The sequence below is a fragment of the Enterococcus sp. VV15 genome (assembly GCF_005236045.1).
Lineage (GTDB): Bacteria > Bacillota > Bacilli > Lactobacillales > Enterococcaceae > Enterococcus_B > Enterococcus_B durans.
Genome location: NZ_QPTY01000010.1, coordinates 1 through 57,671 on the forward strand (window position 1 = coordinate 1; position 57,671 = coordinate 57,671).

Consider the following 57,671-nt stretch of genomic DNA (forward strand, 5'->3'; position numbering starts at 1 on the left):
GAAAATATATTAAGTTTGATCAATGAGAGACCGGTAAAACATTGTATAGTATTTTACACAGGATTATGGACTTGACTCGACCTGAAAAAATAATTAGTTATTTAAAAAAATATTTGTCAAATTTTATAGAAATAAAGTGTAAGAACGCAAAAGTTATTTTTAATTATTATTAACGTATAATTTTTAATATTTTTTTTGGTGATTGGGTGTAAATGAAGTAGGAGAAAAAAACGCTAGTTGTAAGAATATCATAGTAATCAATGTGGATTACATTGTTCAACAAGTTAATCTATGTAGACGAATTATTTATAAAATTCGTCTTTTTTTTGTTCTTTTATTGTCAACTGGTATTTTTGAGGTATCTTTTGATACCAGTTCTAAATAAGTCTTAAACCTTGTTATAATAGCTTTTTTACGCCGAAAATCCTTTGACAAATGACGGATATATGAGTATTCTTGTGTTGTGGTTATAACCAGTAAAGAAGAGGTATTTTTATGGAGAGCTCAAGTAAAGGAAAATCATTATATTATCAACTAGTTGACGTATTGAAAGAACGTATCGAAACACAGATGACACCTCATGACAAATTGTTATCTGAAAGAGAACTTTGTCAGCATTATGGAGTGAGTCGGACAACTGTTCGCCTTGCTTTACAAGAATTAGAGACGCAAGGGTATATTTATCGCCGACACGGAAAAGGAACATATGTGTCTGATTTATCAGATAAGTCGTCTGATCTGGCGGGAGCGTATAGTTTTACAGAAGAGATGAGGGAATTGGGACGGGTGCCTAATACAGTCATCTTGGAATTCAAGCAAATGGAAGCAAATAAAAAGGTTGCTAAGAATCTAAACATCAATTTAGGTGAAACAGTTTTCAAATTGAAAAGACTTCGTTTAGCGGATGACGAACCATTGATGGTGGAACGTTCTTATTTACCTGCAAAATTATTTATTGGACTTAATCTGCCATTACTTGAAAGTAAGCCATTGTATGATGTGTTTTCTCAAGATTATGAACAGCAAGTTCAATTGGCAGATGAAGAATTTTATGCAAGTATCGTTCAAAAGAAAGATGCTGATCCGCTTCGTATCGCTGACGGCGCCCCTGTATTACACCTAAGCCGAACGACCTATAATGTGAAAAATGAAATTATTGAATATACGGATAGTGTAGCGAGAGCAGACCAGTTTCATTATAAGATCCGCCACGTCCGAAAATGATTGAGAGGGAAAACAACATGTTTGAACTATCGAAGGATAAATTAAAAGAGTTGGGTGCGGAAATAACTACGCGAGAAATCAAACAGCAACCGCAATTATGGAAAGAAACAGCTGAGATATTAGCACAGAATCAAGAAAAATTAACATTGTTTTTTGATCAGATAAAAAAAGCAGCAAACGGCAAAAGAGTTCGAGTGATTTTTACTGGTGCAGGAACATCACAATATGTCGGGGATACGGCGGTACCTTATTTAAATGAATATGGTGACAACGATCACTTTATTTTTCATAGCTTTGGTACGACAGACATCGTATCTTCGCCAAAAGAATTTCTATTTCCAGATGAACCGACATTACTGGTGTCATTTGCACGTAGTGGAAATAGTCCAGAAAGCGTGGCAACAGTCAAGATCGTCAATGAACAAATCAAGACATTGTTCCATTTGACGATCACTTGCGCCAAAGAAGGTCAGTTAGCAAAGAATGCAGCGACAGATGACCGAAACTATCTTTTACTGATGCCAGAAAAATCAAATGATGCAGGATTTGCCATGACAGGGAGTTTTACGTGCATGTTGTTGAGTGCGTTATGGGTATTCGACCAGACTACCGTTGAAAAAAAAGAAAGTTATCTTCAACAATTGATCAGAACTGGAGAAGATCTAATTTCAAGAGATCAAGAAATTCAAAAATTATTGCCTAAGTCATTTGAACGTATCGCCTATCTTGGTTCAGGAAGTTTGGCTGGTGCAACGAGAGAAGCACAATTGAAAATATTGGAATTAACAGCCGGTAAAGTGGCAACGATCTTTGATTCTTCTATGGGCTTCCGCCATGGACCTAAATCGTTTTTAAATAGCGAAACACTTGTTATTGGTTTTGTTAATAACCAACCGTATACAAGAAATTATGACTTAGATATTCTAGAAGAAATAAAAGATGACCAAATTACCACGAATGTTATCGCGATCGCCCAACCAGGAAACATCGATTTTACAGGTACAAGTCTTTTGTTAGAAGCTTCGATCAGCCTACCTGATGCGTATCTTGCCTTACCTATGATCATGACAGCACAAATCATTGCACTCGATACGTCGATAAAAGTAGCGAATAAACCAGATACACCATCGCCTACAGGTACAGTCAATCGAGTGGTCAAAGGTGTCATTATCCATGAATATGTGAACAAAGGGGAAACGAAGGATGAATGAAGAAAAAGTTGCAGCTATGAAGAGTTTATCAACAAAAGAAGGAATCATCAGTGCGTTGGCAATTGACCAGCGAGGTGCTTTGAAAAAGATGATCAAAGCGTTAGGAAAAGAACCAACGGCACAACAGATCACTGAATTCAAAGAATTAGTATCAGCAGAATTAACGCCTTATGCTTCTGCTATTTTACTAGATCCAGAGTATGGATTGCCAGCTGCAAAAGCCAGACATAAGGAAGCAGGACTGCTTTTAGCCTATGAAAAAACGGGTTATGATGCGACAACTCCAGGACGCTTGCCTGATTTATTAGCGGATTGGTCTACGCTTAGATTAAAGGAACAAACAGCCGATGCGATCAAGTTCTTGCTTTATTATGATGTAGATGAAGACCCAGAGATCAATCATTTGAAACATGTATTTATCGAACGTTTAGGCAGTGAATGTGCAGGTGAAAAGCGTCCGTTTTATCTAGAATTGGTTTCGTATGATGCCAAGATCAATGACAGCACTTCATTAGAATATGCGAAGATCAAACCGCATAAAGTGATCGAGATGATGAAAGAATTTTCTGATCCTAAATACAAAGTCGATGTATTGAAAGTAGAAGTGCCAGTCAATATGAACTATGTAGAAGGCTATTCTGATGGTGAAATTGCGTATAGTAAAAAAGAAGCAGCGGCATTCTTCAAGGAACAAAGTGACGCAACACCGTTACCATTTATCTTCTTGAGTGCAGGTGTTTCGACTGCATTGTTCCAACAAACATTGGTCTTTGCTCATGAATCTGGTTCAACATTCAACGGTGTGTTATGTGGACGTGCGACTTGGAAAGATGGAGTCAAAGCATATGTTGAAAATGGTAGAGAAGGTGCGATTGAGTGGTTGAGAACACAAGGGCGACAAAATATCGAATCGTTGAATAAAGTGATAAATGAGAACGCCACCCCTTGGTTTGATAAAGTAAAAGAAGATTCGGTGACAGCAAAATGATCACGACAGTTACCATGAATCCTTCGATTGACATCGCTTACACTTTGGATGAATTACGGATTGACCAAGTCAATCGGGTCAAAACAGTCAACAAAACAGCTGGAGGAAAAGGCTTGAATGTTGCCCGTGTCCTTCATTTATTAGCAGATGATGTTTTAGCTACTGGATTAGTCGGCGGGCAGCATGGCGCATATATCAAAGAACAACTCGATCAATCAGGGATAAAGCATCAATTTTTACCTATCAAAGGGGAAACGAGAGATTCGATTGCTATTTTACATGGAGTGAATCAAACAGAACTATTGGAAAGCGGTCCTGTTGTGACAGAAGAAGAGCAACATAAATTTACCGAGCATTTTGCACGACTAATGGAAACAACTGATATCTTTACGATTTCGGGTAGTCTGCCACAAGGATTTTCTAAAAGCTATTATGCAGAGTTACTTGCCTTTACGAATAAAAAAGGAAAACGAGTATTATTAGACACTTCTGGCCAAACATTGCTTGAAGTTTTGGAAGGCAAGGAAAAACCATTTTTGATCAAACCTAATTTGGAAGAATTAGGAGAGTTGGTTCACCAAACAATTTCTTCGGCTACTTCGTTAGATGAAATCCAATCATTATTGGATCATCCGCTTTTTGAAGGAATCAATTGGATCGTTCTTTCGCTAGGTGCAAAAGGAGCAATCGCTAAAGTAGGGGGACACTTCTATCAGGTTACGATTCCTAAAATTGCGGTGGTGAATCCTGTGGGGTCAGGAGATTCGACTATTGCAGGCTTAGCACATGCTCTATCAAAGAGCTATCCGATTGAAGAAACACTTGCTTTTGCGATGGCCTGTGGGATGGCGAATGCACAACAAGAAAAAACAGGATGGATCGATCCTGTGAAAGTCGATTATTTTAGGAGGGAAATCAACGTCAGAAAGATTCGTTGATTACAAAATTAGAAAGCGATTTCTAAAAACGAGGAGGAAATTTGCTTGACTAGATTTGAAATAAAAGAAGAGTTTTTGCTAGACGGTCAACCTTTCAAAATTTTATCTGGTGCGATTCATTACTTCCGAGTACATCCGACGAATTGGGAGCGGTCATTGCACAATTTGAAAGCGCTTGGATTTAATACTGTGGAAACTTATGTGCCTTGGAATCTCCATGAAAAAGAAGAAGGAACCTATGATTTTTCGAAAATATTAGATCTTTCTTATTTTCTAGAGTTAGCGCAATCACTTGGATTATACGCAATCGTACGTCCTGCCCCTTATATTTGTGCAGAATGGGAATTTGGTGGCTTGCCTGCTTGGCTATTGACAAAGGAGTGCCGTATTCGTTCAGCGGATCCTCGCTTCATGAAGTATGTCAAACGGTATTACCAAGCGCTACTACCTAAAATCGTTCCTCATCTAGTCACTCATGGTGGCAACGTCTTAATGGTGCAGGTAGAAAATGAGTATGGGTCATATGGTGAAGAGAAATCATACTTGCGACAAGTAAAAAAATACTTGGAAGAAGGTGGGATCAATGTACCGCTTTTCACTTCTGATGGGCCGTGGCAAGCCACATTAAGAGCGGGTAGTTTGATCGACGATGATGTTTTTACGACAGGAAATTTTGGTTCAAAAGCAAAAGAAAATTTTGCAGATATGGCCCATTTTTTTGAAGCACATGGTAAAAAATGGCCGTTGATGTGTATGGAATTTTGGGATGGTTGGTTTAATCGTTGGAAAGAGCCAATCATTAAAAGAGATCCGGAAGAATTAGCAGATGCAGTCAAAGAAGCATTACAGATCGGTAGTATCAATCTCTATATGTTCCATGGCGGAACTAATTTTGGGTTTATGAATGGCTGTTCAGCTAGAGGCACGATCGATTTGCCGCAAGTCACTTCCTATGATTACGATGCACCATTGGATGAGCAAGGAAATCCAACGGAAAAATATTTTGCTCTGAAACGAATGATGGCAGAAAATTTTCCAGAAATGCAGCAAATGGAACCATGGATAAAAGAAACAATCGTCAAAAAAGGAATCAACTTAAAAGAAAAAGTTAGCTTTTTCGCAACACTTGATACCATCAGCGAGCCGATCCACTCGACCTATCCTCAAACAATGGAAGAATTGGGTCAGAATACTGGGTACCTATTGTATCGAACAACGATCAAAAAAGATGCGGTCAATGAAAAATTACGGATCATCGACGGACGTGATCGGGTCCATGTTTTTCTCGATGAAGAAAAGCAAGCGATTCAATACCAAACAGAGATCGGTGAGACCATCCCATTGACACTTGAGAAAGAAGACCATCAAATTGATCTATTATTTGAAAATATGGGACGGGTCAATTATGGACACAAGCTGCTAGCTGATACGCAAAGAAAAGGAATACGTACGGGGGTGATGAGCGATCTTCATTTTATCACAGAATGGACACAGTATTGTTTACCTTTAGAGACAGCAGAACACATCGATTTTTCAAAAAAATGGGAAGCAGGGCAACCAGCATTTTACTGTTTTGAAACGGAACTATCAGAAATCGGTGATACTTATTTGGACCTTAGTGAATTTGGGAAAGGGATCGTTTGGATGAATGGCACGAATATTGGTCGTTTTTGGGAAGTAGGACCAATTCTTTCACTGTTTGTTCCCGAGGGTTTACTTAGAAAAGGACGAAATGAAATCGTTATCTTTGAAACAGAAGGTAGATTCAGTGAAGTTATAGATTTTGTCAAAGAACCAATAGAAAAGGAGAATGGATGATGGCAATCATTGGAGTAAGAATTGATGGACGTTTGATACATGGACAAGTGGCAAATCTCTGGACAACGAAGTTGAATATTGGTCGGATCATGGTCGTAGACGATGAGGTAGCAACAAATGCGATCGAAAAAAGTGGGTTAAAGTTGGCAACGCCAGCTGGAGTCAAATTAAGTATTTTACCTATTGAAAAAGCAGCCGCAAATATTTTAGCAGGTAAATATGATTCACAACGAGTGCTGATCGTAGCGAAAAAACCCGATCGTATTTTAGCGCTAGTAGAAAAAGGTGTACCGATCAAAGAATTAAATGTCGGCAATATGTCACAAACAGATGAAACACGTTCCATTACAAAATCAATCAATGTCGTAGATGCGGATGTAGAGGTCTTCAAGAAATTAGATCAGCTTGGTGTTCATTTGATCGCTCAAATGGTGCCAAATGACAAAGCAGAAGACTTTATGAGTCTTTTAATCAAATAGGAGGAATGATTCATGGATATTCAATGGTGGCAGATATTATTATTAACATTATATGCAGGGTATCAAATTTTAGATGAATTACAGATTTATTCTTCAATGAGCGCTCCAGTTTTTGCAGGATTATATGCTGGGTTAGTAATGGGTGATTTAAAAGCAGGTTTAATCATCGGTGGAAGTATGCAGTTGACTGTTTTAGGGGTAGGAACATTTGGTGGTGCATCAAAAATCGATGCCAACTCTGGAACGATCTTAGCAACAGCTTTCTCTATTTCTCTAGGGATGAACCCAGAACAAGCAATTGCGGCCATCGCGGTTCCTGTAGCAAGTTTGATGATCCAATTAGATATTTTGGCACGCTTTGCGAATACGTATTTTGCGCATCGGATCGATCAACATGTGGAAGCAATGAATTACAAAGCAATTGAACGGAACTTTTTGATGGGGGCATTACCTTGGGCACTTTCCAGAATGGTTCCTGTATTCTTGGCCCTAGCATTCGGTGGTGGCTTAGTCCAAAATGTTGTGGCTGTTTTAAACGGCGACCTAAAATGGCTAGGTGATGGCTTATCTGTTGCAGGGGCAGTCTTACCAGCAGTCGGGTTTGCAATTTTACTACGCTACCTACCAGTAAAGAAACACATTTCTTATCTGATTTTAGGATTTACGATCACAGCGTTATTAGCAACAGTGTTCTCGAATGTCCAATTGTTAGGAACAAGTGTGGCTAGCGTGGTCAAAGATTTCCCAGGAACATTCAATTCATTACCAATGCTTGCTGTGGCATTGATTGGTCTAGCACTGGCAACGATCAGTTATAAGAATGATCAAAAGAATGACCAACATCCAGTAGTAAGTCAGCAATCACAATCTGATGAGGGGGAAATCGAAGATGACGAAATCTAATTATAAATTGACCAAAGAAGATTTTAAGCAGATCAATCGTAGAAGTTTGTTTACTTTCCAATTAGGTTGGAACTATGAAAGAATGCAAGGCTCAGGTTATCTGTATACTATCTTGCCACAACTTAGAAAAATCTATGGTGATGACACACCAGAATTAAAAGAAATGATGAAAACACATACGCAATTTTTTAATACGTCTAATTTCTTTAACACGATCATTACTGGGATCGATCTTGCTATCGAAGAAAAAGAAGGAGTCTCTTCAAAGGAAACTATTTCTGGGATGAAAGCAGGGTTGATGGGTTCCTTTGCGGCAATTGGTGATTCTGTATTTGCGGCATTGATCCCGACCATATTTGGAGCTTTAGCCGCAAATATGGCAACAGATGGTAATCCAGTAGGTATCCTTATCTGGATCCTTGCTCAGGTCGCTGTCATGGTCTTTCGTTGGAAACAACTAGAATTTGCCTACAAAGAAGGGATTTCTCTAGTTACCACGATGCAATCACGCTTGACTGCATTGACAGATGCGGCTACTTTACTAGGAGTTTTCATGGTTGGAGCGTTAGTAGCAACCATGATCAATGTTAAATTCTCATGGGCACCAACGATTGGGGAGGTAACGTTGAATATGCAAAACTATATCGATATGATCTTACCTAAACTTTTACCAGCTGGCATCGTTGGTGGCGTTTATTGGATGTTAGGTAAGAAAAATATGACACCTACTCGAGCAATATTCATCGTATTGATCGTATGTGTAGCATTATCTGCATTAGGTGTGATTTCGAAATAAGGGAGAATTGGAAAGATGAGTAGACAACTAGTCTTGATTAGTCACGGTAAATTTTGTGAAGAACTAAAAAACAGTACAGAAATGATCATGGGACCACAAGAAAATATCTATACGATCCCCTTATTGCCTGAAGATGGCGCGGACACGTATAAAGAAAGATTCCTCTCCGTTACAGCACCATTGAAAGATTACGTAGTGCTTTGCGATCTGTTGGGCGGGACACCTGCAAATACCGTTTCCAAGCTAATTATGGAAGGTGAAACGATCAAACTATATGCTGGCATGAATTTGCCGATGATCATCGAATTCATCAATTCGCAAATGATTGGAGCAGAACCAGATTTTATTGGTTCAGGTCGTGAGAGCATCGTTTCAGTGAACCAAGTGATTGCTGGCATGGGAGACGATGAAGAAGAATAATCAAGCACAACTTCTTGACTGTTGATACAACTGGATATAAATACGGATGTATAAGAGACCATGTATAAAAAAGCCAACGTACCGCGAAATATAGTTTTCTATATTTCACAGTACGTTGGCTTTTATCGTCATAAAATCAGAAGTGATCTTGATCGATCGAAGAAGCTATTCAGTTACAAATAACTATTTACTATTTACGCTTTTGCTGTTTACCAGCATTCCGACCATTTTTAGCATTGTTTTTTGGTGCTTGTACTTGTTTTTTTGTTTGCTTCGCAGGTTCAGCAGGTGTGACATCTTTACGAGGCGTCACCACTTGTTTTGGCGGATTTTGTTTTAATTCTTCCGCAACTTGGGCTTTTAGTCTTGGTTTCATGATGACATTCGTAATGAATGTTTGTAGACAACTAAAGATCCCACCGACTACCCAGTAAAGAGTGACACCAGCTGGGGCACTGATCGACATGAAGACGATCATAGCGGGTGATACGATCAACATCGTACGCATCGTTTTCTTTTGTTCTTCAGGGATACCGATAGTTGAGATATAGCCTTGAAGTAAATAAGCAATACCGGCAATCGCTACTAAAACTAAGCTAGGATTACCTAGGTCGATCCCGTAAAAGGTTGATTCACGGATGCCTTCTGTATAGCGAGCAGTGAAATATAGCGCAGAAAAGATCGGCATTTGGATCAGAAGCGGTAAACAGCCGATACCACCAGTCATACTTAAGCCATTTTCACGATAAACTTGTTGCATTTCAGCTTGTGCAGCCATTTGTTCTTCTCGAGTTGTCGCAGCTTTCAATTTTTGTTGCGCAGCTTCAACTTGTGGTTTCAATGCTTGCATCTTTTCAGATTGGATCATTGTTTTTTTCGATTGACTAATACCTAATGGCAAAATGATGATACGAACGATGACTGTCATCAAGATAACAGCCCAGCCGTAGGACCAATTAAAGTTTTCCACTAAATATGTAATCGCTTGTCCCATTGGGTGAACCAATATACGGTAAATGATTCCTGAAGTGTCAGGGTTACCATTTGAATCCATGCGGACACAACCGGACAAGAAAAGCATGATCGTGACAAGCCCAGAGCCCAATAACCAATTTTTCCATTTATTCATAAAATACTTCCTCTTTTATAATTTTTACACAAGCTTAACTATACTAAAAAAGCGCTCATAATTCAATCAACTTCATAGAAATTTCATAGAAATAACCGATTGGAGGATTAAAAAAGACACCCAATTGTTAAAAAGAAGAATCAAACTAGAAATGAGGTCGAGACAAAAGTCGTTTAGGTCTGTCCCACGCTCATCTCCGTTCTCTAAAATAAGATGAGCAACGGATATTTCCATGAAATTATAATATTAGCGCAAAAACAAGAAGTGGAATGTCAATTTTTTTCACTTCTTGTTTTTTGGCTATCGAGCCGATCCATAAAAAACTGGCTACATATTGTCGGGTACTTTCCTATCCCCGTGTCACTTGTTCTAACTCTTTCATTTTCTGGACAACCAGTGCTGGGGTGATCGTTTCTTTCATGAAGTGGATCATTTCATCAGGCAAACATGCGCGTTCGGTTACGGCTTGATAGTCACTTTCTGTTAAATGAAAACCTATATCAGCTAAACTCGTTGGTAAGTTCAAGTGATGATAAAAAGGCAGTAGATGTTCGATTTCTGCTAATTTATTTTCGATCATCAGCTGGACAAGGATACCGTATGCAACTTTGTTTCCATGAAGTTGCTGATGGCTATCAGGGAGTACGGTCATCGCATCGTGAATGGAATGAGCTCCAGCTGTTCGGCCGTAGTCATCGCCAAACCCACCAACCATACCAGACAATAAAATGTTTGTTTCCACGACATCGATAAAAGCTTGATTGATTTTTTGCTGGTCCATCGCTTCCATTGCCTCTGCACTTTTCTCTAATAGTATTTCGCGGCATCGTAACGCTGCAAATTCCGCTACTTGGACTTCGATAGGCTTGATTGTTAACTGAGAGATGATTGCGTGAGATTCATACCACTTTGCTAAGGTGTCACCAATACCGGCAATCATCATCTCGCGAGGGGAGTGCAAAATGATCTTTGGATCGATCAACACCAAATCATTTGCCTTTGGGAACATATCATAACGAAGCATCACTCCTTCTTCATTATAGACCACACTAAGTGGAGTATAAGCCGCGCACGTCGCAGCTAAGGTAGGTAAGATGATGATTGGTAAGTTTGTCTTATAGGCAATCAATTTTCCTAGATCTGCGACTTTCCCGCCGCCGACTGCAATAATACCATTGAAATCCTTCTTTTTGCATAAAGAAACAAAGCTGTCAGCAAGTGGATCGGTACATTCTCCACCATAATATTCAAAAAGTTTTGTTATTGATAACTCTGGGAAATCATCTTTTACTGCTTTCCAAGATGTTTTTCCATGGAGAATCAAAACATTGTCGATATGCCTTTTGTAAAGGTGTTCAGGGAGTGAATCCCATGCGTTTTCTTTTATTTCATACTCTTGAGGGGCCCCACGAACAATTAAATTTTTTGTCATATAAAAAACTTCTTCCATTATTTTTTTAAATTAATCTTTTTTTATTATAATAGTTATGCTAGTATATTAGCAAGTTATTTATGAATATTTATTCTTTTATAGCTTTGTTTATTACATTATTATTCAAAGGTGGCCAAATGGATGAAAAAAGGAATGAACATATTATTAGTGGCGCTGATGTTTCTACTAGTTTTTTTACCAGTAAAAGTACAAGGTGCAGAAAAAGATGAAATTTACGATCGGATAAAAGAAAGTGGAGAATTAGTCGTTGGCCTATCTGCGGACTATGCGCCCTATGAATTCCATGCGAATGTGGATGATAAGGATAAAATCGTTGGTTTTGATGTATCCATTGCCGAAAAGATCGCAAAGGATATGGGTGTGAAACTAAAAGTAGAAGAGCTTGGTTTTGATGCATTATTAGGTGCTTTGAAAACTGGCAAGATCGATTTAGTTATATCTGGTATGGCGGTGACTGAAGAACGTTTACAAGAAGTTGATTTTTCTGATCCATATTTCGTGGTACAACAAAAAGTACTCGTTCGTAAAGAGGACAAAAATAAATTTAAGAAAACAGTCGATTTTTCTGGCTTAGCCGTTGGGGCGCAAAAGCAAACCACACAAGAGGAGTTAGTGAAAAATGAACTGACTGGTGCAGAGTTGACCTCCCTGCAAAAAGTTCCTGATCTGATCAATAATTTGCTGAATGAGAAAGTTGAAGGTGTTGTGCTGGAACAACCAGTTGCAGAGGCATATGCCCAACAGAATAAGAAAGTAGCTTTGACTCCAGTAAAATTTGAGCAAGGTGAAAAAACCACAGCTATTGCGATGTCAAAAAATACACCAGAACTGAAAAATCATGTCAATGCATCAATCAAAACAATCAATGATGACGGCTTGTTGAAAGACTATCAAAAACAAGCGAATCAATTGATGTTCCAAGATGATCAGTCCTTTCTTCAAAAATACGGTCCGTATTATTTGATTGGAACAAAATACACTATTTTATTAGCGTTTGTGGGTGTATTGTTTGGAATGGTCTTTGGTAGTTTGCTTGCACTGATGAAATTGGGTAAAAATAAATTTTTAAAGGCATTAGCTAGCCATTATTTATATCGAATACGTACGGGGAACACCTCTCTTAGTTCAAATCTTTATCGTTTACTTCGGAACAGGAGTACTGGGACTGGATCTATCGAAACTGATAGCAGGTTGTATTGCTGTCTCATTGAACAGCGCAGCTTATGTAGCCGAAATTGTCCGTGCCGGGATCAATGCGGTCAACAAAGGACAGATGGAAGCTGCACGTTCTTTAGGAATGGACCAGAAAGAAGCCATGCGTTTCATCATCTTCCCACAAGCAATCAAAAATATTCTTCCAGCTCTAGGAAATGAATTTGTCACGATCATCAAAGAGTCCTCGGTTGTTTCGGTCATTGGGATATCGGAATTGATCTTTCAAACGGGCGTGGTACAAGGTGCTAGCTTCAAACCATTCCTACCATATGTGTTGGTTTCTTTGATCTATTTCGTGTTGACCTTCAGTATTTCCCGTATATTAGCTTTAGTTGAAAGGAGAATGGGTCTAAATGCTTAATTTAAAAAAACTATCAAAAAGCTTTGGCGAGAATGAAGTCTTAAAATTAATAGATCTTTCTGTGAAAGAAGGAGAAGTAGTCGTGATCATTGGCCCTTCAGGAAGTGGGAAAAGTACAATTCTACGTTGTATGAATCTGCTGGAAGAACCAACTTCTGGTGAAATCTTTTTTAAGGGACAAAACATTACAGCCCCTGACAGCGATATCAATCAAATTCGTCAAAAAATGGGAATGGTATTTCAAAGTTTTAACTTGTTTCCCCATATGAATGTACTCGAAAATTTGACCATCACACCTGTAAAAATCAAAAAAGAAGACCCTAAAAAAGCAAAAGAACATGCTCTATCATTATTGAACCAAGTTGGTCTAAAGGAAAAAGTGGATAGTTATCCTGCCAATTTATCTGGTGGACAGCAACAACGGGTAGCAATTGCTCGATCATTAGCAATGAATCCTGATGTGATGCTTTTCGATGAACCTACATCTGCACTTGATCCTGAAATGGTCGGTGAAGTGTTGGCCGTCATGCAGGATTTAGCTAAAAAAGGTATGACGATGGTCGTGGTCACTCATGAAATGGGTTTTGCAAAAGAAGTTGCCGATCGTGTGATTTTTATGGCTGACGGCATCATTCAAGAAGAGGGAACACCGAAAGAGATTTTTGAAAATCCGCAAAATAGTCGAACACAGGATTTCTTGAACAAAGTGTTGTAACAAAGATGGAGGAAGTAAGATGGACAAAAAGATTGCACGTCGGTTTCAGCAACCAGCAGAAAATCTGTTGATGAATATTGCTATTTTGGCAAAGGAAAAAGAGGATATTATTGATTTATCGATTGGTGATCCTGATTTGATCACTGATCCAACGATTATTGAAGCAGCTTATACAGATGTAAAAAATGGTGCTACTAATTATACTGCGCCTGATGGCAGCAAAGAATTCTTGTCAACGGTCGTAGATTTTTATCAAAAGAAATATAGATTGAGCGTTGAATGCAACCAAGTTCGAGCTACAGTCGGAGCAATGCACGGGATGTATCTAGTTTTACAGGCATTACTAGATCCAGAGGATGAGGTCATCATCCATGAACCTTATTTTTCACCATATCGGGAACAAGTCATTCTATCTGGAGGCAAGCCTGTTTTTGTTCCTACCTATGAAGAAAAGGGCTTCCAGTTGGATGTGGAAGATTTAAAAGCAGCGATTACGGATCGTACAAAGGTGATCATCATCAATTCGCCGAATAATCCTACGGGAGCTGTTTTTTCTGAAAGTACGTTGAAAAAAATCGCTGAAGTCGCAATCGAAAATGAACTCTATATCATTTCCGATGAGATTTATGAAGACTTTGCCTTTAACGAGAAGTTCATACCGATGGCGCGATTTGCACCCGATAATACGATCACTGTCAGTGGTGTATCGAAGGGGTTTGCGATGACTGGCTGGCGTTTAGGGTACATGATCGCACCAGCATACATCAATCAAATTGCTGGGTTGATCAATGAAAACATCACTTATTCCGCACTGACTGCTTCTCAAAGAGGTGCAATCTATGCATTAAAGCACTATGAACAGCTTGTAGCACCAGTTGTTGAAGTATTCAAAGAACGGTTAGCCTATATTGAAAAAAGAGTGGCAGACATCCCTTACTTATCTTTATCTTCTGTTTCTGGAAGCATGTATGCTTTTATTAATATCAGTAAGAGTGGGCTCGATTCAGTAACGTTTGTGGAAGAAGTTTTAGAAAAAAGCGGCGTACTTTTTGTCCCTGGAAAAGCGTTTGGGGAAACGATTGGGGACAACTATATTCGGCTAGCAGCGACTCAGCCATTGGAAATTTTAGGTGAAGCCTTTGAGCGTTTAGCAAAACTTAATTTTTAGGTAGAATTGGATATTTGAAAACAGCTATGCGTATCCATTAGAACAAAGAGGGAAAATGATCCTTTCGAAAGTTCGCTTGTTGACTGGTCAGCGTCAGGATTTGACAACGAAAAAGTGGTAGTAGAAAATCAAAGTCGATTTTCCACTACCACAAAATAGTATAGACTCCATTTTATTGAACCAAAACTTTTGAAGTCCTCCCACTTTTACGTATACCTATCACTGGTTAATATACTCGCTAATAAGAATGTTTTTTTGTCGATCTAGGCTGGAGAGAGGGACAAACTTTTTCGATTTACATACAGACAGTCCAATTTTTCTGGCATTTTCTATTCATTTCTAGAAGGTCAGCCTATTACAACAAACTTTTTTCTGTCCTCCATCATTGGATTTTCCTGAAGGTCCACATATTGGACACGTCCGCTGGGGCTTGGTGATCGTTTGACTTCTTCCACGAATTTTTTGATTGCCTCATCGTCGCCCGCGGCTTCGATCGTGACAGAGCCGTCATCTTCATTTTTCACTGTTCCGGTGATCCCTAATTGATCCGCTACGATTTTTGTCATATAGCGAAAACCAACGCCTTGTACACGTCCTTGCACGTTCATCTTGATTTTGTTCATTTTATTCACCGTTCTTTCTTTTATTTTTAAATTAATGATACCGACTTTTTTGCTACTGAACAAGTGCAATGATCTAATCCATGGTATAATCAGGTGAGGTGAAAAATGTGAAAGAGATCCAATCAGCAAAAAATCCAAGAATCAAAGAATTAAAAAAATTACATAAGAAAAAATATCGTGAAGAAAAAGGGGAATATCTGCTTGAAGGGTTTCACCTGATTGAGGAGGCTGTTGCCTCAAATGCGAAGGTCAACGAACTTTTTATTACGCAACGCGGTCTGACTGAGTGGTCTAGTTGGCTTGAAGAAAATCAGGCGCTTTCTGTTACACTAGTGTCAGAAGAAGTGATGGGAACGGTTTCGGATCTACCAACTCCTCAAGGAATTATGGCAGTGGTGGAAGCTGAAAAAAGAGAGATACCGAATTTTGAAGGTGGTTGGTTGTTGCTTGACAACGTACAAGATCCCGGCAATGTAGGAACAATGATCCGCACAGCCGATGCTTTTGGTCTATCTTGTGTCGTGCTAGGTAAGGGAACGGCGGATGTCTACAGTACTAAAGTATTAAGAAGCATGCAGGGGAGTAACTATCATTTACCGATCATCCAAGAGGATCTAACAAAATTATTGCCTATCCTTAAAGAGCAAGGATTTATAACCTATGGAACAGAACTGAATGAAGAAGCAATGTCCTTGAATGACATCCAGACAAAGAAAAATTATGCGATCGTGATGGGGAATGAAGGTCAAGGCGTACGTCCAGAAGTACTGGCGCTAACGGATAAAAATGTTTATATACCGATTCAAGGAAATGCGGAGTCTTTAAATGTAGGAGTTGCAGCGGGCATCATGCTTTATCACTTCTCCTTATAGTTAAGGAACTATTAAGCTTTCTGCATTTTGCGAAAACCTCACTAGAATATTACGAACACTAGTGGTATACTAAGTTCAATTTCAAAGATAAATGGAATTCAAAAAGGTGGCAGATCGATAATTATGACAGAAAAATGGCGTGAAGACGAAGAATATATGTCTTATATAAAAGATCTATTAGAAACTGATGCAGTGAAGAAATTAGCAAATTATACGCAACATGTCCACTCGACACGATTAGAGCATTCAATCAGTGTGTCTTACTATAGCTACAAATTAGCGAAAAAATGGGGCGGTGATGCAAGAGCGACTGCTCGAGCAGGCCTTTTACATGATTTATTTTACTACGATTGGCGTACGACGAAGTTCGATGAAGGGACACATGCGTATGTTCACCCAAGGATCGCTGTGAAAAATGCTGAAAAAATCACGGAGCTTTCAGATCTAGAGCGTGATATTATTTTGAAACATATGTGGGGAGCAACGATTGCCCCTCCTAAATATAAAGAAGGTTATATCGTTACTTTTGTGGATAAATATTGTGCAGTCAAAGAAGCAGCCCAACCAATGACAGCTTCAATGAAACAAAAATGGCAACGATATTTTGGTAAAGAACAATCGATTTAAGGTATTTAACTAAGCCTTCGACCCGAGGATTTTGAAAAAAATTCTCGGGTTTTTTGTTTAGACATTGACTAATTGGTCTTTTTACTGTTTACTTTGTTGAGATGAAAAAGTACATAACCAACATAAAAATAAAGGGGGTGATGATAAGATGCGATGTGTATCTTATTTAAAAGAGTTTGAAGGCTTTATCTAAAGGCACTTTGATAGAAAGATCACTTTTTTCTTCAAAGTAGCCGATTTTGAAAGAAGAAAGGACTCAAAGTCATGGAAAAAACAATCAAACCATATCAATATTATTTTATTAAGCGAGAAGTCGAGCAGCTGTTAAACGCCTATAGTTCAGTGAATGATCCAAAGACAGTTCAAACAGTCCAAGCATTAGCGGCTAAAAAAATCCACGAGCTACTTGGTCATCCTAATACAGCTGTAAATGAATTTATGGAGAAGGTACTAGACGTCACTCTAAAAAAAGAAAAAGCAGAACGACTATTAGAGGAATTGAAAGTGATCGTTCTTCCATTCATACAACCGACAAAACCGCAGATCGATAAATTATTCCGAAAAGTGAAAAAGTTAAAACAACCAGATTGGAACCAACTGGATTTAAAGGAACATACTTATATTGGTTGGAACGATCTAGGTAGCCAGAAAAAATTTATGATCTATTATGAAGAAGAAAAACTAAAAGGGATCAGTGGAACATTATCTCCTACAATCAACAAAGGAATTTGTTCGATTTGTCAAAGAACTTCAAATGTTTCACTCTTTCTTTCTACCACAAAAACTGGTTCAGATGGAACATACACGAAAAAAGGCAATTATATTTGTCATGATAGTGACCAATGTAATCAGCAGTTGGTACAATTGGCTCCTTTTTACGAATTCACAGAACGAGTAAAACATGAGCGGTGATCTCATTGTATTTTTCTGAAAAATATGCTATCTTATTTGGTGAAGTGAATAGGTGATGGTGTTCGCCTTTAAACGTTGATCGTAAGATAACTAATGACGCCTACTAAAGAAACGGGGCTCCCCCTTTTTTTAGTAGGCGTTTTTTGAGGAGGAAATGAGATGGAAAATCGATTACCTGATCCATTGAAGGTGATCATCTATATGATCAAATGGTTATTGATTACAGCAATTTTAGGTATTTTTATGGGAGGTTTATCCGCATTCTTTCTAACTAGTTTGACTGATGTGACAGCTATTCGGCTGGAGCACTCTTGGTTACTTTTTCTTTTACCGATAAGTGGGGGACTTTTTGCTTATCTATATACGACGTATGGGGGCAATTCTTCCCGAGGAAACAATTTAGTGATCGATCAAGGGAATGGAGGAAATGAAAAGATTCCATTGCGGCTGATCCCATTGACCTTATTTGGCACCATTACCACGCATCTTTTTGGTGGTTCTGTTGGTCGGGAGGGCACAGCGGTCCAAATGGGCGGGGCACTTGCTGAGAACTTTGCTCGTTGGCTCAAATTGAACAAAATCGAGCGTGAGATTCTTGTCATCAGTGGGATCAGCGCAGGTTTTAGCTCAGTATTTGGGACACCCTTGGCTGGGACATTGTTTGGATTAGAAGTATTGGCAATCGGAAAAGTGAGAACCGAAGCACTGTTTCCAAGCTTTTTTGCAGCACTTTTTGCGAACTTTGTAACGGAAAGTTTCAATGTCAAGCATACTCATTATCAAATGGGGGCGATTCCTACATGGGACCCTTCACTTTTCTTCAAACTATTGCTTGCAGGCATTGCATTTGGTATCATTGGCTGGCTCTTTAGCCGTTCGATCGTCTGGTTAAAAGCTTGGTATGCAAAGCGGATCCCCCATCCAGTTTTACGCAATTTTATTGGAGGAGCAGTCGTGGTGCTCGTAGCAGTGATTTTACAGACGCAAAGATATCTCGGACTAAGCCTGCCTTTATTGCAAGATGCATTTAATGGAAGTGCTCATCCTTACGATTTTCTTGGGAAACTTGGCTTTACCGTTCTATCACTTGGTGCGGGGTACCAAGGAGGCGAAGTGACCCCTTTATTTGAGATTGGGGCAACTTTAGGTGCGACATTAGCACCCATTCTTCATGTATCAGTACCTTTTTTAGCAGGATTAGGGTTTATTGGGGTGTTCTCTGGAGCAACGAATACACCGATTGCTTGCTTTGTTATGGGGATCGAACTTTTTGGAGGTCAAGCAGCCAGCTATTTCTTTATGATCTGTTTGATTAGCTTTATGTGTTCAGGAAATAGTGGAATCTATTCTGCGCAAAAAGTTGAAGTGAAAAAAGGGATCTTGTTCTTACCGATCCTTGGAAGAATCTCACGACAAAAAGAGAAATAAAAAATGGAGTGCCACAAGGCCTCCATTTTTTATTGAGCGAATTTGAGAATAAGAGCAGAAAATACTGCAAAGCCGACCATCAAGCCACAGATGATAAGATGGCGTTTTTTGTGTAAGACAAGGATGGCAATAAATTCTCTTAAGATAGCATTCGGTAAGTAGTATAGTGCAGTTTTTGCACCGATTCCGTTTGCATTGAGTTTCGCTTGCCGCGCATATAGTCCAGCTCTAAAGATATGGTAATTATTTGAAGTAAAAATCGCGCGATAAGGCCCATTCATTTGCTGATCCATTATTTCTTTTGAAAACAGCATATTTTCTAGCGTCGTTGTGGAATTTGTTTCTACTAAAATATCACGCTCGGTAATCCCTTTTTCTAAAGCATATTGTTTCATTGCAATGGATTCAGCTACTTTTTCATCGGTTCCTTTTCCTCCTGACATGAGCAAGACTGGTGGATTCAAAGTTGCTTTACTTTGTGCCCAATAAAATGCGATCGCCTTATTGATCCTTTTAGCAAGTAGGGGAGATACGCGTTCACCATCAATCAAACCAGCGCCTAGAACAACGATATAATCTTGGTTATACCTTGGACGGTTGAACTGATACAAAATTGAAATAGTCATAAAATTAAAGAAAACGATGAGTAGATAAGCAAAAATAAACGGAATGACAGCAAATAGAGCATTTGCCCATTGTGGGAGCCAACGGACTAATGTATAGTCCAATATCAAAAAGATAGTCAAAGCGACTCCTAACAAGAGAGTCAAAAGATTGGCTAAAGAACGGGATTCTTTTTTCATGACTACAACACCATTCCAAAATAAAAAAATGATCAAAATGTAGATACCGATTGCCAAAAGAATTAATATTGGTATCCCGATCAAAGCCAATAACCCACCGATAAAGATATTTTGCGTCTCTATTAGTAGCCACCCTAGATAACCACCAAAGACAATCAAAAACGTATTAAAAAGTACGCCATTGATTAACCTACGTTTTTCCTTAAAATAGAAAAATGCAAAAATACTGAAAAATAGCAATGGAATCAAAAAATAAAATGTATGATAAAAAACTTCTAAAACGACGAAGTAAGTGACCATCATCATAAAAGTCCACGTCCCACAATAAAAGAATAGAGCGGGATCGCTTTGGCGCTTGCGCCAATAGAGGATGCCTGACATTCCTAAAATATAGATAACTAAAAATATCAGGTCTCTAGTAAGATTCATTGAATGAACTCCTTTCGATTTGTAAATTTTTTCTTAAAAAAGATAGCATCATTTAGTAGTAAATACAGCGGATATAGATAAGTTAGCTACTAAATAGTCAATCAGTTTTTTTACAACGTTTCTATTATAACGAATTATGTTGAAAAAAGCTTTTATCGAAAATATAAATCTTCAAATTAACAGATTTTTTAGACCTCGATCTTGATGAAGACTTTTGTAGATACAAATAACTGTAGCATGAAAATGAATGCGAAAACGATATTTTTTTTTATTGGAAAATATCGGTCAAGCAACAAACCAGTTGCATAATAAAATGTTAACGGCAACAAAATCTATGGAAGGAATGAACTGGATGATGTGATGGAAAAAACAAGATGGATAAGAAGTATACATAGTAAAACGTGGAACAAGTAGACCAGAATGAAAAAACAGTATTTATCCACTCGCTTTTTTATACATTCACTGTCACAAGTATAATCGAAAGTAGTTCTATTTTGAGATAAAGTATTTTATAGGAGATAGTATATGAACAAAAAAAGATTTAAACGTATTGAAAGAAAATTTGCATTAACTTATGATCAAGCTAAGTATTTGAAAACACTATTTCCAAAACAGGTAGTTCGGGATAAATATAGTGATCATTTTATTTCTTCCTTGTATTTTGATACAAACGATCATCACTTTTTAAAAGAAATCACTACAGAAAAGTCCTATCGAGAAAAATTTAGAATCAGAAAATATGGAGATCCTCAGGACATATCGTCTATCTACTTAGAGATAAAAAGAAAGTTTCAAGGAATGACAGATAAACGTAGAATAAAATTAGCGCATCATGAGCTTGATGATATGCTGGAAAATATCGAGTTGGCAGAGACCATATTCAGTAATTTAGAAGAAGAGTATATTTTTAATGAAATACAGTGGTTGTTCAGAAGGTTGGCATTGGAGCCCAAAGTATATATCTATTATTTAAGAGAAGCATTTGTAAATAGAGATTCAGAAGACTTGCGAATCACTTTTGATCAAAATATCCATTACCGTCTAATGGACTTAACGACCTGGAAACACTGTGCAGAAGACAATCTGGTAGCGCCAGAAATCGATGTGCTGATGGAAATAAAAACGACAGGAGAAATACCTGAATGGTTACAGGTAGGATTGGATAGGATGGGCAAAAAAGAGATAAAATTTTCTAAATATAAACAAGTCTATAAAAGATATATCCAAGAGGACCCACTTTATGTTCAATAGTGTCTTAAAAAATGAGCCTTCTCAACTCACACTAGATGATTTCTTTTTATGTATGGTGGTGTCGATTTTGCTAGGCATTCTGATTGCTTACACCCATATGTATCAAAACAACTGTACAAAAAACTTCATGTTTGCCTTGATTGGGTTACCTACTTTAGTACATACCATCATTTTGTTGATCAACGGTAACTTAGGTACGGGGATCGCTGTTCTGGGCGCATTTAACTTAGTGCGGTTCCGGTCTGCTCAAGGGAATTCGAGAGATATATTCAGTATTTTTTGGGCAACGTCGATTGGTTTAGCTACAGGGACGGGGTATATTGTCTATGCACTATTAGTGTCTAGTATAGTTGCTGCTATCCAAGTCATCATCTTCATGCTTCCAATCAAAAATAAACATACAGTTTTTAATACTGAAAAAACGATCAAGCTAAAAGTTTCTAAATCCTTGTTTCTTTCGAGTATTATTGAAGAAAAAATTGCAGAATATACAGAAAACTGCAATTTAAAAAAAGTAAAAATCAATAAAGAAACTTGCTCCTTACACTACATAGTAAAAGTAAAAACGAGTATGCTTGAAAAAGAATTGGTTCGAACGATCATGGATCATCCAGAAGTCATTTCGATCACTGTAGGTATGGACAAATCGAATAAATTATTGTGATAACTAAGAAAAAGAAAGTACTTAACAAGGAAGTGAGGTCCCAATGTCCCAATGCCAAAGCTTAGCGGAGGCTCTTCAATAAAGTACTTTCTTTTTATCTTCAGTAACTACTGGTAAAACTGAGAATAAGCTTTTTTGAAAAGACAGCGATAAAGATCAACCTCCCTTTTTATCTCGAGCAATTTTCTTGCAAGGTTGTTTCGTAGATCTTAAACGAGTCATCAACAGTCAAAGATGCGATGGCCAGAAAAGATTTGCGTTTAGTTCGCTGATAGCTGGAAATCTAAGGAAAACTATCCATTCTGTTTCTTAAATTCCGCTAGTTAATAGATAGCAGCCAATTGTTCTAGATGATCAACATCAAAGATAACCGAAAGATGTTTCCTTTTATTCCCGTTTTATTGAAGAGTTTTTATCTTCTCTTTGATTTCTTCCCTTAATGAGAGCGTGACTAATTCCTCCCTCATTTTTTCTGGAAAATGAAAGGATACTTTGAAAAATCCGTCCCAAATAGAAAGCCAGAAGATCGGTTTTACTTTCTGTGAACCACGTGATGTGGTCCACTTGTCTTCACCTTTTGATAGCCAAGCTTTTCCATCATTATAAAACCGCCAATCCATAAGAGTGATTCCTTGGCTTTTTATATTCCTATGAACTCTTCGTATAGTATAGCTGCTTCTCCTAGTCCAGCAGAGATCAATTCCTTAGTTGGCTTTACCGTTGTATCTCGCAATATTTGTTGCTTTTCACCCATCCTTATTTCCTCCGAAACTTCCATTTACCTGATTATACCAAAGTAATCAGAAGGGCCAAAAGAAAACCCACACACTTCGCATTATGTACTCATGCAGTGTACCAAGATTTAGGTGATTTTATCGGAGAGCTACAGTTTTGTTACTCAGACTTTAGCAAAGCAAATATCCATCAGACACAAAAAAAGAATGTGGGATAAATCTAAAAATCAGTTTTGCTACAGATTCTCGAATAAATGGCGTCCAAAAGTCATTTTTTCCGGAAATTTCAAAAAAAAAAACGAACAATACAAAAAGCGTATTGCTCGTTTTTCTCTTCAATTTCTCACACCTAAACGACTTTTGTTTCGACCTCTTTTTGGTGACTATTTCATGATGTTAAAATAAATTACTGAAAAAATCTGTGACATGGCGCCAACCAATGACAAAAATATTTGCTTTTTCAACAGTAGAAGTGGTGATGATGTCTGTCGAAGGCTCTTGATTTGCTTCCAAATAGCCTAATTTGTCATCAGCTAATTGGATCGTTACTGAGCCAACTGTAGTGCCTTTGTTGATAGGAGCGGTTACTTGGTCATCCGTTACTTTCTTTTTATCAAGTGTTGGAGTAATCGTTAATTTCCCAGTATCCATCCCATTTTCTACCCAGACTTTTACAGGGCTTTTTAGCGCAACATTGACGGAGGTTTCTTTTCCATCTTTCACTTTGATGTCTTTTAGGCTCGGAATACTTGCATTTGCTTTTCCAAGTTCTTTTTCTGACCAGTTGTCATAACAATAATCCATCAATCGTGACGTTTCATTGAATCGGGCACTTGGATTTTCTTCATGGTTATCTGCATTTAAAACCACTGTGATGATTCGTCGGCCATCTTTGTTGATCGTTCCGACAAAGCATGCACCCGCAAAATCAGTTGTGCCAGTTTTTAATCCATCGACACCTTCGTGATAGTTTACAAAACCAGGTAGCATCCAGTTCCAATTGACCATTTCAACCGGTGACTGTGTATTTTCGCCGAATGTTTGATTTGTGGTACTCGTGATTTTTAAGACTTCAGGGTAATCTAAGATGAGGTGACGAGCAACAATAGCGACATCTTTCGCAGACAGTTGATTTTCATCTGTTTCACCAGTATTCTCAGGTCGATTCTCACCTAGGTAAGAATTGTTTAAACCTGATGCATTGACGATCGTTGCATCTTTGATGCCCCAATCTTTTAGTTGTTTCTTCATTAACTCAAGAAATTTACTTTCACTGCCTGCAACTTTTTCAGCTAAAGCAACCATGGAAGCATTGGCTGATTGGATGAAAGCTGAGTCAACAAGTTCTTTCACTGTATAATCATTTTCTTTATGCAAAGGAACATTCGATAGATCCGGCACGACACTTAAATTTTCTGCATAATCCGAAATGGCTACCTTATCTTCCCAAGATAATTTACCCTCTTTGATTTGTTCAAGTACGATATATAGACCAATGATCTTTGTGATGGAAGCAATTCCCATCTTTTTTTCGCCATCCTGATCATAAAGGATTTTTCCACTTTCTGCATCTACGGCAAAGGCAGCTTTGGCATTTATTTTAAATGCGTCGTCTGCTTGAACAGTTGCGCTAGGCAAGAAAGAAGTGATACATAAGATAAGACTTGCTAATAGTACAATAAAACGGGTATTTTTTTTGAACATCTTTGTTCTCCTCATTTTTAAATTGATTCTTACAACTTAGAATATTATCAGAGAGAACAAAAGGTTTCAATGGTTCTGAAAAAAACCTTATAAAGAACAAGTCTAATTAATGAAGAATCAGAGAAAGTTATCTTTTGGGTTCATTGACACGAACTTTGACTGGCTGTACTTCGGATTCGGTTAGGCGTGATGCTGCAAAAAGGGCGCCTGCTGAGAGTGCGACCAAACTAAAAATCATGAATAATTGCATAAGATCACCTCGTTCTTTTTTGTTTTTTATAGTATATCAAGAGAGTTTGAAGCTACTGTTAAGGAAATAAGCATATAATTGATGAAAGTATGAAAAAAATATGAAGTAGGACAACACAACTAAAATTCGATCAGGTATTTCTCTGGTTGGGATTCGTTTTATTGTATTGATAAAATGGGATGTGGTAGACTTTATTTACAGATACAAAGAAATGATTTTTTTAGGAGGGGTACGTTTATGGCAAAAAAAGAAAAAGAATTATTATCACAATTGACTTCAGAAGGTACCAAAGGACCGTTTGTCACGATTATGTTAAACACCCATGTTGCGCATCAAGACGTAGAAAAAGATCAAATCAAATTCAAGAATTTTGCAAAGGAAGCGAAAAAGCGCTTTGAAAAGAAATACTCTGAGCATGATTGGTCCCCATTCCAAGAAAAATTACTAGTTTGTTGGACGATCCGTCTTTCTGGCGTAGTGCCACAACGAGTGTAGCTGTCATAGTATCACCAGAACAAGTGTTTATCCACCGTTTGGGTATTCCTGTAGATGACCAGTATTATGTGAGTAATCTACCTTATTTATTAGCGATCATCAAAAATGGACATTTCAACTATTCATACTATTTATTAGGATTGAATCGTGATTCGATGAAATTGTACGAAGTAACGAATAAACAAGTCAAAGAAGTGGCTTTGCCTGAAGATGCACCAAAAGATGTCGTCACTGCTTTAGGATCTGAACTAACAGGAGGCGGGTTGAACTATGCGTCAAATGGTAGTGAAGGTACGACGTTCCATGGAGTCAATCCTAAAGATGAAGAAGTCGAAATTGATTGGGTTAATTATTATCAAGCAGTCGATGACTATTTGAAAGATACATTTGAAAATCCAGAGAAATGGCCTATCTTCTTATTTGCACTACCAGAAAATCAGACGATGTTCAAAAAAGTGGCGAAGAACCCTTATTATCGTTCCGATGTTGCGATCTCAGCTTCACCTGCACAACTTTCATTAAAAGAAATTGAAGCAGGCGCAAAAAAACTATCGCAAGAATTAGCTGTCAAAGAAGCAAGTGATTACAATAAGTTGCTTGATAAAAAGTTCATTGATCAACTCGTTGATATTATACCGGCAGCAAGAGAAGGAAAAATATCCCATTTATTCATTGCTACATCTAATTTAGCAGATGGTTTTGGCGAAGATCCAGAAACAGAGTATGACCGCCGTCAGGTACTGAATGAACTAGCAGATAATGTGATCACGAACGGTGGTCAGGTCTTTATCCTTGAACAAAAAGATGCACCAGACGAAAAGAGTTTAGTTGCGATCTTACGTTATTGAGTGAAAAACTATCGAAGTAGATGAATAGTCAGGCGTTGACAGAAGTGTTTAGCTCCGAGAGAAGGAGTTTCCTCTGGTTCAGCCGTTGGATTCGTCATGAGCGAGAGACAAAAGTGTTCCTAGCTTTTGCCTCTCGCTCATTATTTTTGTGCTTTAGTCTCATTGGCTTTGCGAGGGGAAGGTACTTTTCTCAGAAAAACGACACCTTACAGTTGAGAGGGGATAGATGCGCATACTAATTTTTATCAGTTAAAAAATGATGTGGATCATTGAATGATTTCAAAGTTCGTTCATCATTTTTTAGATAATAAATTGAAATTTTTTACAAAAGTGAAAATAGAAAATAGAAATTTTCTGAATCTTATAGGGGTGATTTCGAGAAAACGTTCGTTTATTTGCAAATATATCTTCTAAATAAGAGAATAAATACAAAAAATAAGGAAAAACTCTGGTAATTTTGTAAACGGTATGATATAGTAAGAATGTAGTTTTTGTTCGGTAATCTGTGGTAGCTTGTTTCAAATAAACATCTTCCAGATATACACCATTCAAGTAATTGCAAAATATGTGTTGATACACAAGGAGGATTTTTATTATGGAAACAGGTACAGTAAAATGGTTTAACTCAGAAAAAGGTTTTGGATTTATCACAGCAGAAAACGGTAACGACGTATTCGTTCATTTCTCAGCTATCCAAGGCGACGGCTTCAAAACTTTAGAAGAAGGCCAAACAGTAAACTTCGATGTTGAAGAAGGTCAACGTGGCCCTCAAGCAACTAACGTTGTTAAAGCTTAATCAACCTATATAATTTATAAAGCTCGGAGAAACTATTCAATTAGTTTTCCGAGCTTTTTTTGTCTTGCGCAACTGTTTTATCCATTGTGAAGCTCCCCATCTTTATGATGATTTACTAAAAGAAAGGAGAGGGTCAAAGTAATTTTCTTAGGTTTGTAGTATAATCGCAAGAGAATATTTAAAGGAAAGAGAAGGGGTATTTATTTTGAAACCAAAAACTTATGCAGTTGTTGATATCGAAACAACTGGGACAAATCCAAAAGAAGATCGAATAATCCAATTTGGGTGTGTCATGATTGAAGGTGGTCGAATCACTTCTCGTTTTTCGATAGATATTAATCCAGGCCGAAAGATTTCTAAACAAATCCAACATTTAACTGGGATTACAAATCAGCGTGTGCAGCAAGCTCCTTATTTCGAAGACGTTGCACAAACAATCTATCATTTATTAGCTGACACAATTTTTGTCGCACATAATATATACTTTGACTATAATTTTCTTAACCAAGAATTGACCCGTTGCAATACACCAGCTTTGACGATTCCAGGAATCGATACCGTTGAGTTAGCACAAATTTTCTTGCCCTGTGAACCAAGTTTTCGTCTTTCTGATTTATCTGAGAGTCTAGGCTTTGTCCACGAAAATCCCCATCAGGCAGACAGTGATGCAGAAGTGACTGCGCAACTTCTTTTACTGATCGAAGAGCGTATGCAACAGCTGCCGATCATCACTTTAGAAAAAATCATTGAATTAAGCGGGCAGACAGGAATGGATACCGCTGGATTCATCCAACACGTGACCGATAAAATGCGAGAGAATCCTCCTAGATTGAAGGAAGACTGGGAAATCATTGATGGCATTGCTTTGCGAAAAAAAGAAGTAGAGCTCTACACAGATGTGCATTATGGCAAAAAGGTCTATCCAAGGAAGAAACAGGCCAAAGAGAAGATGTTTGGCAAAACATTGATGTATCGAAAAGAGCAGAATCGTTTGATGAATGCTGTGTATGACCATTTTACAAAAGATGAGTCTAAAAATCTGATGATTGAAGCTGCTACAGGAATGGGCAAAACAATCGGCTATCTCTTACCCCTTAGTTATCTGGCAACACCAGAAAAACCAGCAATCATCAGTACAGTATCGCTTGTTTTACAACAGCAGATCATGGAAAAAGATATCCCTTTGTTGAATCAGTTATTGGAGCAACCAATCCAAGCGACTATCATCAAAAGTTACCGTCATTATATCGATCTCCAACGATTCAAGGCAACACTGGCAACACCAAAGGAGCAAAAACAATATGCTCTCTATCAAATGTCGGTCTTGGTCTGGTTGACCCAAACAACAACAGGTGATTTAGATGAATTGCATCTGACGAATCTGAATCATGCCTTTTTCTCAGAGATCGCGCATCGAGGAACAAACTTTTTAGCACGTAATCAATCTTTCTATGAACAAGATTTTGTCCGTTTCTTAGAAAGAAAAGTCCAGCAGAGCAATTTTTTGATTGTGAACCATGCTTTTTTAGTCCAAGAGACACAAAGGAAAACACCTTTACTTCCAAAAAGTCCTTATTTATTGATCGATGAAGCGCATCATTTACCAGACATTGCAGAAAAGGTGAACGACCAGCGGCTAAGTATTGCTCAATTTTATAAACAAATCCAGCAATTTGAAGATCCAGAACGATTGTTTGACCGCATTCAAAGTTATTTGCCGGAGAATCATGACATGCGTCGCTGGCTTGAGATTTACCGAGATGAATTAAGTGCATTATGTGAGGCACAGATTTTTCTGGCAGAAGGATTGAATGAGTTTGCACCTAAAGAGACCCATGGCGAATATCCAGAAGAAATAATGATCACCAAAGATATGCTTGATCAGCTTCCATTAGAAGCAAGCATGGCAATTGATCATCTTCATTTGTTTTACCGCGAAATCCAACAATTGCAGATACAGATGCGCCTTAGTCTAGAAATCATCCAAGAAAGTTGGACGAATCAGATGCGGATCGATTTGGCGACTTTCTATCAGTTGTTTGATCAAATGGAAAAACAAGGATTTTTTATGGGAAAATGGCTAGAAGATTGGCATGAGAATCTGATTCATTGGTTCGTACCCGGTAAGAATCCGCAGCAAACGATTTTTCATTTGCATGATTTCCAGGCAGCTTTATTAGAAACAACCGCTTGGTATCCCCGCTATGAAAGAATATTATATATCGGCGGCACATTAAAAGTCGGGCCAAATCGTCACTATCTAGCGAAGCGCTTGGGGATAGAAGGAACACCACTCAAAGTGATTGCTTCTCCTTATGATTATGAGCAACAGGCTAGAGTCTATGTGCCTAAAGATGCTCCGGCAATCAATCAAGTGAGTGGGCAGCAATATGTTGATTATTTGGCAAATTCTCTCATGGAGTTGATTACACAAGAGAAGCGTCCGATCTTAGTCCTTTTTACCTCACATGATATTTTACAAAAAGTGTACCAATGGATTCATTTGACTATGTTGGAGCAAGGACGAGAGATTCTGGCACAAGGTTTTGGTGGCAGTCGCCAAAAACTTTTGAAACGGTTCACGTTATCGGAAATGAGCGTACTGTTTGGTGCAGACAGCTTTTGGGAGGGCGTCGATCTACCTGGAGATGCGTTACAAATCGTAGTAGTGACTCGACTTCCTTTCGATAATCCTTTGCGTCCGATGGTAAGGGCTAGAAATGCGTATCTTGAATCAGAAGGACTCAATCCCTTCTATCAGGAGTCGGTCCCCAAAGCAGCCTTGAAGCTGAGACAGGCATTAGGTCGCTTGATTCGTTCAGAAAAAGACCGCGGGGTTCTGCTGATTTTGGATCGGCGTTTACTTTCTGCTAAATATGGGGCGCGGATCATTCAAGCTTTACCTAAAAAAATCACGATCAAGGAAGACTCAATAGAAGAGATTTGCCATGACATCCATCACTTCTTAAACAAAAACGAAGAATAAACTTCCTGTGACATTCTTTTTTCATATCAAAAATCTGCTATAATGAATGATAGCGAACAAAAAAAGGAGCGACGATCCTTGAAAAAATCACCAAAGAAAAACAAAAAGAAAAAAACGACAAAAGAAAAGATAATCAACCGCGTTTTACTTGGCTTGATCATTTTTTTATTAGCAGTGATCGTATTTAGTTCGATTTTCTATTTACGCTCAAGTCGTCCAATGATGCAGGCGAAAAAAGAAGCGACTGAGATTGCCGAAAAATATGCCGATCTAAAGGAAGTTGATCGCTTTTATTGGTTCACACGTAAAAAAACGTATTTCTCTTTGACAGGTAAAAATGATAAAGGCCAGGAAATCGTGGTCGTCATTCCAAAATCGGGTGAAAAAGTAAAAGTTTTAGCTCAAAAAGACGGGCTGACAGAAAAAGAAGCGAAACAAAAGATTGCGGATGCTCATCCAGATATCCAAGTCGAAAAAGCAACTCTTGGTATGTACGATGATCAAGTAGTCTGGGAAATCACAGGAGAAAATTCACATAATGAATTGAATTATTATCTAATTGCTTTTGACACAGGAAAAGAAGTAAAAACAATTACCGATATCTAAATTGTAAAGGATGAGTTAGATGAATCTATCAGAAAAAATTCAACGGCTAGAACCGTCTGTTACGCTGGCAGCAGCAGCAAAAGCGAAAGCGTTGAAGGCACAAGGTAGGGATATTTTGAGCTTAACTGTTGGGGAACCTGATTTTGCTACGCCAGAAAACATTCAAGAGGCAGCTATTGAGGCAATCAAAAATGGTAAAGCTAGTTATTACACACCAAGCGCTGGTATCCCTGAATTGCGTCAAGCAGTCGTCGCCTATCTCAAACAGAATTATGGTGTCGATTATGCACCCTCACAAACAATTGTGACTGATGGGGCTAAATTTGCACTTTATGCGTTATTCCAAACCATTTTGAATCCGGCAGATGAAGTGATCATTCCGGTACCGTATTGGGTCAGTTATGGAGAACAAGTGAAGTTAGCAGAAGGAAAGCCAGTATTTGTCAAAGGCGAAGAGAGAAACGGCTTTAAAGTAACTGTTTCTCAACTCGAACAAGTACGCACAGCAAAAACGAAAGCAATCATCATCAATTCCCCGTCAAATCCGACAGGAATGATCTATGAGAAAAATGAACTTCAAGCAATTGGGGAATGGGCTGTCAAAAACGATATTTTGATAGTTGCAGATGATATTTATGGACGATTAGTTTATAATGGCAATGAGTTTACTCCAATTGCAACGATATCAGAAGCAATTCGTCAACAAACCATCATCATCAATGGCGTGTCAAAAACATATGCGATGACAGGTTGGAGGATCGGTTATGCTGTAGGTAATCAAGAGATCATCAATGGAATGATCGCTATTGCTTCACAGTCGACCAGTAATCCAACTGCAGTTAGTCAATACGCGGCAGTTGAGGCCTTGACAGGGACTCAAGATACGGTAGAGGAAATGAGAAGTGCATTTGAAGAGCGTTTGAATATCATATATCCGCTTGTTTCTAACTTACCTGGAGTAACGATCAATAAGCCCCAAGGTGCATTTTATTTATTCCCGAATGTCAAACAAACGATGGCGATTTGTGGATATGAGAACGTCACTCGCTGGGTAGAAGATCTATTAGAAGAAACTGGCGTTGCTTTGGTAACTGGTGAAGGGTTCGGTGCGCCAGAAAATGTGCGTATGAGTTATGCGGCAGATCTAGGAACCTTAGAAGAAGCAGTGAGACGGATTGCCCGATTCATTGAGAGTAAAAGTCAAAATTAATCCTAAAAATAGGAAATGATAAAGGAGAGTCAACGTGGAACAAATTCAAATCATCGATTCGAAAAACCATGTGGGAGAAACAGTAAAAATCGGCGCTTGGGTAGCCAATAAGCGTTCAAGCGGAAAAATCGCCTTTTTACAATTAAGAGACGGTACTGCTTATTTCCAAGGAGTAGTCGTAAAAAGTGAAGTGTCAGAAGAAGTTTTCCAACTTGCGAAAAACTTGCACCAAGAAACATCGATCATCATAACAGGTGAAATCCGTGAAGATAGCCGTTCAAAATTCGGTTACGAAATTGGGATCACTGACATTGAAGTAGTCAGTGAAAGTCATGATTACCCTATCACACCAAAAGAACACGGCACAGATTTCTTGATGGATCATCGCCATTTATGGTTACGTTCTTCAAGACAGCATGCGATCATGCAAATCAGAAATGAAATCATTCGTGCAACGTATGAATTTTTCAATGATCATCATTTTGTTAAGATCGATCCACCGATTTTGACTGGTTCTGCACCAGAAGGAACAACGGATCTATTTGAAACAAACTATTTTGATCAAAAAGCTTACTTATCTCAAAGCGGACAGCTTTATATGGAAGCTGCTGCAATGGCTTTTGGGAAAGTATTCTCATTCGGACCAACTTTCCGTGCGGAAAAATCAAAAACTCGTCGTCACTTGATTGAATTCTGGATGATCGAACCTGAAATGGCTTTTATGCATCAGGAAGAAAGTCTAGAAGTCCAAGAACAATATGTCGCTTTCTTAGTGCAAAATGTTCTTGATCACTGTGACTATGCGTTAGATGTCTTGGAAAGAGACAAAGAAGTGCTGAAAACTTATACAAAATTACCATTCCCACGTATCTCATACGATGATGCAATCGAATTATTGAAGAAAAACGGCTTCGATGACATTGAGTGGGGAGATGACTTTGGTTCACCACACGAAACATTCATCGCAAATTCGTTTGAACAACCTGTCTTTATTTTGAACTATCCGAAAGCAATCAAACCTTTCTACATGAAGCCACATCCAACAAGAGATGATGTTGTTATTTGTGCCGACATGATCGCTCCAGAAGGTTATGGCGAAATCATCGGTGGTAGTGAACGGGCAACGGATTACGAATTTTTATTAGAACAAATCAGAAATCATGGATTAGATGAAAATGAATATTCTTGGTATCTTGATTTACGTAAATATGGTTCTGTTCCCCATTCTGGATTTGGACTAGGTCTGGAACGTACGGTGACTTGGATTGCCGGTATTGATCATGTACGTGAAGCAATCCCATTCCCACGTTTATTGAACCGTATTTATCCATAAAAAAACAGTTAGCTGTCCTAGAGATTTTGATAGAGTGAAGTGCTAGAAGCAACAGGAAAAGCAATCGCTAAACCCAAAAAATGATTCCACGAACATTCATGATGAATGTTTGTGGGGTCCTTTTTAGTATTGACACATTCCTCACAGATAGCAAAAATCAAACTGTCTCTCAATGAAATGGTCAGGTACGAAGAAGTAAAATAGTTGAAAAAAAGAATAGCATATTTGTCTCTGGAAAATGATGGTATAATACGATTGTGTTGGTGCAAGATAGTTAAAATTAAAGCTGGCTTATTAGAATGTACCAGACAAATGGAAAGCATTGCTTTAAAAGAGACAAATCTGGGACAAATCTAAAAATCAGTTTTGCTACAGACTCTCGAATAAACGGTATCCGAAAATCAGGTTTTTCTCTTCAATTTCTCAAACCTAAACGACTTTTATCTCGACCTCATTGCAAAATGAATGGCTACGCCTGATTAACAAGTTAAACGTAACGATAATGCAAAAATCTAACCGAAGCATGGAAATTTGGAAGAAAAATCTGTAGAGTTATTTTAGTGCAGACAGCAAAAAAAGAGTAATTGCAAACAGCGTGTTGGAATAGGAATGAAAAGACACATTCTCAATATTGCTTATTGTTTCCAGGTGAAATCTAAGCCGGAGATGCTGTTTTTTTTCTTTTATACTAATGTAAGCGAATACGTTAGGGAAGAAGGAATATAACCCCGAAAAGTACGCTGATTGATCATATACAAGAGAAAAAAGAAAGCGTAAATAGACACAATAGGAGGAAAGTAATTTGAAAAAACGTATTTTATTTATTGGTGATAGTATTACTGATTGTGGCAGAGAATATAATGACTCAAAGGATTTAGGTAATGGTTATCCATTGTTGGTAGCAAAACGATTGGGCACACAGTTTCCAACTATCGAATTTGATGTTCTTAATAAAGGCATCAATGGAAATAAGATTGCTGATCTACGAGCACGTTTTGACACAGACTGTTTAGATCTTGAACCAGATATCGTTTCGATTCTTATCGGTATCAATGATACGTGGCATAATGTGAATGATCCAACCACGTTTGCAACGGAGCAATCAATGACGATGTTTGAAGAAGATTACCGTTACTTGATCGAAAAATTGTTGGAGAAAGGGATAAATCAGGTTGTATTAATGGAGCCTTTTGTATTACCAGAGCCACTTGATCGTCAGACTTGGCGCAAGGACCTTGATCCGAAAATACAGATCATTCGTAGGTTAGCGGAAGAATACCATCTGGTGTTTGTTTCCTTAGATGGAAAACTGAATGCGTTGGGAATTATTCGAGGATTCAGCAAATATACAGGAGAAGATGGCGTACATCCTACACTTGCCGGACATGAGATCATTGCACAAAGTTGGTTAGAGTTTGTCGTACCTGAAATGTTAGTGAATCTTGAATAAAAGGTGAAACAAATGGAAATACGAGAAGCAAAAGCGGAGGATCTTCAACAAATCAACTTGCTTTTTCAAACTGCCAAAGGAGTACCTACTGTAAAAATAAAGGAGTATGATCTCCAAAATCCTACTCGGATATCTGTAGTGGCTGAACTGAGACAATCAAATGGGACACCGAAGCTGATTGCCTTCGGTCAGGCCTTTCAAATAGACAAAACAGTGGGGGTGCGTTCTGGAAAACTAGTTGAAAAAGTGTTTATCGCAATCGAAGAAGAAGAAAAGGTCCAAACTGAATTTATCAAATACTGGCTACTTGCAGCAAAGAAAAGAAAGATCGCTGATTTTTTTATTGATTTACTTTGATGTTCATTTATTTGCTCATGTTAGAGAGAAACGTGAAAAACGAGTATCACAGGTACTAGGTGATAGCAAACGATAAAGACAAAGCAACTCCTTTCAAAAATAAGCCGTTATCCTCAAAAATTTTAAAAATGATCTTTGTGGATATTGGCTTATTTTTTTGTTCATATTTCTGCCTCAGATATCTTTAGAAATCCTGTATTATAAATCGACATATCTGAATCTATCTTATAAAAGTATCGTCACTTACCCTTGTATCCACCCTTTGAACCTGACTCTTTTTTGAATAGATAGGTTGGTATTCGAGGTCGAGACAAAAGTGTTTCTTACTTTTGTCCCATGCTCGTTTTTTCGAAATTTCCGACAAAACTGACTTTTGGACTTTCGTTTATTCGAGAGTCTTTAGCAAACCTGCTTTTTAGTTTTGTCCCAGACTCTATTCAAAAGATAAAATCTGAAAAATATTTTTGTTCACTTCTCTAAAAGGACATTTTCTATTTGACACATGAGTGTTCGTTCATATATAATTACTTATGAAGAGTTACTCATATGTAAAAGCGAGGAGTGAGGAAAATGAAGAGTTATTATTTAGATGGATTAGATTGTGCCAATTGCGCGATGAAAATCGAGAAAAAAGTGAATGAAATCAAAGGAGTAAAGCAAGCGACTGTCAATTTTACGACATGTAAACTGACGATCGAAGCGAGTGATAAAGATTTAGCAACAATTGAAAACGAAACGAAAAGAGTCATAAAGGAAGTAGAACCTGATGTTTCGATGAAAGAGATCACCAAGAAAAAACAAGAAGTTCAGGGAGAAAAAGACGACCATGAAAAACGTACATTGCTACGTATCATCCTTTCTGCTATCGGCTTGCTGATTTTGTTCCTGTGGTCACCAGCTGAACCAATCAAATTTATCGGATTTTTGTTGATATACTTACTCATTGGATTTGATATCATCAAACGGGCAGTCGGGAACATAATCAAAGGACAAATTTTTGATGAGAATTTTTTGATGGCGATTGCGACTATCGGAGCAATGCTGATCGGAGAATATCCAGAAGCAGTTGCAGTTATGCTGTTTTATCAAGTTGGTGAATACTTCCAAGGATTTGCAGTGAACCAATCGAGAAAATCGATTCGTGAATTGATGGCGATCCGTCCAGAAGTTGCCCATGTCCAAACAGAAAACGGGTTGATAACAAAGCAACCCGAAGATGTAGTGATTGGAGAGCAAGTATTAGTCAAACCTGGCGAACGTGTGCCATTAGACGGAACGATCCTTACAGGCCAATCATTAGTAGATACCTCGGCACTGACTGGAGAGTCTGTACCTAAAGAAGTGTCTGCTGGAGAAACTGTTCTAAGCGGATTTATCAATAAAAATCAGCCATTAGTGATCAAGGTTGAAAAGACGTATGAGAATTCTACGATTAGTAAACTATTGGAATTAGTTGAAAACGCAAGCAGTAAAAAAGCACCAGCAGAAAACTTCATCACGAAATTTGCTCGCTACTATACACCGATCGTTGTAGGGTTAGCTTTAGTACTTGCTGTCGTTCCACCCCTTGTGATCTCTGGGGCAGAATTTTCTGATTGGATCTATCGTGCGTTGACTTTCCTAGTGATCTCTTGCCCTTGTGCGTTAGTGATTTCTGTCCCATTAAGCTTCTTTGGCGGAATCGGTGGCGCAAGTAAAATAGGGGTATTGGTAAAAGGTGGGAATTACTTAGAATTATTGGCCCACACGGATACAATTGTTTTTGATAAAACCGGGACTTTGACAAAAGGTGATTTTTCTGTTCAAAAATTAGAAACAACTCTTGAGAAAACACAATTTATGCAATACGTAGCAAGTGCTGAACAATTATCTACCCATCCCATTGCACAAGCTGTTTTATCTACTTATGAAGGTTCATTATTGCCAGTAGAAGAAATAGAAGAAGTGGCAGGAGAAGGGATCAAGGCACAGATAGATGGAAAACTTGTTTTGGTCGGTAATCACAAGTTAATGGAAAGATACCAGATCAAGAGCACGAAGAATGAAGAAGTCGGCACCCTTTTGTATGTAGCGCTGGATGGTGAATTTGTCGGTTATTTGGTGATTGCAGATACAGTGAAAACTGATGCGCAAGAAGCATTGCGCAAACTAAAACAAGTGGGAATCAAACAAACAGTGATGCTCACTGGAGATGCCCAAAATATTGCTGATCATATCGGACACAAACTTGGGATAGATAAGGTATACAGTGAATTACTGCCACAAGACAAGGTCGAAAAATTAGAAGGAATCATGGAACATGCAACACAACAAACTGCATTTGTCGGTGATGGAATCAATGATGCACCTGTTTTGGCGAGAGCAGATGTTGGAATTGCTATGGGTGGATTGGGAAGCGATGCAGCGATCGAAGCAGCAGATGTGGTCATCATGAATGACGAACCCTCGAAAATCGTTGATGCAATTCGCTTATCTAGAAAAACGTTGAAAATCGTCAAACAAAATATCCTCTTTGCCATTGGTGTCAAAGTGCTTGTTCTGCTATTGGGCGCATTCGGAATCGCTTCAATGGGTGATGCTGTTTTTGCGGATGTTGGAGTGACTGTCTTAGCTGTTTTAAATGCAATGAGATGTTTACGCGTCAAATAATACTCATCCACTTACGGATAAAAAAGCCTTTATTTTTTCGAGTCTTTTCGATCAAATAGAGGTTTTTTTTGCGCTCATGTCAGAAAAACACATAGCAACTATTTTGAAAAAAAAACGATTAAAATAACTTTTTTAATTTATTTTTTTCAGAATATTCTATAAAAAATAAAAGATTTTTTCATAAAATGCGCCTTTTTAAAAGGATTTTATCCCGAAAAATGATAATAAGATGTAAGAAAAATGTGTAATTGCTAAAATAATCCACAATTAAAATAACGCTATATTGTAAAAATGTAAGAGTTTTATTATGATTACATGTGGATATTAGTTTTACCTATTAAAATCAAAAAGGAGAGAACAAATGAACGATAAACAATTACGTTGGTTTACCGTGGCTTTAATTGCATTCAACATGGTGTGGGGGATGGGGAATGTAGTCAACAATTATGCGCAACAAGGGATTTCCGTTGTTACCTCTTGGTTATTGATTCTTGCTATTTATTTTATCCCCTATGCCTTAATTGTTGGACAACTTGGCTCCGCCTTCAAAGATAGCAAAGGTGGCGTCAGCTCTTGGGTAGAGAATACGACCTCAAATAAACGATTGGCGTATTATGCTGCTTGGACTTATTGGGTCGTCCATATTCCTTATTTGGCACAAAAACCACAAGCAATCTTGATTGCAGCTGGTTGGGCAGTTGAAGGAAATGGCAATATCGTCAATACGATGTCAGTCCAAATGGTGGCGGTCATCTCATTGATCATTTTCTTAGCCTTTCTTTATCTTTCAACAAAAGGACTATCGACACTAAAAGTGATTGGTGGTTTGGCTGGTACAGCTATGTTCGTGATGTCGTTATTATTCATCTTGCTCGCTGTTACAGCACCATTCATCAATCCAACAATGGAGTTTGCGACTTCTCATATGAATGAAGTCAAAACATACATCCCTACATTTGACTTTAGCTATTTCACGACAGTTTCGATGTTAGTATTTGCGGTTGGCGGAGCAGAAAAAATTTCTCCATATGTCAATTCAACACGTAACCCTGCAAAAGAATTTCCAAAAGGAATGATCTTTTTAGCGGCAATGGTCGGCGTATGTGCGGTCTTAGGTTCAGTAGCGATGGGGATGCTCTTTGCTAGTGACAATATCCCTAAAGATCTGATGGCAAATGGTGCATATAGTGCATTCCAAATCCTTGGGAATTATTATGGTATAGGAAATGTATTGATGATTATTTACGCATTGACAAATATGGTCGGCCAGATTTCTGCATTAGCCTTTTCGATCGATGCGCCACTAAAAATCTTATTAGCTGATGCTGATCCAAACTTTGTACCTAATTGGTTGCGCAAACGTAACCGCAAAGGAACACTAATCAACGGCTATTTATTAACTGGGATCTTAGTCGGTATCATCATCTTACTACCGATTGTTGGGATCAAGGATATGAATGAACTAGTCAAATGGTTGACGAACCTGAATTCAGTAGTTATGCCAATGCGTTATTTATGGGTATTCTTAGCTTATATGATGTTGAATAAAGCGTATAAGAAATTCACTTCTGAATATAAGTTTGTTAAAAATCCAAAAATCGGCTTTATTTTTGGCGCTTGGTGTTTTGCATTCACTGCATTTGCTTGTATTTTGGGAATGGTACCAAAAGTCGAATATGCAGCTGATCCGAAAGCATGGTGGTTCCAGTTGGTCTCAAACGTCGTGACACCGATCATTTTGATTTTATTAGGAATGATCTTACCTGCAATTGCACGTAGAGATAAAAATAAAGTAGAAGAACCTGTTACTCAAGTACGATGAACAGAACGTGAGTCCATTCATGGATGGAGAAAAATATCCAATAGTTTGAAAGAACAGGAAATAAGCTGAAAATAAGAACAGACCGTTTATACGGATAAAGAGAGACGAGGCATAAGGATGCCTTGCCTCTCTTTTTTTCTATGGTAAGATAGAAAAAAAGATGAATGAAATGGGGAGAGTAAATGAAGCGAATGATTATCGGTCAAAGCGGTGCTGGAAAATCTACACTAGCAAGGAAGATGCAAACGATCACACGTAGTCCTCTGTTACCACTAGACTTGTTATGGCATACCACAGATTACAGTGACGAGGCTGCAGAATGGTTCAAAGCAGAACAAATAAAATTCATGGCTGAAAATGAATCATGGATCATCGAAGGCAACTATACCGGTACAGCGACAGAGAGAATCGAAGAAGCAGATCAGATCATATTACTAAAAGTCCCCACATTCCTCGCAATCTACCGAGTGATTTTAAGAAGTATCAAAAGAAAAAGAAACAAAACAACAAGACCAGATATGCCTCACACCTTTAGTGAAAAACTAGATAGCGAATATATAGAATTTCTCTCATTTGTTTTACATTATAAGAAAAAAAATGAACCGCGGTTATTGAATCGTATTGATCAACTAGGTGCAAGCGAAAAATTGATTATTTTGCACAACAAACGGGAGCAAACAGTATTTTTAAAGAAATTGAGCAAATAATAGGAGAAACCATTTGACATTTTTCGTTTACAGTTGTAATCTATATCCGTACTTAAGTTTACGTATGTAAACAGAAAGGAAGAGTGATGAGATGAAAGAAGTAACTTCCCCAATCAAGATCAGTGACTCTGAGTGGGAGATCATGCGAGTCATTTGGACCCTTGGTCAATCGACAGCACAAGAAATCACGCAGATACTCGCAGAATCCATGGAATGGAAAGCAGCCACAGTAAAAACTTTGTTGGGACGTCTGGTGAAAAAAGAAGCGGTCTGGACAGAACAAGAAGGGAAAAAATTTATTTATCATCCTGCCGTTTCGGAGACGGAAACGGTTCGCAGTGCAACCGAGAATCTTTTTTCCCATATCTGCGCAAAAAGGATCGGGGCAACGATTGCTGACTTAGTGGAAGAAGCAACATTGACCCAAGAAGATATTGAGATGATCTTAGACCAATTAAATAAAAAACAGCCAGTCGCATCCGTTGCATGCAACTGTATCCTTGGCCAATGTCATTGTAAGGAACATCAATAAGGAGGAATAAATGATGAAACAAGAATTTTCAATTAAAGGAATGAGTTGTAACCATTGTGTCGAACGTGTGGAAGATGCCGTTCATTCACTTGATGGCGTAAAAAAGATAAAAGTCAATTTAAAAAAAGAAAATGGGATCGTGAAATATGATGAAGAAAAAATCCAACCGGAAAAAATCTGCCAGACGATCAATGCATTAGGCTATCAATCTGAGGTGATTTGATGGATGCCCAAACAAAAATGGATACATTTGTTATCACAGGGATGACCTGTGCGAATTGCTCTGCTCGAATCGAGAAAGAATTGAAAGAGCAACCGGGTGTTGTATCTGCAACTGTTAATTTAGCTACTGAAAAAGCTAGTGTGACCTATAAAGAAACGTCAACAGAAAAACTGATTCGCAGTGTCGAAAATATCGGGTATGGAGCAATCTTGTACGACGAAGCACACAAACAAAAGATTGAGGAAGAAAAAACGGCTTATCGCAAGAAAATGAAATTTGACCTGATTTTCAGTGCAGTATTGACGTTGCCGCTAATGTTGGCAATGATCGCGATGATGTTAGGGAACAATAGTGAGATCGTCCACTTTTTTCATCGGCCGATCGTTCAACTTATCTTAGCTATTCCAGTCCAATTTTATGTGGGATGGCGTTTTTATAAAGGTGCCTATCATGCATTGAAAACAAAGGCACCAAATATGGATGTCTTAGTCGCGATCGGAACGACTGCGGCTTTTGCTTTAAGTGTCTACAATGGCTTTTTTCCAAGTCATTCCACCGATTTATATTTTGAAAGTAGCAGTATGATCATTACGTTGATATTGTTAGGTAAATATTTAGAACATACAGCGAAAAGCAAAACAGGTGACGCAATCAAACAGTTGATGTCGTTACAGACAAAGACGGCTCAAGTGTTAAGAGATGGACAGGAACAAACGATTTCAATTGATGAAGTCAATCTATCAGATATCCTAGTGATCCGTCCAGGGGAACAGATACCGACAGATGGAAAGATTATTTCAGGGACTAGTGCCATTGATGAAAGTATGCTGACAGGCGAAAGCGTTCCAGTGGAGAAAAAGGAAAATGACTCCATCTTTGGGGGAACGATCAATACAAATGGTTTGATCCAAATGGAAGTTTCTCAAGTTGGGAAACAAACAGTCTTGGCACAGATCATTCAAATGGTCGAAGATGCTCAAGGAAGCAAAGCACCCATCCAAAAGATCGCTGATAGGATCTCAGGGATATTCGTACCGATTGTTTTAGTGCTTGCAGTGTTAACGTTATTGATTACTGGATTTATGACCAATGACTGGCAACTTGCCGTGATCCATAGTGTTTCAGTTTTAGTGATCGCCTGTCCATGTGCGCTTGGTCTAGCTACACCTACAGCGATCATGGTAGGTACAGGAGTCGGCGCCCGCAATGGGATTTTGATCAAAGGTGGCGGAGCATTAGAAGCAGCGGCACATTTGAGCAGTATCATCCTAGATAAAACAGGCACGATCACTCGCGGTACGCCAGAAGTGACAGATGTTTTGGGAAACGAAGAAGTAGCTTCGCTCTTTTATTCATTAGAATATGCTTCTGAACATCCTTTAGGTAAAGCAATCGTCGCTTACGGAGAAACCCAAGGGATGATCGCTGAGCCAATCACAGATTTCACTGCCCATCCAGGAGCTGGCATCAGTGGTAAAATCAACGGACAGTTTTATTTTGCCGGTACCAGAAAGCGATTGGAAGAAATGACCCTTTCATTTGATGAATTTCAAGAACAAGCGTTAGAATTAGAAGGACAGGGGAAAACAGTCATGTTCTTGGCAAATGACAAAAAAGTCCTTGGTTTGATCGCTGTATCGGATCAAATCAAAGATGACGCCAAACAGACAATCGCACAGTTACAGAACAATGGTATCTCAGTTTACATGGTGACAGGAGACAATCAACTTGCAGCTCAAACAATCGGTAAACAAGTTGGAATCGATCCAGCACATATTTTCGCAGAAGTGTTACCGGAAGACAAAGCGAACTACGTTGAGAGCCTTCAGAAAAAAGGAGAAAAAGTTGGAATGGTCGGTGATGGGATCAACGATGCGCCAGCGTTAGCTCTTGCAGATGTGGGGATCGCTATGGGAAGTGGGACGGACATCGCAATGGAAGCTGCGGATGTCACTTTGATGAATAGTCATTTGACTTCGATCAGCCAGACGATTGCTCTTTCGACAGCTACTTTGAAGAAGATAAAGCAAAATCTATTTTGGGCATTTATTTATAATACGATCGGTATTCCATTTGCCGCATTAGGTTTCTTAAATCCTATCATTGCAGGTGGTGCTATGGCCTTTAGTTCTGTAAGTGTTTTGCTAAACTCCCTAAGTTTGAATCGGAGGATGACACATTCGAAGAAAGGATAGGGTAAAGATGAAAGAAAAAACAACACATCCAGAAAAACAGGTTTCTAATGAACAACATGAGAATAGAGAAATGGATCATGACCATATGAACCATGAAGGTATGGATCATGAAGGTATGGATCATGAAGGTATGAAGCATGAACACATGAACCATGAAGGTATGAACCGTGGAAAAATGAACCATAAAAACATGGATCATGACCATATGAACCATGGAATGATGGACCACGATCACATGGATCATGGAAGTATGGGCGGAATGGCTCATTCCATGCACATAGGGAATTTCAAACAAAAATTTTGGTTATCGCTTATTTTAGCTATTCCGATCATTCTCTTTTCACCAATGATGGGAATGGAATTTTCCTTTCAAATTACATTTCCTGGGTCAGAATGGGTAGTTCTAGTTCTTGCAACAATCCTTTTTGTATACGGCGGACAACCATTTTTAAGTGGTGCGAAAATGGAACTTCAACAAAAAAGTCCTGCAATGATGACCTTGATTGCCATGGGGATCACTGTTGCATATGTATATAGTGTCTATTCATTTGTCGCAAATTTGATCAATCCGCAAGCACATGTAATGGACTTCTTCTGGGAATTAGCCACATTGATCGTCATCATGTTGTTGGGACATTGGATCGAAATGAACGCTGTTTCAAATGCTAGTAATGCATTACAGAAATTAGCTGAATTACTTCCCGAATCTGTTAAACGTCTGAAAAAAGACGGTACAGAAGAAACTGTTTCTCTCAAAGAAGTAAAAGAGGGCGATCATCTGATTGTTCGTGCCGGAGATAAGATGCCAACAGATGGTACGATCGTAAAAGGTGAAACGATTGTGGACGAATCTGCGGTTACTGGTGAATCTAGAGGCGTGAAGAAAAACGTAGACGACCAAGTTATTGGTGGATCGATCAATGGTGATGGTACGATTGAAATCACTGTAACAGGAACTGGCGAAAATGGTTATTTAGCGAAAGTCATGGACATGGTACGAAAAGCCCAAGGTGAAAAATCAAAGCTAGAATCATTATCAGATAAAGTAGCCAAATGGCTCTTTTATGTTGCATTAGTCACCGGAATCTTGGCTTTTATTGCTTGGTTATTCTTAGAGAATTTACCAGATGCGCTAGAACGAATGGTTACGGTGTTCATTATTGCTTGTCCACATGCGTTAGGATTAGCGATACCTTTAGTAGTCGCTCGTTCTACCTCGATTGCAGCCAAAAATGGCTTGCTTTTAAAAAATCGCAATGCTTTGGAACAAGCAAATGACTTAGATGTCATCATGTTGGATAAAACAGGGACATTGACTCAAGGTAAATTTACAGTGACAGGTCTCGAAGTGTTAACTGACAATTATACAAAAGAAGAATTGCTGAAATACATTGGTGCTTTAGAATCCGCAGCCAATCATCCGTTAGCAATTGGTATCATGAACTATCTAAAAGAAAAGGATATTGCCCCATATGAAGCGTTGAACCAAAAAAATCTAAGCGGTGTTGGTCTAGAAGCAGATGTTGAAGCCCAAAAAGTGAAGATCGTCAATGAAAAAGAAGTGAAGCGTTTGGGGTTATCAGTTGATGCAAGCCGAGTAAAACCTTACGAAGAACAAGGAAATACAATAAGTTATTTGATTATTGGAGAACAACTTGCGGCAATCATTGCTCTAGGTGATGTAATAAAACCAGAAGCAAAACAATTTATCCAAGCCCTTAAAGAAAAGAACATCACGCCTGTCATGTTGACTGGCGACAATCAAAAAGCCGCACAGGCAGTAGCAGAATATTTGGGTATCGAGAATTATTATGGTGGTTTGTTACCTGATGACAAAGAAGCAATCGTGCAACAATATCTTGATAAAGGCAAAAAAGTGATCATGGTCGGTGATGGGATCAATGATGCTCCTAGCTTGGCACGTGCCACGATCGGAATGGCGATTGGTGCTGGGACGGATATCGCGATTGATTCGGCAGATGTTGTGTTGACAAACAGTGACCCTAAAGATATTTTACATTTCTTGGAATTGGCAAAACAAACAAGAAAAAAAATGATCCAGAATCTTTGGTGGGGTGCCGGTTACAACATTGTTGCTATTCCTTTAGCGGCGGGAATCTTAGCCCCAATCGGAATTATTTTAAGTCCCGCAATGGGAGCAGTATTGATGTCACTAAGTACAGTAGTTGTTGCTTTGAATGCACTAACGCTGAAATAGTAAAAAACTAAAAGAAAACAAAAAAGACAATTCTTAAAATAGCAGAAATCAAATGGACTTTACGCAGAGATGATTTCTTTTAGCTATAATAGGAATTGTCTTTTTTTCATGATTTAGTTATATCTGTTTTCTGATCGCATCCGCAACAGCGTGATACATTGTTTTATCAAATGGGGTAGCATGACTGTCGTAGAGGAACGTTTCATAATGCGTCGTTAATTTGATGAAACGATCATTCAGTGGATAGTTCGCTTCAAAGCGCATACTGTATGTTACGAGATCTTCTTCTGGTGCTCTAGGTAGCAGGCGCTCACATCCCCACAGAAGAAAACGATAGGCTTGCCGTTCATTAACAATAAATGACCGAAGACAGAGAACATAAGTGAACCAATATAATTTTTTGCGATAGAACCCGAGAACGACAAGCACTAAAACAGAAAATAGCGCAAAAAACAGAAATTTATTATTATTTTTTAATGTGTCAGTTGTACCATTCTCAGTAGTGGTTGTTGTTTCTGAAGAGGAACGTTGTGTATCTGCAAGTTCACTGCTTTGTTCTGCTACATCTGAAACACGCGGCGCACTGGTTGTTTCTGGAACTTCCTGTTCAGCAATTGCTGGATTTGAAAAAGCAGGAGTAGGTTCAAAAGGGAGCCAACCAAAGCCAGGGAAATAAACTTCCGGCCAAGAATGAGCATTGCTGTTTAAAATCGTATATATTTTGTTATCATTTTTTGTACCCGTTTGATAGCCCCCTGTAAATCCTTTGGCCCAACGAGCAGGAAGCCCAGCTGCTCTAAGGAGGATCACCATAGAGGTAGAAAAGTTGTCACAATAACCTACTTTCGTATCAAATAAAAAATAGTCTACATAGTCACGATTTTCTGGGGTATGTTGTGCATCGATCTTTGAATATCGATAGTTCCCTAACGATTCTAGGTGATCTTCAATTGCTTTTACTTTTTCAATAGGAGACGCAAGTCCATCTGTGAGTTCATTTGCTAGATTTTTGACTCTTTCAGGGAGTGAAGAGGGCAACTGCAGAAAATTTTCAAGTCGCTTTTTATCATCGGCTGAGATATGAATAGCTTGTAGGTTATCAGGCGAAGTGGAAATTTTATTGACAGCCATGGTAACCGTAGTATCTTTTTTGGCTCCAGTTAAAATGAAACGATTCGATTGCTGCAAAAAATAGACAGGCATCTCGTTTTGATCAGGCAGAGTAGTCAATTGGATATTCCCATAAGGATAAGGAATGTAGGCTTGACTTTTCAAAGATAAATGGGCAGTTTGTGGTGTTGCGTCAGCTTTCTGATATTCTTGAAGTCCATAAGGTATATTTTCCACTGGAGTAAGAGGAGCATTTGGATATTCATTCCATCCTTTACCAGTATAATCAGTCTTGTTTTCCACTTTCCAGTAGTTGCTTTCAGGTTGTGCAACTGTAAAAACGACATCGTTGTTATCATATAGAGGTCCACCAAGTTGTTCATCATTTTCACTGAATCCAGTTTTAGCGGTACCAGTAGCTTTATAGTTGTTGATTTTGTCATAGAGTCCTTCTTGGTTGAGATAATCTCTGATTGGTTCACTTTTTTCTTCTAATGCCTGATTGAATGTCGGCAAATAGGAAGGAAGTGTCGCACTGATAGCTAAAAGGACAAGTAAAGTTGAATTTGTAAGTAATAGAAATTGGCCTTTTTTATTACTAGGAAGGGGAACTAACAGTTGTCTGAAAATCAAATAGATACATAGGACGGCCACGACAAAAATCATTTCTTCAAATAGATCGAAATCCCTAAAAATAGTCAACAGCATAAAGTATACAGTTATAAGTATAAAAGGAATCGGCCATAGGTCATAATCGATCACTAGCAGACAGGTGAGATAGATCAAGCATAATATCAGACAAAAAGCAGTTTTTGCAGGAAAATAGTTCAATTCTCCCTGAAACAATTGCCCGAGCTCTAACGAAATCTGTGCGTAAAACTGTGAGAACCAACGGAAAGAAAATGGTGTTTCAGGAAAATAACGAACAAGTGTACCAATAGCCAAAATAATATAAAAAGGTAGTCGAAGTAGTTTTGAACGTAAACCAGCAGTGACCGCAGTAATCAAGCCAATGATCAAAACAAGGGTCAGATACTCTGGCAACTGATTCGCAGATAGAAAAACAGGTACTGGGACACTAAGTATAAAAAAACAATATATCGCACGAAGCCATAGTATTTTTTTATCAGTCATCTTTCGTACCTCCCTTGACAGCTAGACGAGCTTGTTTATGTTGAATGACTAAGTGATTGCTTTCGAAATAAATAAAAACGACAGTGGTATTTTTAGGGTTTGCCTCACTAAATGCTTGTAGTGCGTCGGAAAGTCTAGGCGTAAAAATGACAAGGTGCGGGCTATGAGCATCTTTTAAATAGGCGGTTGCCTTTTTTTCATCAGTCACAGAAAATGGCTGTAATTTGGCAAATAATTGATTGGTTGGATCATTCTGGCTAAAATGATCCTTTCCTAAAACGATCATTTCCGGGTTTTTATCTTTAACTAATTGGTAAAAAGAATAATAGATATCCAATGTTTCCTCAAAAAATGGGTCATCTACTCCCCAAAAACATAGGCTGATTTCGCTCACTGGTTGTTTTTCTTCTGTTTCACGATAAAGCCATTCTTGACTATGTGCCGATAATTTCCAATTGATCCGATTCACTGGATCACCATAGCGGTAAGGTCGATACTCTTTCAATTCCTCTCCACCTTTTTGGGGGAATTGCCTTTGCTCATGGATCAACTGTTCAAACAGTTGGTTGGCTTCTTCACAAAATCGAGGAAGAATGGTGGTATTGAAAGGAATCTCCAGCTTGATACTTTTACGAAACAACCCTAAAGGATCATAAGCAATCAGTTCGATCGTGACAGTTTGTAAATTGCCTCGGTTTGGCCAGTTGAGGGTCGTTTGCACGCCTTGTTTCTTTTTTGATAGGACAAAAATCGTTTGCTGTTGGGGAGAGAAGTTCTCAGAAAAGCGAATAGTTAAATGAGGTAAGGGAATAGAAAAGACTCCTGCTTTTGAAAAATAAACAGTTGTGATAGTTGCTTTTTCACGGTTGATGAAGGCTGGAACAGAACTAGAGACTGCTATTTTTCGTAAAAGTGAACCTAATGAAAGAAAACTCCATAACAAATAAAGTGTGGTAAAAGTTGCAAGGAACCAACCTAATGAATTGTTGAAAAGAATAGCAAATCCCACAAATAAAAAATAGATACCGAGCAACAAGGAGTTAGTCAGGTAATTGAATAGTTTTGTCATTTGCTCACCTCACTGGTATGGGAACATGAGAAACGATATCGTTGAGAAGCTCTGTGATCTGTGTTTTGTCCAATGAAGCATCTTGAAACATCAGACGGTGAGCAAATACAAAAGGAACCAATACTTGGAAGTCTTTTGGCGTAACATACATGCGACCCTGAACAAGAGCATAGGCTTTCGCTGCATGAATAAATGCTCGACTTCCTCTTGGACTAATGCCTAATTTGATTTCAGGATGTTCTCTGGTTGCTGTCACGAGTTGTAAGGCAAAAGAAGCAACAGCAGGGTCTACGAAGACTTGATTCACTTCTTCTTTTAAGGAGGTCAATTCTTCACTACTTAAAACAACAGATAAGGATTGCCGATTCTGCTCATATTCATTCATCAATAGATAGAGCTCTTCTTCAAATGAAGGATACCCGATTTCTAATCGAAATAAAAAGCGATCTAATTGGGCTTCAGGTAAAGGATATGTTCCTTCATATTCGATGGGGTTCTGGGTAGCCAAAACAAAGAAATGCGGATCTAAAGGATACGTATGATTGTCGATCGTTGCGTGTCTTTCCGCCATCACTTCTAAAAGTGCGGCTTGAGTTCTTGGGGTGGTTCGATTGATCTCATCAGCTAAGAGAATTGTCGTAAAAACTGGTCCCGGTCGAAATTCAAAGGAGTGGTTTTGAGAATTATAGACTGAAAATCCCAAAACATCGCTGGGAAGGAGATCCGGTGTAAACTGGATACGACTAAAGTTACCTTTGATTGCTTGAGATAAAGCTTTGACAAGTAAAGTTTTACCGACACCTGGTATATCTTCGAATAGGACGTGGCCATTGGCTAATAAAGCGACAACCATTAACTGAATCGTCGAACGTTTACCAACAATTGCTTTTTCTAATTCAAGAATCAGTCGATCCACTTTTTCTTTGGATGACTGGATTTGGTTATTCATTCTCTCATCACCTTCTCATGAAATTTACTGTTCTACTTCTATATTTTAATTGAAGGGTATTGTTCAGACAAGTAATGTCTCTTACAACGCGAACGAATGAAGTATAATAAAATTAAAAATAAATTAATGGTTTATAAAAATATTTTTTTGTTTTTTTTCGTACTTTATATATAGAAACTAGCTATTTGCAATTTTTCTTTTTTATGAATCAGAGTAAATGGATTAAGTGAGGTAGCTTCAATGAAATGGCAAAAACTATTAACAAAAAATGTACAAAATTTATTTTTATTGATCCATCAGATGAAGGATCTAACTTGGAAAAAAGCAGATATAGCGGAAAAGTTAATGGTAGACGTGAAAACGATCGATCGCTATTTAAAAAGATTAGAGGAAAAGGATATCCCAATCCAATTGATCCAGCAGAAAAAAAGTGTTTGCTTGGTCTATAACAAAGGATACAGCGAACCTTATTTATTATTTGATTTTTTGATCCAGTCTTCTTCCTTTTGTTTATTAAAAGATTTGATCCTCCAAAAAAAATATCAGCAAGTCTATGATCGTTCTTCACAGGAACGCTTACGGAAGTGGTTAGGGGAATATCATCTTTCCTTTTCATATAAAAAGGGACAAATCTATGGTGCTGAACGAAAGATCCGTTATCTGATCTTTTGTTTCTTAAGAGATTTTCCACATTTCTATGTTGAAGATACAGAACGATCTTTTTCAGAAGTGTTTATTCAGCTATTGGAGCAAAGAAAAGAAGTCTCAGAGGTGGAACTGTTAAATGAAAATCAGACGGCGTTCTTCGAGATGTTTCCTGAACTGCTATTTTTGAGAGAACAACACTTATCAGAAAAAGAAAAAATATATCGATGTATTTTGCGCTTGAGCTGCAATATCATCATCGAGAAACGTTGGGAAAAAATCGAAGAAACACCGGATTACCGTAAATTGATGATCGTCACTGAAAAGCTAGATTCTTTATTTTGGCTGACCAGCGAATATGAAAGTACGAATAAAAAAAGCATCACACGGGTGATTTATCAAGAATGGTTGCGCTATACGATCGGTATCCATGAACATACAGTCAAGGAAGAATTGCAAACATATCATGAATTTCTGAAAAATATACCTAATTGCCAAGAGAAACTAAGCCAATTTCGAACAGCTTTACAACAAGCACTCGATTATCCAGCAAGTGAGTGGGACTTGTGTTTACTAAAAGTATTACAAGAGCGTGGTTATTTGGAACTTTATCCGCCGGAAGTGAAGATCGTCTTTTTTTTTCGTTACGACCATGAGGAAGCGAGAAGACTGGCAGCTGTTTTAGACAAAACACTTAGACACCGAAAACGAACAGCGATTCACGTATGTACGCGAGCAACACCGCCCAATTATGCACAATTGATCATTACGGATCATTTTTTCCCGCTGGTCAATAATAAGGACCAAAAAACCTATTTCTACCAATCTTCCTTTGGCATCGACCGGCTACTTTCAGATATCGATTACTGGATCGATACAAAAAATTGAAGGATATTTTCTTCGGATGTTTTGGATATGCTATAATGAAACAGAGTAGTAAAGGAGGATGTCCATTGGATTTAAAGAAATTAGAGGTGCCCACATCTTCGATCACAGAGGTAAAAAGATCACCGATGGATGTGTTTGACCAGGCAAGAAAATCCGAAACTGGGGTATATATATTCAACCGAGAAAAAGTTGCAGGTGTCATGCTGACTCAGGAACAGTACGAAACCTTGTTACAGGAACTAGCAGACTTGCGAGAATCGGTGAAAGAGGAAGTGCGGATCAATGAAGAAAGTAAACAAGTACTGGATAACTTTACCGATCAGTCCACGTCAGTTGTTTCAACAACAGAAGGGTTAGAGGAATTAGTTCAAAAGTTAAAACATTCTTTGATCACTGGAGTAACGGTCTCCGCTAAAAATTTGGATGAACGAATGGTGGCATTAGGATTCATTACAAAGAAAACAGGTTTTGGCGGCGTAGTAGACATGTTAAATGAGTTGAATGCGACTGGGAAAATAAATTACCAGTTACGGAAGAAATCAAATAACCGCACAGTGATTGCTGAGATCATTGGTGAACAAGATAGTCAGTCACAATTATTCGACAAGATCGTGATCAAGAAAGTGTATCTGCATGAGATATAGGTAGGATTCAGTCTATCATAGAACATACTTTAAAAGGGTCAGAAGGAGCCTCGGTATACAAATGAATCAAACTAAAAAAAGGAGCAGACGATTGATCACGAAAGTCTACTCCTTTTCTATGTTCTATTTAAATATGTTTATATTCTGCTTTTTTTGGGTAAAAATCCGTGCCCAAAAAATACCTATCACTTGTGGGATCAAATAAATGACTGCTAGTAGCAGGATAAGTTTGGTCGGGCTAAATGGCTGATAAAAAAAGTGCCAATCTGTATAATAGAGACATGCTAAATAGGAAGTCACAGTCGTAGCGATGTTCCCTGGAATCAAAAGAAAGAGCTGGTCTTTTTTCTGCATGAGAAAACCAGTATAAAATGCCAGAAAAATTAGAAAAATCAATCCAAATATAGAATGATAGCGGTAATCTAGCAACAATGCAAAATAAATATACGGAACTAAAAACAGGAGTAAAATACATTTTTTTAGATATTTTACCATGATGTTTGTCCTCCAAACCTGTGTATTCGATTCTCCCCCACAACTTTATTTTAAGATCAAAATAAAATTAAGCAATTCCTTTTTCATATTTTGATGGTTAAATGAACAAACTCTCATTGCGTTATCTCTAAAAAAAAAGATTTTCCCCCTAATTTTTTTAGAGAAAACGCTTATAGTATGATGAAAGAAAATCGTGCAAGGGAGGAAACGAATGAGAAAGATAATAAAAGTTGAACGTTTGTATTTGTTTTTTTGGTTTTTCCCAATTTTCTTGGCACCATTTACATGGGTAAATGCGGTAGTACAAGGGGCAGAGATTTTAGGATTGATCCAAGGTAGCGGATTTGTTGTATCAAAGAATTTTCCACTTTTAACGATGTTTTATTTTTTTATCAGTGTGAGTTTGCTGCTTTCAAATAAATTCATTAAAGCTTATAACTGGCATATGCTCCATTTTTCTTGCATGTTGGTTTTTGCCTCGTTTTTCTCGATGTTGCCGCGGATCATCGTTGGTCCTAATGGGTTAAGTGAAAGCGGGTTAAAAGATTCTGCTTATTCAGCAATGTATTTTTTAACAATAAAGCCAAGTTTCTATCTAGCAATTCTCTCATTCTTTTTAGCAGCATTTTTTTATTTTTACACGGAAGTTCGAACAACAAATATGATTTCAGAGCGCAGATGATACTTATTGGTACGCCCTTATAAATAAGCTCAGGAACAAACATTGTCGATGAGGACTCTGTTTGTTTTTTTCGTTTTACCGGAAATTTACATAAATTAACTGGATATTTACACCATCCACACATAGGATTTACAGTGCATTGGTACACTTTACTTGTAAATAAGAAAGGGGTATATCAATGAAAAAAGTATTATTCTCTTTAGGTGTTCTAGGATTTCTTTTAGCTGGGTGTGGTTCAGGTTCTGGTAATACAGATAGTTCCGCAGCACAGAATAGTTCGGGTAATTCAAATGAACAAGTAAAAATTGTTGCGGTGGGCTCAACCGCTTTACAACCTTTAGTTGATGCGGCACAAGAAAGTTTCGTGCAAGAAAATCCTAATTATCAGATTTCTGTCCAAGGTGGTGGGAGCGGAACAGGCTTGAGCCAAGTTGAAGCCGGAGCGGTCACGATCGGTAACTCCGATGTTTTCGCTGAAGAAAAAGACGGTGTCGATGCTAACAAACTAGTGGACCATAAAGTTGCTGTTGTTGGAATGGCACCGATTGTCAACAAAGATACTGGTGTAAAAAATATCGCCAAACAAGAATTGATCGACATCTTTACAGGTAAAATCACCAATTGGAAAGATCTAGGCGGAAAAGATGAAAAAATCAGTGTAATCAACCGAGCAAATGGTAGTGGTACCAGAGCAACATTTGAAAAATGGGGCTTAGATGGTGCTACTCCTATCCAATCACAGGAGCAAGATTCTTCTGGCACAGTTCGCCAGATTGTGGCCCAAACGCCAGGCTCAATCAGCTATTTAGCATTTTCTTACTTGGATGACACGACACAAGCGTTAAGCATTGATGGTGTAGAACCTAAGGAAGAAAACGTTGCAGATAACAGTTGGAAAATCTGGTCGTATGAACATATGTATACAAATGGTAAACCTTCCCCAGAAGTGAAGAAATTTTTAGACTACATGATGAAAGAGGATGTCCAACAAGGCGCAGTCAAAGAACTAGGTTATCTGCCGATCACTTCAATGAAAGTCGAACGTGATGCGAAAGGAAATTTAAAATAAGTTACCTCAAGGCTGGAACAGAAGTATCTCACTCATAAAGAGTGGCTTCTGTTCCAGCTTTTTTACTACGTAGAATATAAGTGACAGTGTGCATTGAATAGGTATGCTTTTTTTGCTTGAGCAACTAGCATATGACAGGAATGAAAGACATTTACCAGCCGTTTCATAGGCTTTTTTTCGATGATTGTATTATTGTATTCATAAGAATAACAATCGAGGTAAAAAATCATGGAAAAATTCAGAAAAAGAAGCAAGAATGAATTCGATCAAAAAGAGAAAAAAACTGTTACTCGTTACGCCCCCGATTATCATGAGGGGCTTTCAGAAAAAATAGTCGCAGAGAGAATACAAGATCATGCGACAAATCAGACGATAGATACCTCATTCAAAAGTAACAAGGAAATTGTTTTTCAAAATACATTCACATATTTCAATTTGATTTTTATGGTTTTAGCCATTTTATTATGTTTAGTCGGTTCTTATAAAAATCTCACTTTTTTACCGGTGATCTTAGCGAATACTGGAATCGCCATCTACCAAGAAATCCGTTCAAAAAAAATCTTGGACAATTTGACCGTATTGTCTGCTGCCAAAGTAACGGTCATTAGAGAGGGAAAAGAAAAGAAGATCGATATTGAATCGTTAGTATTAGATGATGTAGTACTTCTTGAAACGGGGCAACAAATACCAGCAGATGCCACCGTGTTAGAAGGAAAACTGCAAGTCAATGAAGGTTTATTAACAGGTGAAGCAGATGAGATCACTAAAGAGATTGGCGATTCTTTGATGTCAGGAAGTTTTATTATTTCTGGCAAGGCCTATGCTCAATTGGAAAGAGTTGGATATGATTCTTACATCTCGCAACTGACAGTAAAAGCAAAGAAAATGGGTGAAGGGGAACAATCTGAAATGATCGCTTCCTTGAATAAACTCATCAAATGGATTGGGATCATCATCATTCCTTTAGGTCTTACCCTCTTTGGACAAAGCTATTTTGTAAACGAGGATACGATCAAAGAAAGTATCGTAGCAATGGAAGCAGCGTTGATCGGTATGATCCCTGAAGGCTTGTATTTGTTGACAACGATCGCTTTAGCAATGAGTGCCAGCAGATTAGCGAAGGAACGAGTCCTTTTGCATAATATGAAAAGTATCGAAACATTAGCTAGAGTAAACGTCCTATGTGTCGATAAAACAGGTACGATCACAGAAAATCGGATGACTGTTCAAAGATTGCTTGTTGCAAAAAATGAGACTGCGCAAAAAAACAGCGAGAGAATCAAAGGGCTGATTTCTGATTACGCAAAAGCGATGGCCAGCGACAATGTGACGATGGAAGCCATCCAAGATTATTTTACGGACTACACAGACCAAGAGGTACGAATAGTTCAGCCATTCTCTTCCGTGCAGAAATTCAGTAGTGTGTCTTTTTCTGAGGAAACCTATGTATTAGGGGCTCCAGAAATGGTTTTACGGGATCAGTTTTCAAAATATCAAGAGGAATTCTGTCACTATACTGAACAGGGCTATCGCGTATTGGTTTTTGGAGCCTATCCACAAGAACTCACGGAAATGGTCTTAGAAGCAGAGGTAACACCATTAGGCTATATTCTGATCACTAATCCCATACGAAAAGAAGCACCAGAAACATTCGCTTATTTTAAAGAACAAGGTGTAGCGATCAAAGTGATCTCAGGGGATAATCCACAAACTGTTTCTAGCGTAGCCAAACAAGCAGGAATCGCAAATGCTGAAAAATATACCGATGTTTCTCAGTTAACAGAGGAAGAATATGGTAAAGCTGTTGAGGAATATACCGTTTTTGGGCGTGTGAAACCAGAACAAAAAATGAAATTTGTGCAACTGTTAAAGGAAAAAAATACTGTAGCAATGACAGGTGATGGCGTAAATGACATTTTGGCGATGAAAGAAGCAGATTGTAGTATTGCTATGGCTTCAGGAAACGAGGCAACGATCCAAGCAGCACAAGTTGCGTTACTCGATTCTGATTTCTCAAAAATGCCTGAGATCGTAGCAGAAGGACGTCGTGTGGTAAATAACATTGAGCGTTCTGCTAGTTTATTTTTAGTCAAAAATATATTTTCTTTTTTGCTTTCTGTATTTTCTATTTTATTTGCACTGACGTATCCACTTGAACCTTCTCAAATTACGTTGATTAGTTTATTCACGATTGGTGTGCCATCCTTTTTACTTGCACTTGAAGAAAACAAGAACCGTATTGAAGGGAAATTCATGTTCAATGTGATGGAAAAAGCAATCCCTGGTGGCTTGACTGATATGATGGTCGTGGGTGCCTTAGTCGTGAGCGGTGTGAGCTTGCAGCTCAATAAAACAGACGTCTCCACAGCGTCTACGATGTTGCTAACGGCCGTTGGGTTTTTAGTTCTATATAAAATTTGTCAGCCACTGAATCGGTTTAGAGGGAGAATTATTTTATTTTGTGCAGGAGGAATCGTCTTTTCAGTTATTTTTCTCCATAAACTATTTTCTATATCGGCAATCTCCGCAGTCTCAATTTTGTTACTGATCATTTTGTTTTTTGCAGCAGAATCTATTTTTAGACAACTGTCGCAACTGATCGAAAAATACAGTTGGTTGAAAAATGACCAAAGAAAACGAACGCTTATAGAGTGGTTGAAGGACTTCTTTCGGTTCAAATTTGATGAACCGAAAGAATAAACGCGAGTGACACAAAGGGAAGAAGAGAATGTGGGACAAATCTAAAAATCAGTTTTGCTATAGACTTTCGAATAAACGGCGTCCAAAAGTCAGGTTTTTCGGAAATTTCAAAAAAAGAATAAACGATGGGAGCAGAAGCAACTCTTTCGAAAAACAAGTCGACACTTACAAAAATTTAAAAAGTAATTTCTGTGAACCTCTTCTTATTTCTCGGAGAGAGATACTTCTGTTCCGGTCTCAATTCAACTTGGAAAGTTTGACTGTAAAGCGGGGATCGTGACCGTAAAAGTAGAGCCAGTCCCTGGATGACTGTCGACTAGGATTTCCCCACCTAATAGATTGACATAATCTTTTACGATCGCTAAGCCTAGACCAGTTCCACCTGAGTGTCGGCTTCTGGCTTTATCCACTCGATAAAAACGTTCAAAAATCCGTTCTTGATCTTCCTTATCAATACCAATGCCAAAATCTTGGACTGAAAAGGTTAATTTGTTCGTGACTTGATAGCGAATGATGATCGTGCTTGATTCTTTTGAATACTGGATGGCATTTTCGACTAGATTTTTAATGATCGGATATAATAGATCTGTCTGCGTAGTGAATGATACATCTTCTCCAAACAGTTGGATGGTCAACTGTTTTTTCTCGATCGTTGGCTGATAACTTTGAATGATCTGGTGGAAATAAGGATCCAGATAAATCGTCTGTGTCTCGTAAGGTGTTTCTTCATCTTTTGACAGTTGG

Annotated in this window: 47 protein-coding genes, 2 pseudogenes and 1 riboswitch (1 of these 50 running past the window's edge); of the genes and pseudogenes, 38 read left to right on the top strand and 11 right to left on the bottom strand. The window is 38.2% G+C overall.

Annotated features, from left to right (window positions below; translation table 11 throughout):
• Positions 1–495 precede the first annotated feature (495 nt).
• The 9 genes from DVW83_RS05320 to DVW83_RS05360 are packed head-to-tail and all read left to right on the top strand — an operon-like array spanning position 496 to position 8,777.
• The gene (locus tag DVW83_RS05320; protein WP_104660146.1) at positions 496–1,224 is read left to right on the top strand and encodes a GntR family transcriptional regulator; all 729 of its coding nucleotides are present in this window, start codon (positions 496–498) and stop codon (positions 1,222–1,224) included.
• Positions 1,225–1,241: 17 nt separating this feature from the next.
• Positions 1,242–2,435, top strand: a complete 1,194-nt coding sequence (locus DVW83_RS05325) for an SIS domain-containing protein (RefSeq protein ID WP_104660147.1) — start codon at positions 1,242–1,244, stop codon at positions 2,433–2,435.
• Positions 2,428–3,423, top strand: coding sequence for a tagatose-bisphosphate aldolase (gene lacD / locus DVW83_RS05330; RefSeq protein ID WP_104660148.1), 996 nt, complete (start codon positions 2,428–2,430; stop codon positions 3,421–3,423). Before DVW83_RS05325 ends, lacD begins: the two co-directional genes overlap by 8 nt.
• Positions 3,420–4,361 (top strand): hexose kinase, encoded by a 942-nt coding sequence (locus tag DVW83_RS05335; RefSeq protein WP_104660149.1) that lies wholly within the window; start codon positions 3,420–3,422, stop codon positions 4,359–4,361. Before lacD ends, DVW83_RS05335 begins: the two co-directional genes overlap by 4 nt.
• A gap of 45 nt (positions 4,362–4,406) precedes the next feature.
• Positions 4,407–6,179 carry a glycoside hydrolase family 35 protein gene (locus DVW83_RS05340; RefSeq protein ID WP_104660150.1) on the top strand — a complete coding sequence of 591 codons (1,773 nt, stop codon included), beginning with the start codon at positions 4,407–4,409 and terminating at the stop codon, positions 6,177–6,179.
• Positions 6,179–6,658 carry a PTS system mannose/fructose/N-acetylgalactosamine-transporter subunit IIB gene (locus DVW83_RS05345; RefSeq protein ID WP_005875511.1) on the top strand — a complete coding sequence of 160 codons (480 nt, stop codon included), beginning with the start codon at positions 6,179–6,181 and terminating at the stop codon, positions 6,656–6,658. Before DVW83_RS05340 ends, DVW83_RS05345 begins: the two co-directional genes overlap by 1 nt.
• Positions 6,659–6,670: 12 nt before the next feature.
• The gene (locus DVW83_RS05350; RefSeq protein ID WP_104660151.1) at positions 6,671–7,561 is read left to right on the top strand and encodes a PTS mannose/fructose/sorbose/N-acetylgalactosamine transporter subunit IIC; all 891 of its coding nucleotides are present in this window, start codon (positions 6,671–6,673) and stop codon (positions 7,559–7,561) included.
• Entirely contained in the window at positions 7,548–8,357 is an 810-nt protein-coding gene (locus tag DVW83_RS05355) for a PTS system mannose/fructose/sorbose family transporter subunit IID (protein WP_104660152.1), read from the top strand. The genes DVW83_RS05350 and DVW83_RS05355 overlap by 14 nt, the downstream gene beginning before the upstream one ends.
• A 15-nt stretch (positions 8,358–8,372) precedes the next feature.
• Positions 8,373–8,777 (top strand): PTS sugar transporter subunit IIA, encoded by a 405-nt coding sequence (locus DVW83_RS05360; protein ID WP_104660153.1) that lies wholly within the window; start codon positions 8,373–8,375, stop codon positions 8,775–8,777.
• A gap of 190 nt (positions 8,778–8,967) precedes the next feature.
• On the opposite strand, the gene yidC is transcribed toward DVW83_RS05360, so the two are convergent.
• The gene (yidC, locus tag DVW83_RS05365) at positions 8,968–9,906 is read right to left on the bottom strand and encodes a membrane protein insertase YidC (RefSeq protein WP_005875520.1); all 939 of its coding nucleotides are present in this window, start codon (positions 9,904–9,906) and stop codon (positions 8,968–8,970) included.
• Positions 9,907–10,255: 349 nt separating this feature from the next.
• Complete coding sequence (locus tag DVW83_RS05370) at positions 10,256–11,338, bottom strand: iron-containing alcohol dehydrogenase family protein (RefSeq protein WP_104660154.1); 1,083 nt, start codon at positions 11,336–11,338, stop codon at positions 10,256–10,258.
• Positions 11,339–11,479: 141 nt separating this feature from the next.
• Here DVW83_RS05370 and DVW83_RS05375 point away from each other — a divergent pair.
• The 3 genes and pseudogenes from DVW83_RS05375 (at position 11,480) to DVW83_RS05385 (ending at position 14,818) form a co-directional block, all read left to right on the top strand.
• Positions 11,480–12,935 (top strand): annotated as a pseudogene (locus tag DVW83_RS05375) (ABC transporter substrate-binding protein/permease).
• A complete protein-coding gene (locus DVW83_RS05380; protein ID WP_104660156.1) occupies positions 12,928–13,650 on the top strand; it encodes an amino acid ABC transporter ATP-binding protein in 723 nt (240 codons plus the stop codon). The pseudogene DVW83_RS05375 and the gene DVW83_RS05380 overlap by 8 nt, the downstream one beginning before the upstream one ends.
• Positions 13,651–13,669: 19 nt before the next feature.
• Positions 13,670–14,818 (top strand): pyridoxal phosphate-dependent aminotransferase, encoded by a 1,149-nt coding sequence (locus DVW83_RS05385; protein WP_137239100.1) that lies wholly within the window; start codon positions 13,670–13,672, stop codon positions 14,816–14,818.
• A 347-nt stretch (positions 14,819–15,165) separates the two neighbouring features.
• Here DVW83_RS05385 and DVW83_RS05390 read toward each other — a convergent pair whose 3' ends face one another.
• The gene (locus DVW83_RS05390) at positions 15,166–15,441 is read right to left on the bottom strand and encodes an acylphosphatase (RefSeq protein WP_005875530.1); all 276 of its coding nucleotides are present in this window, start codon (positions 15,439–15,441) and stop codon (positions 15,166–15,168) included.
• A gap of 107 nt (positions 15,442–15,548) precedes the next feature.
• On the opposite strand from DVW83_RS05390, the gene DVW83_RS05395 reads away from it, so the two are divergent.
• From DVW83_RS05395 to DVW83_RS05410, 4 genes are all read left to right on the top strand, one after another.
• Positions 15,549–16,313 (top strand): TrmH family RNA methyltransferase, encoded by a 765-nt coding sequence (locus tag DVW83_RS05395; RefSeq protein WP_104660158.1) that lies wholly within the window; start codon positions 15,549–15,551, stop codon positions 16,311–16,313.
• A gap of 123 nt (positions 16,314–16,436) precedes the next feature.
• Positions 16,437–16,940 (top strand): HD domain-containing protein, encoded by a 504-nt coding sequence (locus DVW83_RS05400; protein WP_016177482.1) that lies wholly within the window; start codon positions 16,437–16,439, stop codon positions 16,938–16,940.
• A gap of 264 nt (positions 16,941–17,204) precedes the next feature.
• A complete protein-coding gene (locus DVW83_RS05405; protein WP_137239102.1) occupies positions 17,205–17,852 on the top strand; it encodes a FusB/FusC family EF-G-binding protein in 648 nt (215 codons plus the stop codon).
• A gap of 42 nt (positions 17,853–17,894) precedes the next feature.
• Positions 17,895–17,962: riboswitch (Fluoride riboswitch) on the top strand.
• 49 nt (positions 17,963–18,011) lie between these two features.
• Entirely contained in the window at positions 18,012–19,280 is a 1,269-nt protein-coding gene (locus DVW83_RS05410) for a voltage-gated chloride channel family protein (protein WP_104660160.1), read from the top strand.
• A gap of 29 nt (positions 19,281–19,309) precedes the next feature.
• On the opposite strand, the gene DVW83_RS05415 is transcribed toward DVW83_RS05410, so the two are convergent.
• The gene (locus DVW83_RS05415) at positions 19,310–20,512 is read right to left on the bottom strand and encodes a YdcF family protein (protein ID WP_137239104.1); all 1,203 of its coding nucleotides are present in this window, start codon (positions 20,510–20,512) and stop codon (positions 19,310–19,312) included.
• Positions 20,513–21,037: 525 nt separating this feature from the next.
• Between DVW83_RS05415 and DVW83_RS05420 the strand changes: the two genes are divergently transcribed.
• Positions 21,038–21,763 carry a polyphosphate polymerase domain-containing protein gene (locus tag DVW83_RS05420; protein ID WP_104660162.1) on the top strand — a complete coding sequence of 242 codons (726 nt, stop codon included), beginning with the start codon at positions 21,038–21,040 and terminating at the stop codon, positions 21,761–21,763.
• Entirely contained in the window at positions 21,753–22,427 is a 675-nt protein-coding gene (locus tag DVW83_RS05425) for a DUF4956 domain-containing protein (protein ID WP_104660163.1), read from the top strand. Before DVW83_RS05420 ends, DVW83_RS05425 begins: the two co-directional genes overlap by 11 nt.
• A gap of 398 nt (positions 22,428–22,825) precedes the next feature.
• Here the strand turns inward: DVW83_RS05425 and DVW83_RS15440 are convergent, their stop codons facing one another.
• Entirely contained in the window at positions 22,826–23,047 is a 222-nt protein-coding gene (locus tag DVW83_RS15440; RefSeq protein WP_238699366.1) for a DUF3788 family protein, read from the bottom strand.
• A gap of 510 nt (positions 23,048–23,557) precedes the next feature.
• Complete coding sequence (locus tag DVW83_RS05435) at positions 23,558–24,865, bottom strand: serine hydrolase (protein WP_123863122.1); 1,308 nt, start codon at positions 24,863–24,865, stop codon at positions 23,558–23,560.
• 487 nt (positions 24,866–25,352) lie between these two features.
• Between DVW83_RS05435 and DVW83_RS05440 the strand changes: the two are divergent.
• The 15 genes and pseudogenes from DVW83_RS05440 to copB all read left to right on the top strand — a co-directional run bounded on the left by DVW83_RS05440 (position 25,353) and on the right by copB (position 45,542).
• Positions 25,353–26,458 (top strand): annotated as a pseudogene (locus DVW83_RS05440) (baeRF6 domain-containing protein).
• 595 nt (positions 26,459–27,053) lie between these two features.
• Positions 27,054–27,254: a cold-shock protein gene (locus tag DVW83_RS05450; RefSeq protein WP_005875554.1), complete on the top strand. Its 201-nt coding sequence runs from the start codon at positions 27,054–27,056 to the stop codon at positions 27,252–27,254.
• Between the two features lie 205 nt (positions 27,255–27,459).
• Complete coding sequence (locus DVW83_RS05455) at positions 27,460–30,240, top strand: helicase C-terminal domain-containing protein (protein ID WP_104660167.1); 2,781 nt, start codon at positions 27,460–27,462, stop codon at positions 30,238–30,240.
• Positions 30,241–30,282: 42 nt separating this feature from the next.
• Positions 30,283–30,846 (top strand): cell wall elongation regulator TseB-like domain-containing protein, encoded by a 564-nt coding sequence (locus tag DVW83_RS05460; protein ID WP_373412796.1) that lies wholly within the window; start codon positions 30,283–30,285, stop codon positions 30,844–30,846.
• 19 nt (positions 30,847–30,865) lie between these two features.
• Complete coding sequence (locus DVW83_RS05465; protein ID WP_104660169.1) at positions 30,866–32,056, top strand: pyridoxal phosphate-dependent aminotransferase; 1,191 nt, start codon at positions 30,866–30,868, stop codon at positions 32,054–32,056.
• Between the two features lie 34 nt (positions 32,057–32,090).
• Positions 32,091–33,389 (top strand): asparagine--tRNA ligase, encoded by a 1,299-nt coding sequence (gene asnS / locus DVW83_RS05470; RefSeq protein WP_104660170.1) that lies wholly within the window; start codon positions 32,091–32,093, stop codon positions 33,387–33,389.
• 802 nt (positions 33,390–34,191) lie between these two features.
• Positions 34,192–34,839 (top strand): SGNH/GDSL hydrolase family protein, encoded by a 648-nt coding sequence (locus tag DVW83_RS05475; protein ID WP_137239106.1) that lies wholly within the window; start codon positions 34,192–34,194, stop codon positions 34,837–34,839.
• A 12-nt stretch (positions 34,840–34,851) separates the two neighbouring features.
• A complete protein-coding gene (locus DVW83_RS05480) occupies positions 34,852–35,196 on the top strand; it encodes a hypothetical protein (RefSeq protein ID WP_104660172.1) in 345 nt (114 codons plus the stop codon).
• A gap of 570 nt (positions 35,197–35,766) precedes the next feature.
• Positions 35,767–37,845, top strand: coding sequence for a heavy metal translocating P-type ATPase (locus DVW83_RS05485; protein WP_104660173.1), 2,079 nt, complete (start codon positions 35,767–35,769; stop codon positions 37,843–37,845).
• Positions 37,846–38,206: 361 nt separating this feature from the next.
• On the top strand, positions 38,207–39,667 hold the full coding sequence (locus DVW83_RS05490; protein ID WP_104660174.1) for an APC family permease: 1,461 nt from the start codon (positions 38,207–38,209) through the stop codon (positions 39,665–39,667).
• 182 nt (positions 39,668–39,849) lie between these two features.
• Positions 39,850–40,374 carry a topology modulation protein gene (locus DVW83_RS15195; RefSeq protein ID WP_167591983.1) on the top strand — a complete coding sequence of 175 codons (525 nt, stop codon included), beginning with the start codon at positions 39,850–39,852 and terminating at the stop codon, positions 40,372–40,374.
• Positions 40,375–40,465: 91 nt separating this feature from the next.
• Positions 40,466–40,906, top strand: a complete 441-nt coding sequence (locus tag DVW83_RS05500; protein WP_104660175.1) for a CopY/TcrY family copper transport repressor — start codon at positions 40,466–40,468, stop codon at positions 40,904–40,906.
• A 13-nt stretch (positions 40,907–40,919) separates the two neighbouring features.
• Positions 40,920–41,129: a copper chaperone CopZ gene (gene copZ, locus DVW83_RS05505; RefSeq protein ID WP_104660176.1), complete on the top strand. Its 210-nt coding sequence runs from the start codon at positions 40,920–40,922 to the stop codon at positions 41,127–41,129.
• Positions 41,129–43,324 (top strand): heavy metal translocating P-type ATPase, encoded by a 2,196-nt coding sequence (locus DVW83_RS05510; protein ID WP_104660177.1) that lies wholly within the window; start codon positions 41,129–41,131, stop codon positions 43,322–43,324. Before copZ ends, DVW83_RS05510 begins: the two co-directional genes overlap by 1 nt.
• A 7-nt stretch (positions 43,325–43,331) precedes the next feature.
• On the top strand, positions 43,332–45,542 hold the full coding sequence (gene copB, locus DVW83_RS05515) for a copper/silver-translocating P-type ATPase CopB (RefSeq protein WP_137239108.1): 2,211 nt from the start codon (positions 43,332–43,334) through the stop codon (positions 45,540–45,542).
• A gap of 117 nt (positions 45,543–45,659) precedes the next feature.
• On the opposite strand, the gene DVW83_RS05520 is transcribed toward copB, so the two are convergent.
• The 3 genes from DVW83_RS05520 to DVW83_RS05530 are packed head-to-tail and all read right to left on the bottom strand — an operon-like array spanning position 45,660 to position 49,804.
• The gene (locus tag DVW83_RS05520; RefSeq protein ID WP_137239110.1) at positions 45,660–47,786 is read right to left on the bottom strand and encodes a transglutaminase-like domain-containing protein; all 2,127 of its coding nucleotides are present in this window, start codon (positions 47,784–47,786) and stop codon (positions 45,660–45,662) included.
• Positions 47,779–48,855, bottom strand: a complete 1,077-nt coding sequence (locus DVW83_RS05525) for a DUF58 domain-containing protein (RefSeq protein ID WP_104660180.1) — start codon at positions 48,853–48,855, stop codon at positions 47,779–47,781. Before DVW83_RS05525 ends, DVW83_RS05520 begins: the two co-directional genes overlap by 8 nt.
• A gap of 4 nt (positions 48,856–48,859) precedes the next feature.
• Positions 48,860–49,804, bottom strand: coding sequence for an AAA family ATPase (locus DVW83_RS05530; protein WP_104660181.1), 945 nt, complete (start codon positions 49,802–49,804; stop codon positions 48,860–48,862).
• A 240-nt stretch (positions 49,805–50,044) separates the two neighbouring features.
• Here DVW83_RS05530 and DVW83_RS05535 point away from each other — a divergent pair, with 240 nt between their 5' ends.
• On the top strand, positions 50,045–51,337 hold the full coding sequence (locus tag DVW83_RS05535; RefSeq protein WP_104660182.1) for a helix-turn-helix domain-containing protein: 1,293 nt from the start codon (positions 50,045–50,047) through the stop codon (positions 51,335–51,337).
• A 65-nt stretch (positions 51,338–51,402) separates the two neighbouring features.
• Positions 51,403–51,981: a type II toxin-antitoxin system Phd/YefM family antitoxin gene (locus DVW83_RS05540; protein WP_104660183.1), complete on the top strand. Its 579-nt coding sequence runs from the start codon at positions 51,403–51,405 to the stop codon at positions 51,979–51,981.
• A gap of 123 nt (positions 51,982–52,104) precedes the next feature.
• Here the strand turns inward: DVW83_RS05540 and DVW83_RS05545 are convergent, their stop codons facing one another.
• On the bottom strand, positions 52,105–52,476 hold the full coding sequence (locus DVW83_RS05545) for a hypothetical protein (RefSeq protein WP_104660184.1): 372 nt from the start codon (positions 52,474–52,476) through the stop codon (positions 52,105–52,107).
• A 211-nt stretch (positions 52,477–52,687) separates the two neighbouring features.
• Here DVW83_RS05545 and DVW83_RS05550 point away from each other — a divergent pair, with 211 nt between their 5' ends.
• From DVW83_RS05550 to DVW83_RS05560, 3 genes are all read left to right on the top strand, one after another.
• Positions 52,688–53,158 carry a hypothetical protein gene (locus DVW83_RS05550; RefSeq protein ID WP_104660185.1) on the top strand — a complete coding sequence of 157 codons (471 nt, stop codon included), beginning with the start codon at positions 52,688–52,690 and terminating at the stop codon, positions 53,156–53,158.
• A gap of 178 nt (positions 53,159–53,336) precedes the next feature.
• Positions 53,337–54,227 (top strand): phosphate ABC transporter substrate-binding protein PstS family protein, encoded by an 891-nt coding sequence (locus tag DVW83_RS05555; protein WP_104660186.1) that lies wholly within the window; start codon positions 53,337–53,339, stop codon positions 54,225–54,227.
• Between the two features lie 228 nt (positions 54,228–54,455).
• Entirely contained in the window at positions 54,456–56,927 is a 2,472-nt protein-coding gene (locus tag DVW83_RS05560) for a cation-translocating P-type ATPase (RefSeq protein ID WP_137239112.1), read from the top strand.
• A gap of 242 nt (positions 56,928–57,169) precedes the next feature.
• Here the strand turns inward: DVW83_RS05560 and DVW83_RS05570 are convergent, their stop codons facing one another.
• A protein-coding gene (locus tag DVW83_RS05570) for a sensor histidine kinase (RefSeq protein WP_104661230.1) crosses the window boundary here: on the bottom strand, positions 57,170–57,671 show its 3' portion. 1,250 nt of this gene lie beyond the right edge of the window; only the last 502 of its 1,752 coding nucleotides appear in the window; the start codon falls outside the window, past its right edge; its stop codon occupies positions 57,170–57,172.

Coding starts and splice junctions, on each gene's coding strand:
- DVW83_RS05320 (WP_104660146.1), top strand. CDS start 496: ATGGAGAGCTCAAGTAAAGGAAAATCATTATATTATCAACTAGTTGAC.
- DVW83_RS05325 (WP_104660147.1), top strand. CDS start 1,242: ATGTTTGAACTATCGAAGGATAAATTAAAAGAGTTGGGTGCGGAAATA.
- lacD (WP_104660148.1), top strand. CDS start 2,428: ATGAATGAAGAAAAAGTTGCAGCTATGAAGAGTTTATCAACAAAAGAA.
- DVW83_RS05335 (WP_104660149.1), top strand. CDS start 3,420: ATGATCACGACAGTTACCATGAATCCTTCGATTGACATCGCTTACACT.
- DVW83_RS05345 (WP_005875511.1), top strand. CDS start 6,179: ATGGCAATCATTGGAGTAAGAATTGATGGACGTTTGATACATGGACAA.
- DVW83_RS05350 (WP_104660151.1), top strand. CDS start 6,671: ATGGATATTCAATGGTGGCAGATATTATTATTAACATTATATGCAGGG.
- DVW83_RS05355 (WP_104660152.1), top strand. CDS start 7,548: ATGACGAAATCTAATTATAAATTGACCAAAGAAGATTTTAAGCAGATC.
- DVW83_RS05360 (WP_104660153.1), top strand. CDS start 8,373: ATGAGTAGACAACTAGTCTTGATTAGTCACGGTAAATTTTGTGAAGAA.
- yidC (WP_005875520.1), bottom strand. CDS start 9,906: ATGAATAAATGGAAAAATTGGTTATTGGGCTCTGGGCTTGTCACGATC.
- DVW83_RS05370 (WP_104660154.1), bottom strand. CDS start 11,338: ATGACAAAAAATTTAATTGTTCGTGGGGCCCCTCAAGAGTATGAAATA.
- DVW83_RS05380 (WP_104660156.1), top strand. CDS start 12,928: ATGCTTAATTTAAAAAAACTATCAAAAAGCTTTGGCGAGAATGAAGTC.
- DVW83_RS05385 (WP_137239100.1), top strand. CDS start 13,670: ATGGACAAAAAGATTGCACGTCGGTTTCAGCAACCAGCAGAAAATCTG.
- DVW83_RS05390 (WP_005875530.1), bottom strand. CDS start 15,441: ATGAACAAAATCAAGATGAACGTGCAAGGACGTGTACAAGGCGTTGGT.
- DVW83_RS05400 (WP_016177482.1), top strand. CDS start 16,437: ATGACAGAAAAATGGCGTGAAGACGAAGAATATATGTCTTATATAAAA.
- DVW83_RS05405 (WP_137239102.1), top strand. CDS start 17,205: ATGGAAAAAACAATCAAACCATATCAATATTATTTTATTAAGCGAGAA.
- DVW83_RS05410 (WP_104660160.1), top strand. CDS start 18,012: ATGGAAAATCGATTACCTGATCCATTGAAGGTGATCATCTATATGATC.
- DVW83_RS05415 (WP_137239104.1), bottom strand. CDS start 20,512: ATGAATCTTACTAGAGACCTGATATTTTTAGTTATCTATATTTTAGGA.
- DVW83_RS05420 (WP_104660162.1), top strand. CDS start 21,038: ATGAACAAAAAAAGATTTAAACGTATTGAAAGAAAATTTGCATTAACT.
- DVW83_RS05425 (WP_104660163.1), top strand. CDS start 21,753: ATGTTCAATAGTGTCTTAAAAAATGAGCCTTCTCAACTCACACTAGAT.
- DVW83_RS15440 (WP_238699366.1), bottom strand. CDS start 23,047: ATGGATTGGCGGTTTTATAATGATGGAAAAGCTTGGCTATCAAAAGGT.
- DVW83_RS05435 (WP_123863122.1), bottom strand. CDS start 24,865: ATGTTCAAAAAAAATACCCGTTTTATTGTACTATTAGCAAGTCTTATC.
- DVW83_RS05450 (WP_005875554.1), top strand. CDS start 27,054: ATGGAAACAGGTACAGTAAAATGGTTTAACTCAGAAAAAGGTTTTGGA.
- DVW83_RS05460 (WP_373412796.1), top strand. CDS start 30,283: ATGAATGATAGCGAACAAAAAAAGGAGCGACGATCCTTGAAAAAATCA.
- DVW83_RS05465 (WP_104660169.1), top strand. CDS start 30,866: ATGAATCTATCAGAAAAAATTCAACGGCTAGAACCGTCTGTTACGCTG.
- DVW83_RS05480 (WP_104660172.1), top strand. CDS start 34,852: ATGGAAATACGAGAAGCAAAAGCGGAGGATCTTCAACAAATCAACTTG.
- DVW83_RS05485 (WP_104660173.1), top strand. CDS start 35,767: ATGAAGAGTTATTATTTAGATGGATTAGATTGTGCCAATTGCGCGATG.
- DVW83_RS05490 (WP_104660174.1), top strand. CDS start 38,207: ATGAACGATAAACAATTACGTTGGTTTACCGTGGCTTTAATTGCATTC.
- DVW83_RS15195 (WP_167591983.1), top strand. CDS start 39,850: ATGAAGCGAATGATTATCGGTCAAAGCGGTGCTGGAAAATCTACACTA.
- DVW83_RS05500 (WP_104660175.1), top strand. CDS start 40,466: ATGAAAGAAGTAACTTCCCCAATCAAGATCAGTGACTCTGAGTGGGAG.
- copZ (WP_104660176.1), top strand. CDS start 40,920: ATGAAACAAGAATTTTCAATTAAAGGAATGAGTTGTAACCATTGTGTC.
- DVW83_RS05510 (WP_104660177.1), top strand. CDS start 41,129: ATGGATGCCCAAACAAAAATGGATACATTTGTTATCACAGGGATGACC.
- copB (WP_137239108.1), top strand. CDS start 43,332: ATGAAAGAAAAAACAACACATCCAGAAAAACAGGTTTCTAATGAACAA.
- DVW83_RS05520 (WP_137239110.1), bottom strand. CDS start 47,786: ATGACTGATAAAAAAATACTATGGCTTCGTGCGATATATTGTTTTTTT.
- DVW83_RS05525 (WP_104660180.1), bottom strand. CDS start 48,855: ATGACAAAACTATTCAATTACCTGACTAACTCCTTGTTGCTCGGTATC.
- DVW83_RS05530 (WP_104660181.1), bottom strand. CDS start 49,804: ATGAATAACCAAATCCAGTCATCCAAAGAAAAAGTGGATCGACTGATT.
- DVW83_RS05535 (WP_104660182.1), top strand. CDS start 50,045: ATGAAATGGCAAAAACTATTAACAAAAAATGTACAAAATTTATTTTTA.
- DVW83_RS05545 (WP_104660184.1), bottom strand. CDS start 52,476: ATGGTAAAATATCTAAAAAAATGTATTTTACTCCTGTTTTTAGTTCCG.
- DVW83_RS05550 (WP_104660185.1), top strand. CDS start 52,688: ATGAGAAAGATAATAAAAGTTGAACGTTTGTATTTGTTTTTTTGGTTT.
- DVW83_RS05555 (WP_104660186.1), top strand. CDS start 53,337: ATGAAAAAAGTATTATTCTCTTTAGGTGTTCTAGGATTTCTTTTAGCT.
- DVW83_RS05560 (WP_137239112.1), top strand. CDS start 54,456: ATGGAAAAATTCAGAAAAAGAAGCAAGAATGAATTCGATCAAAAAGAG.